Source organism: Acinetobacter sp. YH12208, from assembly GCF_013418055.1.
Lineage (GTDB): Bacteria > Pseudomonadota > Gammaproteobacteria > Pseudomonadales > Moraxellaceae > Acinetobacter > Acinetobacter pseudolwoffii.
In genome coordinates, this window is record NZ_VPCT01000009.1 from 1 (window position 1) to 57,671 (window position 57,671).

The following is a 57,671-nucleotide window of genomic DNA, read 5'->3' on the forward strand; positions in this document are numbered from 1 at the left end:
TTGCTTACAGTAATAGATCCTGTAGCCAGGTCCAAAGAAGAAACGTAATTCAGAGACACCTTCACCTACTGGTTCAGTATCTCCAAAGTTTCCATCTTCAACCCGATCAATTCGGACTTGTATACGTATTTTTGCCTGCTGGTCTTTTAACTTAGTAAACCAGTCATCAAAGACTTCAGTGGTATATATTGAGTACATAAGAGTAATGTATCCTATAGGATACATTCATGCAAGAAATAAACTTGAATGTATGGGGCTACAACAGAATTTCGTATAAGCGCCATTATGTTAAATGAAAATATTCTAGATATTTTAATTTGTATAAATTTTATTTATAATCAGGTATATAGGGCAATATAGAATATCTTTAATGACAATACATAAAACAAATTCGATTACGAACTACTTAGATAATATTGCTCCATTTTATTATTTTTTAATTATCCCCTTTGTTATAGCCTTGACTATAATTTGTTTCGATTTTGAGTTCAGAGGAATTTTTCCTAATACACAACAACTTCAAATTTCATCAAAACATAAGTTTTTAAACGACTTTTTTGCTATGTGTACTTGGATCACAATTGCTCTTATATTTTTCAGCAGAAAATTTATTGGCTTGAAACCAGAGATCCAATTACAGGTACAAAACGATGTTATTAAACAGATAAGAACTCGTGATGGTCTAGCCATGTACAGTGCAACCATGACCTTTTTCTTTATTTTTTTTATCATTTGTATCAGCTTAACTTGGTTTCCAAGTGATCCAACACTTCCAGAAACAGGCTCAAAGGGATATGTTCTTAACAAAGCTTTATATTTTGCTAAACCTGGATTGATTTTGTTTATTCAATATTTTAAATATACTTTAAGTCTCTTATTTATTCTTTACTTTGTACATATTTTAGATGCTCGAAAAATTATAAAAGAACAGAGCAAAATTTAAGTTTCTCTAAAATTAACATAATACACCTTATACGAAACGCTAAAATTGAGTTTATTACACTGATTTTTATTTGTTTTTTTAAATTTAAAACCTAGGCCAGTGCCTAGGTTTTTTTATTTCGTATAACAGCCATTATGTTAAATGGGGGGCTTTTTGTAATGCCAGTTTCCTGCCCAGAGGTCATATACATCAAAATTTTTAAGGGCAGCCCAAATATTATCCTCACCAACAAAATCAAGAATATTTGTTGGAATTGATAAGCCAAATAAGTTTTTATCTATAAAGAAGCCTTCACAAGAATCAATAACACCTTTCAAAGATTCAATTATCTCATTCTCGTTCTCGCAACGGATTATGACTTGTAACCCCATTATTCTTTAAACTCCACAGATGCGACTAGGCTTAATTGATTAACTATTTTTTCCTGTATATGGACGTCTATCAATTGTCCTCTAATATCATAAATAATTCGACAATTAGAAATGTGTGATGGTAATTGTGATCGAGTAAATTTAACTCTCGAAAGGTTATATTGGATGCTCATAGTTACTTGTTCATCTGCCTCTAAAGCATGATTGCAAACAAAAATAAATTCTTTATTTTTTTCATTTATAAATTCAGGAGTAGAAGACCAATAATCATACATATGTTAGATATCCAATTTATTTATTTTTTCTAAAATTAACATAATACACGTTATACGAATCTAAAATGTTACTCACCATTCAAAATGTCTATATTCTCACCAATAAAAATGTCTAGTTTATGATGGTTTAAACATCATGGACTGGATATGAAATATAGATGCTGATCACTATGTCTGACAAAGAAATTCAACGTCTTGCTGTTCTGCAAGACGTTCGAGATCATCGTATTACACAAGTCCGTGCTGCTGAAATCCTTAATCTTTCAACCCGTCAAATTACCCGGTTATTGCAGAAGCTCAATCAAGATGGTGTTTCAGGTATGGCGCATGCCAGCCGTGGTCAACCTGGCCATCGTCGCCATGACGATTTATTAAAATCGCAATGTCTTTCCATTATTTCTGAACATCTGCTGGGATTTGGACCTACCTTGGCCCATGAGAAGCTCAGCAGCATATTTGACCTGAATATCCCGGTAGAAACGGTTCGGCGCTGGATGACTGCAAATGACCTTTGGATTCCGCGATCCAAACGTCTAAAACGCCCATACCAGCCACGCTATAACCGTGATTGCTTCGGTGAGCTGATCCAGATTGATGGCTCATATCATGACTGGTTCGAAGGACGCGCTGCTAAGTGCTGTTTATTGGTGTATATCGATGATGCTACCGGCAAGCTGTTGCATCTACGCTTTTGTGAGGCTGAAACGACCTTTGACTATATGCTTTCAACCCGAGCCTACATTGAGCAATACGGCAAGCCCTTGGCCTTTTATAGCGATAAACACTCGGTATTTAGAGTCAACCAGAAATCCAGGCAAGACAGCCAGATCACGCAATTTGGGCGGATTCTGAATGAGTTAAACATTGATATTATCTTCGCCAATTCACCCCAGGCCAAAGGTCGCGTAGAGCGAGCGAATAGAACCCTTCAGGACCGTTTGATCAAGGAGATGCGCCTGGAAGGCATCTGTTCGATTGCAGAAGCAAATGCCTGGTTGCCCTGCTTTATTGAGCAGTTCAATCAGAAGTTCGCCAAATGTGCGCGAAACTCAAAGAACCTGCATCGACCATTAACCGAATCTGATCTTGAACTGGATGATATTTTTACCTGGCAGGAACCGCGTAAGGTCACCAAGAACCTGACGATTACCTATGACAAATGTATTTATCTGCTTGAACCGACAGAGCTGAATCATAAGCTTGCTGGGCAATACATTTCATTTCTGGAGTATCCGGATGGCACTGTGGCCCTCATGCATGAAGGACGAAAGCTCAACTACAGCATCTTCAATAAATTGGCTGGGCTGCAGCAAAATGAGATTGTTGAGAATAAACGGTTAGGTTCAGTCCTGGCGCATATCCAGCAACAACATGAAGAATTGGAGAAACAGAATAAACGTTCCCGTGCCAAGAAAAGTATGCCGAGCCGTAAAGCTCAGAAAGCTGTTATTGGACAAAGAAATTTAAATCCTGTGCTTGACTCTTGTGGTTAAAAACAGGACATTTTAAATGGTTTATCGCATAGACATTTTAATTGGTGAATAACATAAAAATGGGAGCCTTTAGCTCCCATTTTTACTATATCTTTCAAATTTTTAGGCATGTTGCACTGTTAGTTTTAAGCCTAAAGCATTCACTACACGATTAATCGTATCAAAACGTGGTGCTGAATCCTGACGTAGGGCTTTGTAGAGTGCCTCACGTCCAATCCCTGCTTCTTTAGCGATTTGAGTCATGCCTCGAGCTTTAGCAATTACGCCAAGAGCATGAGCTAATTCAGCTGGATCATTCTCTTCAAGAACCATGTTGAGATACATCACAATATCTTCTTCAGTTTTGAGTGACTCAGCCATATCAAAACTTGGTAAATCAGCGACTCTAACCATTTTAATCCTCCAATGTTTTCGATAGTTTGACTGCACGATCGATGTCTTGTTGCTGAGTTGATTTATCTCCTCCACCAAGCATTACAATCACTACGTCACCATGTTGGATGTAATACATCCTCCACCCAGAACCGAAGAATTCTCTCATTTCCCAAACGCCATCTTGGAGAGATTTAATGTCTCCCCAATTTCCACGTTGAACCTTATCTAATCTACGATTCAAGCGGATACGGGTCATATTGTCTTTAATGCCATCTAACCATTCATCAAATTCTGGCAGACGTTTAATTTCAATCATGAGGATTCCTTCTCTTCTCACTATATTGTATTCGATCGAATACAATATGCAAGTAATCTATACGAACATCCATTAATTTCGTATAACCGCCATTATGTTAAATGTATAACTTTATAAAGTGTTAATTTTAAAGTCTTCCAATGTTTTGCCTTTTTCTTCTAATAAATTATGAACAAACTCAGGCTCTAATTTCAGCATCAGTTCAATAGCATCATGGATTTTCCAAAATTGTAATTCAGGATGATCTATTATTTGGATTAAATGGTTTTTAATTAAAGGAATATATTCATCGTATTTTTCATCATCAATTAACCAAAATAAGCGACTAATATCAAATGGTTCTGTATTAGATATTTCTATAATCTTTTGTATAGGATGAAATATTTTTATTCTAGCCTGCTCACCAAATCCTAGATCAGCTTGGAATGCCCAATAACGAACAAAAGCGCTAAGTACATGCTGAAGTGTATCATCATAACCATGTAAACGATGATCTATATAACCATCTAATTTATTTTCATTTAATAAATTTACTAATGCATCAAAACCAGAGGATTGTCCCCAATTAGTCAGAAGTTTTGCTGCCTTAAATACAATATTTTCATCAGAAGAATTTAATAAATTTATGACTTGTTCTATACGATCTTCAGGAATATCTTCTGGATCTAAATCTGTTGCATCACATGCGTAATCTGCATGAGTAGGAACGTCATGCAGTAATACAGAAATTTCTTTATTCATTAAGTCACTCATTAATAATTATCTTAAGATTTCCTAAAATTAACATAATACACCTTATACGAAATGCTTTAAATTATTTGTTTTAATTCAGTTGTTTATGTTGTATTGAAAAGCCCAATCCTCACCGATTGGGCTTTTTTTATGATTATTCACGTTCCACGCTTACTATTTGAGCAATGTTCCACAACTTTATAAAGCCAATCTAATCAGAAAATTCTAGATATATAAAAATCGCTCATAACACCGTTCATATCTTTTCATTGATTTTTATGCAATGCATCTTAGTGTTATTCCGCAGTTTTGCTATAGTAAAAGCAATTTTGGATCAACATCAGGACTATGTTATGTCAGCTACACCACGCATTGGAATCTTGGGTGCAGGCGGCCGTATGGGGCGTATCCTCATTCAGGCTGTGCATGAAGCCGGTTATCAATTGGCAGCTGCAGTAGAACGCCCTGAAAGTACCCTATTAGGCGCAGATGCGGGCGAACTTGCCGGGATTGGTGCAGTCGGTGTCAAGGTGGTGGGTAGTCTTGCAGAGGTGGTCAAAAACTGTGATGTCGTGATTGATTTCACCGCACCGGCAGCGACCGTCAATCATCTGAAAATTTGCCGTGAAGCAGGTGTTGCCATCGTGATTGGTACCACGGGGATGAATGATGAGCAAAAAGCTTATTTAGATGAATCAGCAGCTGAAACCCCTGTGGTTTATGCAGCGAATTATTCAGTCGGTGTGAACGTATCGATTAAACTGCTTGAACTGGCATCGAAAGTCTTTGGCGATACGGTGGATATCGAAGTGATTGAGGCACATCACCGTCATAAAGTGGATGCACCATCGGGTACTGCACTTATGTGGGGTGAAGCGATTGCGGATGCTTTAGGCCGTGACCTGAAAGAAGACGCTGTGTACTGCCGCGAAGGTCATACCGGTCCGCGTGAGCGTCAAAGCATTGGTTTCCAGACCATTCGTGGTGGTGATATCGTCGGTGAACATACCGCCATGTTTATTGCTGATGGTGAACGTGTGGAAATTACCCATAAAGCCACCAACCGCATGAACTTTGCCAGCGGTGCAGTACGTGCTGCTGCCTGGGTGGTCGGCCGTGATGCACGTAAATATGACATGAAAGACGTGCTGGGTTTTAACGATATTCAGGTTTAAAATCCAGTCAAAATCATTTATAAAAAAGATCTAAAACTAAAATAAGACGAATAATAAAATGCAAAAAATGATTTTCCTGCTCTGTGCAGTGGCGCTTGGTGCCATTGCGCAGGCAAAGCCGGCCGAGAATACCAAACTTAGTATTGATAAAAATAATATCAAGGTCTGGACCTATCAGAACCAGCAAAACCCGGTCTTTCTGTATAAAGCTGAAACCACCTACCATGCCCCGATTGAAAATGCCGTGTCGCTGATTCTGGATATCGAGCAGGCGGTACAATGGGTACCCTATATGGGCAGCATCAAGGTCTTATCACGTGATGATAAAAAAGGCGAATTTACCTTGTATATGGTGCTGGATTTTCCATTTCCGTTAAAAGACCGCGACCTGATTGTGCAGGGCAAGATGATCAAGGAAGCCAATGGACAGATCACCATCAAGAATAAAGCCATTCAGACTGGCTATCCCTTAAATCCGAACTATGTACGTTTGACCGATTATCAGGGGGATTGGACTTTTCAAAAGCTGGGCAATAATCAGGTCAAGGTTTCAACTTATGGTTATGCCAATCCGGAAGGCTCGATTCCCTTAACTTTTGTAAATATGTTTGTACAGCAGCAGCCGTATCAGATGTTGCAGAAAATGAAGACGGAACTGGCCAAGCCTTCAGGCCTTGCAGTTTTGCCTGAAGCCCTGCAATAAAAAAAGACCCAATTGCTGTAATGCTGATCAGTTAAGGAGTTTATAAGTAAAATCTTTAATTTTTTAGTCATTCACGACGGAGTCTTAACGTTCTAAATCAAATACTTGTAAATCATTTGTTACTTTGGTTTCGCCCAAATGAGAAGCGAAGCTTCGCAAGGAAGGCATCTTGCGGAGCAACACTCCTCACCGCAAAACTCGTCAGCCACCATCGACTAGTAAATTTGTCGCAGAAATAATCATTTTTAATCTTGCGGTGCAATACACCTCATGTCTCAAACAGTTGCGGATGACTTTTCTACCTATCAAGTATGATCATGAATTTAAAAAATAAAATGCCAGTCAATTCCTTAATTGACTGGCATTACCCAATTGCTGGGTCTTTTTGACAGATTGAAACAGGCAGAGTTTAAGCTTCAAAATCCGCTTTAAGTACAATCCGGTAACGCGCTTTACCAGAATGCAGATGTTCAATGGCCTGATTCAGCTGTGACATCGGGAAGACTTCAATTTGTGGCGCAATGTTTTTACGTGCGGCAAATTGGAGTAACTGACGCAGTGCCGCCGGCGAACCGGTTGGTGAACCAGTAACTGACTTGGCACCACCAATCAGCATGCCCGCCGGAATCTGCATCGGTTCTAAAGGGAGACCGAGCATATGTACTGTACCGTTCGGTGCCAGAGTGGCCAGATAAGCCTGCCAGTTCAAGGTGACATTGACCGTACTCAATAATAAATCGAACTTGCCACGCTGGGCTTTTAAGGCAGCCGAATCACGGCTATTCACCACATGGTCAGCGCCCATGCCTTTCAGCTCATCACTTTTATCCAGATTTGAGGTAAAAGCGGTAATCTCACAGCCCCAGGCTTTCAGCAGCTTGATGGCCATATGCCCTAAACCACCAATACCAATTACGCCAACATGATGAATGGCCTGAATCTGATGTTTCAGGATAGGATCAAATACGGTAATTCCGCCACAGAGCAGGGGGCCGGCACTTTCAGGATCCAGATCTTCAGGCAGGGGAATGACCCATTGCCAGCCAGCACGGACCTTGTCGGCAAAACCACCGGCATGTCCGACAATAGTCGCCACTTGGCCGCCAGTACAGAGTACCTGCTGACCTGAAATACATGGATCACAATACTGGCAGCTTTCCGCAGTCCAGCCAATGCCAACCCGTTGACCCACTTTCAGGCCTTTGGCTTCGCCACCCAGTTGCGTGATGATACCGATAATTTCATGTCCAGCCACGACCGGATAAACGGATGAACCCCAGTCATTATTGAGGACTGAAATATCAGAATGACACAGGCCACAGTATTCTACTTTGACTTCGACCTGATGTGGCTGTAGTTCACCAGCATCGAATTGATAAGGTTCGAGTTCTGCACCGGCTGACATTGCAGCATAAGCGTGGATAATATTATTCGACATAAATTCAGCTCTTATTTGAATGGGAGGATCTTGTTTTAAAGTGACAATGATTTTCGTGATCATCGACCATACCGACGGCCTGCATAAAGGCATAGCAAATGGTGGGTCCGACAAATTTAAAACCGGCCTTTTTTAAGGCTTTTGACATGATCTGGCTTTCGATAGTCTGTGCCGCTGCCTGACGATAATCCGCAACATCATTATTCAGTCGTGGTTGCTGGGCAAAAGACCAGAGCCATTGCCCTACATTGATGCCTTGCTGTTGCAGCTTGAGCCATGCTTGGGCATTCTCGCGAATGGCATGCAGCTTGCCACGATGACGGATCAGGCGAGCATCCTTAAGCTTGAGGTCGAGTTGTTGATCTGTAAGTGCTGCAATCGACTGAATGGAATATTGAAAAAAATGTTCACGATACGCTTCACGTTTTCTGAGTACGGTAATCCAGGCTAGACCGGCCTGCTGTCCTTCCAGACACAGCATTTCAAACAGGCGATTTTCATCCAGCAGGGCTTGTCCCCATTCCTGATCATGATAGGTGATATACAGCGGATCATTGGAGCACCAGCCACAGCGTTGCAGAGTCATGCCATGCTCCTTGTTTTTATGGTTTTATAATTTAAACACAGCCCATTGATCTTGCTGATTATCCCAGTAAGACAGTTCAGCCTGATCCAGATCGCTAAATTGAATCCACATGTCTTTACCACTTTTGTCGGCATAACCAGTACTGATCAGCAGCGCCTCTTCGGTAATTTCCATCACCCAGCCCTGATAGCTTTGACCATTCAGTACGATTTTTTGTTGATTGCCTGATTCAGCAAATTCTACCAGACGATTGATCAACGTTTCTGACATGTAAATATCCTAAAATTAACGTAAATAGGGGTAGGGGTTGACCACACCGCGCCCCTTGCCCTGTAAATAAATACCATAATGCAGATGTGGTGCAGTATGTCGGGCATTACCGCTATTGCCCACATAGCCGATGAGCTGGCCTTTTTTGACAGGATCACCCACTTTCAGGCCGCGTTTATGTCCATCCAGATGTGCATAATAATGCCAGGAACCGCCCGGACCCAGAACCCAGACTACTTTACCACCCAAATTGTTATTGCGTAAATCTGCAATCAGACCTTCTGTGGCACTAAAGACTTTGGTTCCACGTGGAGCCATGATATCAATGCCCTCATGCAAACGTCCGCGACTGCGCGACGCCCCCCAGGTATCCTGTAATTCACGTGCCTGTACACGTGCCACCGGGATGGGCAGTGAAGAAGGCATTCGCTTATTTTGCAGTTTTTGTACCAGTAGCGGATTTAACTGTGCAGAAGAAGGTTGTTTCGGCGTACTGCTACAGGCGGTCAGTAATATGGCAATCAAAGCCACCCAGGTCAAAGCAAGGTATTGGCGCACGCTATTCATCCTTAAATATTGGCAATGCTCATTCTGAGCTGATCGATTTTTTGCTTTGTTCAGACTATGTCATACATTTACCGCAGAGATCAATTTTTTCATTGCTGTCGGCAGACCGCAATCAATGGCTGTCTGTGGACGCATCCAGTTGCCTTGCAGTTCAATCGCCAGATGTTCCTGCTGATCCTGATCCACTGCGAAAACGATTGCTTCAAGCTGCCAGGTGAAGTGGGTGAAACTGTGGCTGATCTGGACTTTTTTGAGGATGTTTTTCAGGCCAAGCTGCTGACATTGCTGTTCGAATTCATGGGCATTTTCAATAATCGGCAAACACCAGAGTCCGCCCCACAGACCACTGTTCGGTCGTTGTTGCCAGAGCCATTCTTCACCGGACTGAATTAATAATACTTGTGCTGAGCGCACTGGCACCGGTTTTTTGGCTTTCTTGAATGGTAATTCATTTTCAAGACCTTGCTGATGCGCTTTGCAATGTTGCTGCATCGGACAATATAGGCACAGAGGTTTTTTCGGAGTGCAGACCGTAGCACCGAGATCCATAATCGCCTGGGTATAGTCATGATTACGTTCGACCGGACATAATTCTTCAGCCAGTTGCCATAAAGCACGTTCATGAAGGGGTTTGGACAGATCATCTTCAATCGCGAAGAAACGCGACAACACCCGTTTGACATTGCCATCCATGATCACGCCGTATTGGCGTAAACCCAGTGACATTAAGGCACCAGCGGTGGAACGGCCGATCCCCGGCAAGGCAATCCATTGTTCCAGGGTTTGAGGAAACTGCTGCTGTGCTGTCACCATGCCGGCAGCTTTGTGCAGGTTACGGGCACGGGCATAATAGCCCAGTCCTGCCCAGTAAGGCGCGACCTCATCCCAAGACGCTTGACCTAAGTCCTGAACGGTCGGAAAACGCTGAATAAAGCGTTCATAATATTGCAGCACAGTTTTGACCTGGGTTTGTTGCAACATGATTTCAGAGACCCAGACTTTGTAGGGATCATCTGTCACCTGCCAGGGCAAGTCATGACGACCATGCACATCAAACCATTCTAACAGGGCATCTGAAAATACAAACATGGATAAATAGCAACTGAATAAGCAGCAGCCATTATAGCGGAATCGGCAGGCCTGAAATGTGAAAAGTAGATAAAAACTGCGGAGTAGTGTGTATGGATATCGGCTTAATAACACAAACAATAAATGCTCCGAAGAGCATTTATTTTAAAACAGCAAAGATTTAGTCGCTAATCCCCCAACGTTCATCCAGCTTCAATACTTTGTCTTTATAGCGCGGAATAATATGAATATGCAGATGTTCGCCCTTTTCCTGAAACACTTCGCCATCAATAAAACCGACATGGAAACCGGCGGGCTGGTAACGTAAATTGAGCTCATTACGTGCCTGTTCGAGCAAAGACATCAGGCTTTTACGTTCTTTGTCCGTCACTTCAAAAAATGAAGCCACATGCCGGAGTGGAATCACTACACAGTGACCTTCGGATAATGAATTCGGTTCAGGCAGCACCACACCATAATCATTTTTAGCAATGACATCATATTCGTCATAGTTACAGTAAAGGCAGTTGGTTTCAGCCATAGTCAGCATTCTCCTCTGGTAGGATTTATCGTTCTTTTCTTCAATGATTCTTTAAAGTGCTCAGCTTGATTTCAAGTCGAGCACTTATATCTATTTAAGCCAAATGACGTTCCAATAAGGCATACATCGCCGCCAAGCTTTTTTGTTCCGCTTCAGCATTGTAACCAAGATCCACGCCATTGGCTTTGGCCCGTTCGTCGGCGAGCGGGTTGCTAAAGCCATGTTTGGCATCTTCAAAGACAATCACCTCATGCTCGACGTTGGCCGCATGCATTTCTTCACGGAAACTGGCGACATCATCTAAGGTGACCATGCTGTCTAGCTCACCGTGCAAGACTAGAATTTCGGCCTGAACCTGACCTTCTTGAGCCGGTGCTTTGGCAGCAAGTGTCCCGTGGAAGGTGGTCACTGCTTTTAAAGGGGCATTGGCACGCGCCAGATCCAGTACCACTTTACCGCCGTAGCAAAAACCGATGGCAGCAAGTTTCTCTGCATTGACTTCATCCTGTGCTGCCAAGGTATTTAAAGCTGCTGTCGCACGATCAACGATGGTGTCCGGATCTTCAAAGGTCTGCATCATCCACTGGTAGGCCTGATCAGAATGGGTGGTCACTTTTTTATCACCATACATGTCAATCGCCAAGGCCGCATAGCCATGTTCTGCAAGTTCGCGAGCGCGCTGTTCGGTATATTCATTACGACCCCACCATTCTGGTGCGACCAGCACACCTGCAAGGGGTGCATCTGTTTCTGGAGCGGCAAAATAGCCAATCAATGCGCTACCATCCGGCGCAGTATAATGAATTTCACGGGTCTTGATTGCTGCCATGCTGACGTCCTCTATTCTTGTTGAACCGTTTAATTAACATATAACATAGCAAAACTGATCTGAATGTGACATGAAAACATTCGATTAATTATGCTTCATCCATATAAAAAAGAGAGGCCGCTATTGCGCCTCTCTGATTGAATATTTAAAAAAACAGTATTGATTACTTCATAATTTCCAGTAATTCCACATCAAAAATTAAGGTACTGTTTGGCTCAATCACATCACCTGAACCAATTTGTCCATAGGCCAGTTCTGCAGGAATGAAGAAGCGGTATTTGGCACCTTCTTTCATCAGTTGCAGGCCTTCAGTCCAACCGGTAATCACTTGGGTGGTACGGAAGACCACAGGCTGATTACGGGCAATTGAACTGTCAAAAACCGTGCCATCAATCAAACGGCCTTCATAATGTACGCGGACATTGCTATCGGCTTTTGGCGATTTGCCTTTGCCTTCCTGAAGAATCTGATATTGCAGGCTAGATTTAGTCGTTTTTATCCCTGCTTTTTTGGCATTTTCTGTCAGAAAAGCCTGACCGATTTTGGCATTTTCTTCAGCTTTTTGTTTTAATTCAATCAGCTCTTTGGCTTCACTTTGACGTTTAAACTGGGTCAGCACTCGAGCCATGTCTTCTTCAGTTAAAGTGGATTGTTTTCCGGCAGCAGCAGCTTTTAAACCGGCACTGAAAGCGTCCAGATCAATCCCTTGCAAAGAGTCGGCATTACTTTTCCCCATCAGATAACCAAAGCTATAACCGACCTGTTCAGCTTCCGGGCTTTTATTGGTCACATCTTTGGCAAGCAGATTGCCAGAACTTAGCAGTAAAACCATCAAACTTATTTGTATTTTCATATTTATTCTCAAAATAAAGGAGAGCGCATTGCTCTCCTTATTTATAGATTATTTGACTTCAATGAGTTCCACATCAAAAATCAAAGTACTGTGTGGAGGAATCGTCCCTGGCACGCCTTGTTCACCATAACCAAGTTGAGATGGGATATACAGGGTCGCTTTACCGCCTTCTTTCATCAGTTGCAGACCTTCAGTCCAGCCTGGAATCACTTGATTGAGTGGAAACTCAATCGGCTCGCCACGTTCAACCGAACTGTCAAATACAGTACCATCCACCAGTTTGCCGGTGTAATGGACTTTCACGATTGAAGAAGCAGCTGGCTGTTTGCCCGTGCCTTCTTTAGTCACTAGGTATTGCAAACCGGAAGCTGTGGTTTTTACACCCGCTTTTTTGGCATTTTCTGTCAGGAAACTGTCACTCGATGCTTGTGCCTGTTTAGTGCTATCGAGTTGCTTTTGCTGCATTTCTTTCTGGAACTGTTCGTAAGCTGCCTGTAATTCTTCTTCAGTATACGCCGGTTCAGTACGCGCATGTCCTTCACGTACGCCTGTCACAAAGCTATTAATATCGAGTTCAGGTGGGGTTTGATGAGCCACTTCATAACCGAGAGCATAGCTGATTTTAGAAACAGCAGAGGCATCTTTAGATGCTTTAGTCGTTTGAGCAGCTGGGTTTTGAGTTGCATAGTAAACAGGTACTAGCGCGGCACCGCCTAGAAGAACAGCGACAGCAATCGGTAAGGCCTTGCTCATGTATTATTCCAATCTAATGTTATCGTTGAGGTTCATTCCATCTTAGCAGAAAATTTTGAGAAATCTTGCAGAATGGGTGGTTTTTTAGCAAGCAAATATCGCAGTTTGGTAGAGCTTTAAAAAAATAAAAAAACCAGCAATGGCTGGTTTTTTTATTCAAAAAGATCAACTGATTTTTGTTTTGGTTTTATAGCTATAAGTATAATCATAGCTATAACTACCACCTGCTGAACGCTGGATATCATTCAGGATAAAGCCATTTACGGTACTTCCCGCTTGTTTAAAACGGTTCACTGTCAGTGCCAATTCCTTCATTTGTGTTTTTGCATAGCGGGCCACCACCAGATTGAGTCCGACATATCGGGACACGATGATCGCATCCGTGACCGCCAGGACAGGAGGCGTATCAATTATAATATGATCATAGTGTGGCGTCAGGTGTTGCAGTAATTCCTGAAACCGTACCGAATTGAGAAGTTCGGATGGATTGACTGGATTTTCACCACAGGTGATGACGCTGAGGTTTGCTACATTGGTGCTTTGTACCATCTGTTCCAAGGTAATTTGCTCATTCAGGTATTCAGTTAATCCATATTGATTATCCAAATCAAAATATTTGTGTATATGACCACGACGCAAGTCCGCATCAATGATCAATACGCGTTTATGTTTTTCTGCCATGATGACTGCCAGATTGCTGGAAACAAATGATTTTCCAACTCTAGGCGCTGGACCCGAGATCATAATAATATTGTTTTTGGCCTGAGACAGAGCGAAATGACTTGCTGTCCGGATGCTGCGCAAGCTTTCGATCGCCATATCATCACTATGTTTAAGGGCTAATAAGAACGGCAGTTTTTTCTTTTTCAGCAGTTTCAGTCCCGGTTTCTGAACAGGGGAGTGTGCAATATTGGCATAGACGGGAAGATCCAGTTGGTATTCTATTTGGCTACTATCTTTCACTCCAGAACGGAACATATTGCGGAATAATGCCACCAGAATTCCCAAGAAAGTACCGAAGCAAAAAGTTAAGAACAGAATTAATGGCTGTTTCTGTTTAATCACGTCAATCGGTTCAAGCGCAGTATCAATAACATGTACATTGCCAATCTCGCCGGCTTTGGCAATTCGCAGTTGTTGGTAGGAATTGACCAAATTGGTATACAGTTGTTGTTTGACTTCGACTTCACGAGACAGTTGTAAATACTGGCGTTGTATCTCTGGAAGATTTTTAAGTGTCGTATTGAGCTCACGAATCTTGCCATTAATCACACGAAGTTGAGCAGTAACTTCTCGCATGGTCGGGTGTGCTGCTGCATATTTGGCGCCTATTTCCGCCTGTCTCTGTTCGAGTAGAGCTCGTTGTGTTTCTAAAGTCACACTCTGATTTAAATATAATTCTGACTCCCGGGTGATGTCGACAGTATTATGCTGTTGACGGAATTGGTTAAAGACCCGCTCTGCATCATCCAGCTGTTTTCTTAAATCCGGTAATTGAGCATCCAAGAAAGCGAGGGTCTGAGCAGTTTCTGCTGAACGACGGGTAATATTATTTTGGCTATAAATTGCCAAGATAGTATTCAGAACTTTGGTGATGTGCTGTTTGTCATGACCTTGGTAGCGAAGCTGCAAAATCCCGCTAAGTTCGCCTTTTTCTACAATTGAATAATTGGCAAGAATAGAATCAATCGCTGAGGGTAAAGAGAGCTTTTGCACCTGATAACTGCTATCTAGCGGATCCTGAGTAAAGATCGCGATTTTCCAGTCGCCCTGCGCAGTCTTGAATTGTACTGGCTGGTTCAGTGCACCCTTGAAAATGGTTTCTTTTGTCACAGGATTGATCAGACTAAAGCCCTGTTGTTGAAATTGCAGTAGCAGATTTTTATCCAAATAGGCGGTAGGAACTTCAAACTGTCGAATGTCGAAGCTTTTTTGATCCTCTTTAAAGCGCACAGTTTCAGGTTGATATTCGGTTTGATAATTTACACCTTGAAATAGTCGCTGAACAAAAGTGTCTTCAGTACTGGCAATCTGAAGATCCAAATTTAAGCGATTAATTACTGATTCCAGAATATTGCGTGATTTTAATACCTCAACTTCAGCATTAGATGAAGACATTTGTCCAATGACACTTGAAAGGTTACCCAATAAAGCAGCTGAGGCACCTCTACTTTCTTCGACTTGGACGATGGCATCGACCTTATAATTAATCGCTACAGTGCGTAAATAGAGCAGGACAGCAAGCACGCTGAGCAAGGCACATACGAGGATAAGTTTCCATTGCGCAAACAAGGAAAATAACACCCCTTTTAGGTCAATCATATTTTCGGTATTGTTATTTTTGTTCATAATTTTGCTTTCTAAAAGTTTAAAAGTGATTTTTCCAGTCGATGACGTCGTTTTGAATTAAATTACAGAACTTCATCAAAGATCTGCTGCCCCTGCAAAAATGAATCCCAAATATGCTGACTTTATTGTTCCCTCATGAAAAATTTAGTCTGGTAAAACCAGATATTTTTATGATGATCAGGATAAGATTATTTTTATTCAATCTGCTTCATATTTAGTGTTGAACTACATGGAGTTGCAGGCAGATCCCATGCTATTACGTAAAAAATGCTGTCTTGTGATCAGCGCTGAGTATTACTTCAGCCATCTATATTTATAGATTTAATCTACAAATACGGGCAGATCTCGTTAGTAAACATTCAGTCATTAATCGATGGCTAATACTTTCAAAACAGCTCCCCAAAATCTTTTTAATATACATAGCTGAACTACCTGCTAGCGTATAGCTGTACCAGCAACATTTGAAAATGGAAGAATCTGGCTAACCACTCGTTCCCAACGAGTCAGACCTGTGGCATCCACATAGACAATATCATTGCTGTGCATTTTGAACTTTTTGGCCAAGCCAAAATCTCCCAGGTTTTTTAAACTTAAATGATATATTTCAGTCATCTGGTTATTTGAATTGTCACGTAAGACGTAAATTCGACTAGCACTGGCTGAATAGGGATTAATCCCTTCACTTTCACCGAGAACATCCGCGAGAGTCATCCCCTGGTCACGTATGGGTAAGGGGGTATTCGTGCCTGCTTCACCCATGACATAGATTTTCTGATTTTCACGAGGACTGATATACAGGGTGTCATTGGGTTGAATTAACAGCTTATGTAATGAATATCCTGCCTTTTCTAATGCAATTGTATTGAGGTCATAGGCCACACCCTGACGCACCAATTGAATAGAGCTAGAGTTACCTTGCTCGTTAATGCCGCCGGCCAGACCCAGTGCTGTATAAACGCTCACGGGCTGATCAGACAAATAAAACTGCCCAGCTGATTTCACATTACCCACCACTGAATAACGCTGTCCCTGATAAGAAAGTACTCTCACCACCACATCTGGATTGTTTAAATAAGGAATTAATAGTCGGCGTACTTCCCGATTAACCTCCGGAAGGGTTTTCCCTACTGTTTTATAGCGTCCAATTAATGGAAAATGGATATAACCATTTCGGTCAATTTGATAACCATTGGTATTATCAGTTGCTGTTGGAACTGCACTAATTTCGGGGTAGGCCCATAATTGAAAGGATAAAATATCACCTGGATTCAAACGATAATCCTGCATTTCATGCTGAAATAAAGGTGCGTAATGATTCAGGTGTTGAGTTTGGGCTGACTGCACTGCAGGTAGATTGTCCTGAGTCAATTTTACCAGATTAACTTGAGTTCCCAGTTCGGTTTGATAAATTCCTTCATCTGGTAAATCATAGGTTTGAAAGCCAGATGTTGCTGCACATCCGACTAATGATAGGCTTAAGGTTAAAACGCCTATAAGGTGTCTATTGTTCACTTGAAACCCCTTTATTTTTATATATTTAAAATTAGTATTTATTCGTAATTATTAATTTTTTTAACATGGTTTATGTGATTAACATCTAAAAGTTATAACAAATTATATAGCTTGTCTATACTTATTTTTAGTTCTAAGTATACGTTTGAATTAAAATAGATCAATAACATTTATTAAAAAAAGTATCTAAAACTTCCATTAAATTAAGGTGTAGAGATACAAGTATTACTTAGTTTATTCAGGTAAAACGTATTGTTTATAAATTTTATTGCTTGCAGATTAAGGTGATTATCACAGTATAACTATGCAAAACAAAAGCTTAGAAATAATGAAAGTATTTTCATATTATTTGTGTATACTTTAAAGGTTTTTTAGATTCTATTTTTATTAAATTTCACATATATTTATTCGGCATTAACTAGATTATATAAATGAAGTGTTAATTAATAATCTCTTATTAGTTGAAAGTAATATATCAGTAGTTGTAAAGCTTAAGCTGATTTTTATTGGTTGAAAAGTGTTTTAAAAAAACAATAATTATAAAGTATTGGGTAAGGGGTATAAGAAAAATAATTATCCATAAAATGTAACTATATTTGAGAATAATATTTTTATAGGTGGTGTGTTGAATAAAATTAATATATGTTATAAATAATCAAATAAGAATATCTATGCCAGAAGGCATCAATGAATTAAAAAAATATTTGAAAAGTAAAATAAAAATAAAAGGAATACTGGGAATGGTGAAAAAAATATTAGTGACTGGTGGAGCTGGTTTTATTGGATCTGCTACCGTCCGGCATATCATCAAAGCGACTGAACATCATGTTTTAAATGTTGATAAGTTAACTTATGCAGGCAACTTGGAGTCATTAATTTCTATATCAGCTCATCCCCGTTATCAATTTGCTCAAACTGATATTTGTGATCATGTATCTTTAACACGATTATTTTCAGAATTTCAGCCAGATATCGTCATGCATTTGGCAGCAGAGTCTCACGTGGATCGTTCGATCGAGGGTCCAGCTGAATTTATCAGCACCAATATTGTAGGTACATATACCCTCTTGGAGGTCGCACGAAAATATTGGCAAAATTTGGGTGAAATCAAAAAGTCTAAATTTAAATTTCATCATATTTCAACAGATGAAGTCTATGGGGATTTAGAGGGGACAACCGACTTATTTACTGAAGCCACAGCTTATTTGCCAAGTTCACCTTACTCGGCAAGTAAAGCCAGCTCGGATCATTTAGTGCGTGCTTGGCATCGAACCTATGGTTTGCCGGTCGTGGTTACGAACTGTTCAAATAATTACGGGCCTTATCATTTTCCTGAAAAACTGATTCCTTTGATCATCTTAAATGCGCTGGATGGAAAATCTTTACCTGTTTATGGCAATGGTCAGCAGATTCGGGATTGGCTTTTTGTAGAAGATCATGCCCGTGCTTTATATCAGGTTGCGACCAAAGGCAGGGTAGGCGAAACCTACAATATTGGGGGGCATAATGAAAAACAGAATATTGATGTGGTTAAAACCATTTGCGCCATCTTGGATGAACTTAAGCCACGACTCAATGGCCAAATATATGAAAGCCTGATTAGCTTCGTCAGTGATCGGCCTGGTCATGATTTACGTTATGCCATTGATGCTTCAAAAATTGAGCGTGAACTTGGCTGGAAACCACAAGAGTCCTTCGAGACCGGTATTCGTAAAACTGTGCAGTGGTATCTGGATAATCTGCAATGGTGCCGTCGCGTTCAGGATGGTTCTTATCAGCGTGAACGTTTAGGGGAGGCAGTCTAATGTCAAGATCAACAAAGGGGATTATTTTAGCAGGTGGTTCGGGCACACGCTTGCATCCAATCACTAAAGGAATCTCGAAACAGTTACTTCCGATTTATGATAAACCCATGGTTTATTACCCATTATCTGTGTTGATGTTAGCCGGTATTCAGGAGGTTCTTGTCATCAGTACCCCGGAAGATATTGATGGGTTTAAGCGATTATTAGGTGATGGTTCACAATTTGGCATGCAGCTGAGTTATGCGATTCAGCCTCGACCTGATGGTTTGGCACAAGCCTTTATTCTGGGTGAAGAGTTTATTGGGCAAAGTAATGTGTGCTTAGTGCTCGGCGATAATATCTTTTATGGGCAAGGTTTTACCCCCATGCTGCGTCAGGCTGCTGAACGTCAAAAAGGAGCCACTGTTTTTGGCTATCAGGTAAAAGATCCTGAACGCTTTGGGGTGGTGGAATTTGATCAACAGCAACGTGCTATTTCAATTGAAGAAAAACCGGAAAAACCTAAATCTAACTTTGCTGTAACGGGTCTGTATTTTTATGACAATGATGTGATTCAGATTGCCAAACAAGTACAACCTTCTGAGCGAGGTGAACTGGAAATTACCTCCATTAACCAGGCATATCTGGAACGTGGTGATTTAAATGTTGAATTGCTGGGACGTGGCTTTGCCTGGTTAGATACAGGTACACAGGGAAGTCTACTTGAGGCAGCTCAATTTGTGGAAACCCTTGAAAAGCGTCAAGGTTATAAAGTTGCCTGTCTAGAAGAAATTGCAATGAATAATAGCTGGTTAAGCAAAGAACAAGTGTTAGCCATTGGTCAAACGATGAGTAAAAATGGCTATGGTCAATATCTGATTTCTTTGGTGGGGTAATCATGATGAATCTTATTGAATGGATTGATTTACCTAATCTGGGAGATCATCGTGGCAGTTTGGTGGTCGCTGAAGCCAATCGGAATATTCCCTTTCATATACAGAGGCTCTACTATATTTTTGGCGCTCAGCCTGATGTTCCTCGCGGGTTTCATGCACATAAAGAGCTTCAACAAATTGGGTTTTGTATTCAAGGCAGCTGTAAAATATTAATGGATAACAGTAAAGAAAAACAAGAAGTGTGCGTAAGTCAGCCCAATAAAGGATTATTAATTCCGCCCATGGTTTGGCATGAAATGCATGATTTTTCTGAAGATTGCATATTGTTGGTATTGGCAAGCGATTATTATGATGAAAGTGACTATATCCGTAATTACGACCAGTTTTTAAAAGAAGCAGATAAAACTTTTATTGCATAGAAAATTAGATCATGAAATTAAGAAAAATAATTCACAAGTATGATGGCTTTGTTACTCGAGAGACTTCAGAAAATAGAATTTTAAATAATAAATATGAAGGAGATGTATGAGATGATTAAGCCGCTTACATCATTGCGTATGTTTTTTGCGCTATTTGTTTTTCTTAGTCATTTGGCCTTTTTAAAAAATGACACGCATTATGCAAATATTTTTAACAGTATTTTTGACGAAGGATTTTTAGGCGTCAGTTTTTTCTTTATATTAAGCGGATTTATTTTATCCTATAACTATAAAGAAAAATTTTTTAGAGGAAATATTTCAAAAAAAGAGTTTTATATTTCTCGTTTAGCAAGAGTATATCCAGTACATATAGCAACTACGGCAATTGTACTTCTGTTGACCTTTAGCCAGTCTGGACAAGGATGGGAATACTTAATTCAACACATTTTTCTAATACAAAGCTTTTTTTTAGAAGAAAATATTCATTTTTCATTAAACTCTCCATCCTGGAGCATTTCCGATGAATTGTTCTTCTATTTACTTTTTCCATTTGCATTTTTAATTTCTGAAAAAATAAGAAGCTATATATTTATTTTTTATCTTATAGCTATTTTGGTTTTGAATATGCAGCTTGATAAAAACCAGAATCACTATTGGTTGTACATTTCACCATGGGTACGTTTTTCAGATTTTTTACTTGGTATTATCCTGTTTGATCTTTATGAGAAAATAAAAGTTAATTATTCTAAAGTGAAGATACCTACTTTTGTATTTGAATCAGGAGCGATTTTACTTTTTGTCTTATTCTTTGTATTTCATAGCAAGATAGATATCAGTTATAGATACTCAATTTATTATTGGTTACCTATGGCCACCATCATTCTTGTTTTTGCATTGTCTCATGTTGTTAATGAAAAAAGTATTATTACCAAGTTTCTATCAAATAAATATATGGTTTTGGCGGGAGAAATCAGTTTTTGTTTTTATTTGCTTCATGTTTTGGAAATACAAGTTTTAAATTATATAAAAAAGATGTTTTTATTTGATATAGATTTAATGTTGTTTTCATTGATTATATTTATTGTGACTTTAATAGCCAGCTTTATAATGTATAAATATATTGAAAATCCTCTAAATAGAAAGATGAAGAAATTTTTATTAGAGCCAAGTTTTAAATCTAAGAATTATGAACTGAATAAATAATATTGGGGTTTTCACTTTAATTCATATCAATAGATTAGTTTTGATAAATGTGAAATTAAAAAATGAATAACAAATTTTTATACGAGATTGATAAGAATGATACCTTTTCTTGAGCTAAAAGCGATAAATGCTCAATACCGTGACAAACTTATAGCAGCTTGTACACAGGTCATTGATTCTGGTTGGTATATCTGTGGCAAAGAGTTAGAGGATTTTGAACGAAATTTTGCGAATTATTGTGGTACAGAGTATGCCATAGGGGTTGCCAATGGATTGGATGCTCTAATTCTGACCCTGCGTGCATGGAAAGAACTGGGTAAACTGAATGAAGGCGATGAAGTGATCGTACCTTCAAATACCTATATTGCAAGTATTTTGGCAATTTCACAGAATCATCTGAAACCGGTATTGGTCGAACCGGATATCCATACGTTCAATATTGATGTTAAAAAAATTGAAGCCGCGATTACCATCAAAACAAAGGCAATTTTGCCTGTTCATTTATATGGACAGCTTGCTGCCATGCCAGAAATTATGGCGATTGCCAAGAAACATAATTTACTGGTTTTAGAGGATTCGGCACAAGCCCATGGCGCTGAAATCGAGGGTAAAAAAGCAGGGAATTGGGGAGATGCTTCAGGCTTCAGTTTTTATCCAGGAAAAAACCTGGGTGCGCTGGGTGATGCCGGGGCAATTACCACCAATGATACTGAATTGGCCCATATGCTTAAGGCTATACGTAATTATGGCTCACATGAAAAATATAAAAATCTGGTCATGGGAGTAAATAGTCGCCTTGATGAAATTCAGGCGGCTATCCTGAATGTAAAACTGCCATTTTTAGATCAGGAAAACCAGCATCGTCGTCAGATTGCAGATCTCTATTTAAAAGAAATTCAGAATCCAGCCATTGTGCTTCCACTTAAAAATATAAATACCGCAACTGATATGCAGCATGTTTGGCATTTATTTGTGATCCAGACCAGATATCGGGAGGAATTACAAAAATATTTGGCAGAGCATGGGGTACAGACATTGATTCATTATCCGATTCCGCCCCATAAGCAGCAAGCTTATAAAGCATGGAATAACTTAAACTTACCAATTTCAGAACAAATTCATGCGCAGGTCTTGAGCTTGCCGATAGGGCCTACTTTATCCATGGATGAAGCAAAGCAAGTTGTTCAGTTATGTAATGGTTTTCAAATATAGATGAATTTACTTAAGACCAGTGTACTGAATGGGGTGGCGGTCCTGATTAAGACCATAACCCTGTTTGTACTGAATAAAATTCTGGCTGTATATCTGGGGCCGACTGGATATGCAGCTTTAGGTCAATTCCAAAATTTTATTCAAATGGTGACTACTTTTGCGGGTAGTGCAATTAATACCGCAGTCATTAAATATACTGCTGAATATCATGAAGATGAAAGCAAACAACGTGCAATCTGGAAAACAGCAGGCAGTATTGTTTTTGTATTTAGTCTGATGTTCGCATTTTTAATTTTAATTTTCCAAAGGCAGCTATCACTTTATATATTTCATACACTTGAATATCAAACAGTTTTTGTATGGTTTGCAGTATTTTTATTATTCTTTAATTTTAATACCCTGTTTTTAGCCATACTCAATGGCAAAAAAGAAATATTAAAGCTGGTACTTGCCAATATTGCGGGTAGTTTATTTGCGCTTATTGTTACGAGTATTTTAGTAATAAAATTACATTTATATGGTGCCTTAATTGCATTATCCATTTATCAATCTATTGCGTTTATAGTGACGTTATTTCTGTGTTATCGAGCGGATTGGTTTAAGTTTTCCTCTCTGTTTGGAAAAATAGACTTAGAAATTACTAAAAAACTTAGTTCTTTTATCTGGATGGCATTGGTCAGTGCGATCTGTGTGCCTTTATCGCAAATCTTAATTCGAGCCTATTTAAGTCAGGAATTTGGCCTGGCGTATGCCGGTTACTGGGAAGCCATGATCCGTCTAAGCACCGTATACCTGATGCTGGTCACAACAACATTGGGAGTCTATTACTTACCGCGCTTGTCAGAACTCAAGATGATTGATGAAATTAAGAAAGAAGTTTATTTAGGCTATAAATTTCTTTTTCCACTGGCTGTGGCAGGCGGAGTAGTCATTTTTGTGCTGCGTGACTTGATTATCAATGTCTTATTCAGTCCATCTTTCGCACCCATGCAGAGCCTGTTCTTTTGGCAAATGATGGGGGATGCACTAAAAATAGGAAGCTGGATACTGGCTTATTTGATGCTCAGTAAAGCAATGACCAAACTGTACATCTCTACAGAGATTATATTTACCTTATCTCTTATTGCTTTGACCTATGTATGTACCCAGCTTTTTGGATTTGAAGGTGTTTCAATAGCCCACCTCATAAACTATGGAATGTATTGGGTCGTCATCAGTTTTTTTATATTTAAATCATTAAAACAAAGAGAGATAATATGATAAATGGCCAAGCTTTAGTTTCTGTCATTATACCAAGTTATAATCATGAAAAATTTGTATGCGATAGTATTCAGAGTGTCATTAACCAGTCTTATCAGAATATTGAGTTAATTGTCATTGATGATGGATCTACAGATTCTTCAGTAGAAAAAATACAAGAACTGATTCCACGATGTGAAAAACGATTTACCCGGTTTGAATTTAGGCATCGACCGAATAAGGGCTTGAGTGCAACCTTGAATGAAGCCTTAGAATGGGCGCAAGGAGAATATTTTTCTTCTCTCGCTTCTGATGATATAATCTTGGAAGATAAAATAAAAATACAATCCGAGTTTTTAAAGCATAACAAAAATTGTATTGCAGTGTTTGGAGGAATATCAGTTATTGATCATGATTCTAATCAGGTAAAAAATAGAATTAAAAAAAGAAAAAACTATAGTTTTGAACAAATTTTATTGTTAGAGCATGAGTTACCCGCCATGACACAACTGATTAGATCAAATGCTTTAAAAAAAATCGGTGGTTATGATGCTGAGGTGAAAATTGAAGACTGGTATATGTGGTTGCTTTTAGCACAAGAAGGGGAGTTATGTTATCTTCCCGTCCTGTTTGCTAAATACAGGCTACATGATAATAATATGCATAAGCAAACCTCTCTCATGCATGATTCAAGAATGATGATTTTAAATGAGTACCAAAATCATATATTTTTTAATAAAGCAAAAAAAAGAGCGTTATGGATAAATGCGTTTGAATTAGGGTTAATATCCAAAAAGAAATCATTAGAAAAAATGCTGGGAATTTTGAGAGAATATCCATCTGAAATTTTGACATATGATTTTTTCAGATTTTTTTACTGGTTATTTATTAAAAAAGAGTTTTAATAAAAATTAAGTTTGATAAATATTGTTAATTTGAAAAATATATTAATAGTTTTAAAAAATTTAAATAAAAAACAATAATATTAACAATATGAAATATTAATCAGTTCTTTTGCTTTTTTAAAGCATCAGATAATATAAAAGGAATAGGTAATGATTATTTTAAATGAAAGTAATTCAAAAAATAACATTATTTTTTTAAGTGATAGTAATATAAGAGATAAAGTTGTTATATATCTTGTATTGTTTTCATTTTTTTTATCTCAGTTTTATTTTTGGTCCAGTGGGATTCCTCAGTTTAGTCACATCTTTATTATGGGGGCTATTTTATTATTATTTAATAAAAGTTCTTCAATAAATATTGAATACTCTAATATAATTTTATTGTTTGTCGCATATGCAATTTGTATAAATTTTGCCTGGTATTTAATCGTCCTAGATTCCAGTTATATGATGTCAACTATTTACTGGGTCTTCAATTTATTATTCTTTTTATTAATGATGAACCTGAATCAGGTTCAGATTAATTTTTTCCATGAAAAACTATTATTTCTTATTCCTTTCTCCTATGTCATTGAAATTATTATCTGGGCAAGTAACTTAGGTCGTTATGATTTTGACCCACGATACAATGGTCTTTTTAATGATCCTAATCAAATGGCATTTTGGGTGCTCAGTACCTGTGCAATTTATTTATATATTTCTGGAAGCAACTCTAAAAAAATAATCGTTTATTCTTTGGCCTTGTTTTTGATTTTATTGACCATGTCAAGATCTGCTTCAATTGGATTTTTAATGTTAACGTTAGGATTTATTTTTAGTCAAAAAGGAGATTTAAATAAAAGAATATTTGTATTCTTTGGGACCTTGGTTTTTTTTGGTGTTTTAAGCTACTTTTTATATAACATGGGGGTTTTTGATAATGTTGTATTACGATTTATAGAAGGATTAAATCAAAGAGATAGCCAAGTAGAAGGACGCGGTCTTTTTAGTTTCTTTGATTATCCTCAATATTTGATTTTTGGGGCTGGGCAAGGAGCTTACTGGTTATATAACCCCACAGGCAATGAAATTCACTCAACCTGGTTAGGTATCTTATTTTATTATGGAATTGTAGGCATATTCTTATTTTTAATATTTTTATATCAAATATTCAGGAAACTTTCACTTTCAAACAAAATGATATTATTAGGGCCAATGTTATATGGGTTTACCACTTATAGTGCAAGAACGCTTATTTTCTGGTTTTTGTTGGCTACTTTTTTACTATTTTTAAATAATAAGAAGGAAGAATAAATATGTATATTTCTATAGGAATTCCATTTTTTAATGCAGAAAAATACTTGGAAGATGCGATTAAGTCAGTACTGGCTCAAACTTTTCAAAATTGGGAATTGATATTGGTAGATGATGGATCAACAGACCGGTCTTTAGAGATAGCCCAATCATTTGTCGATCCTCGGATTCGTATCATTGCTGATGGATGCAATAGAAGATTACCTTATCGCTTAAATCAAATTATTAATGAAGCACAATATGAGATTATTGCACGTATGGATGCTGATGATTTAATGGCAGTAGACCGGCTGGAAAAACAGATAAAAGTCTTAAATGAAAATCCAGAGATTGATTTAGTGGTAACCAGCTTGTATTCGATTGGAAATAAAAATGAAATTTTAGGGAAAAGAATTTATTCTAATCATCAAATGCAACCCAAAGAAATTTTGCAAGGCCTGACCAATTTATTACATCCTTCACTGCTTGCACGGAAGGCGTGGTGTAAAAGAAATCCCTATCAAGTTAATAACTGTCTAGCGGAAGATTATGAATTATGGCTCTCAGCAGCGATAAAAAATGATTTCAATTATGTGGTTATGCAAGAACCCTTATATTTTTATAGAGAAGTAGAAAATGTAAAAAAAGAAAAAATGATTCGTGGTTATAATACTCAAATTGAAGTGATCAAAAAATATTATAACAATATTATTTCTGATATAGACAAAAATAAGATTGTATTGAAGTTTGAAATAAAAAAAATGATTGTAAAAATATTAAGTTTTTTGAATTTAATGCATATTTTACATAAGCGCAGGATGACCACTGTTTCAGACGAGGATAAAATTTTTTATGCTTCACAATTAGAACTTATAGGACGATTAAAATAATGATAAATAAAAAAATTATTATAATTGGAACCACTGCATATAATCTTTATGGTTTTCGTAAAGATTTCATGTTGTCATGTTTAGCAAAAAATTATCATGTTTATGCTTTCGTGTCTGAATATAGCAATGACTGGTTAGATAAAATAAAAAATCTTGGAGTGACTCCTATTACCTATAAACTTAGCCGTGGTGGGTTAAATCCATTGACTGATCTACGTTCAACTTATCAACTCATACAGAAAATAAAAGAAATTCAACCCGATATTGTATTTTCATATTCAACTAAGCCGGTCATTTATGCAACTTTGGCTGCTTATAAGAATAAAGTTCCTTATGTCTATGGCATGATTGAAGGCTTAGGTTCGCCTTTTACAATGCATAAACATGGTCAAAGTTTGAAAGCTAAATTTATACGCTTTATACAAGTATCTTTATACAGAATTGTATTTCCTTATTTAGATAAAATTATATTCTTAAATCATGATGATCCTAAGGACTTAGTACAACGCTATAATATTTATCATAAAAAAAATGCCATTGAAGTCTTGGGGCCGATAGGCCTTAATTTAAAAGAGTATGCCTACAAAAAATGGGATAATCAAAAAAGTATATCTTTTATTTTTGTAGCTCGATTAATCGCTGAAAAGGGCATATTTGAGTATTTAGAAGCTGCCAGAATAGTTAAAAAACAATATCCTGAAATACTATTTAAAATTATAGGTGGCTTAGATACTGAAAACCTGACAAGTTTAAAACAGGCAGAATTAGACCGATTGATAGAAATAGGGATTATAGAATATGCTGGCTTCGTCACAGATGTTGATCAACGAATACGTAATAGCGCAGTATTTGTATTGCCATCCTATCGTGAAGGTATGCCTCGCAGCACACAAGAAGCGATGGCTATAGGACGCCCAGTGATTACCACTGATGTTCCAGGCTGTAATGAGACTGTAGTAGATGGGGTGACTGGTTTTCTTATTCCAAAATGGGATATAGCCGCATTAGTGGAAAAAATGATTTATTTTATAGAGCATCCTGAACAAGTAAATAAGATGGGATATCAAGGATTTTTATATGCTAAAAAAAATTTTAATGCAGATTTGATCAATTATAGATTATCCAAAATGCTAGGAATTGATAAGTCTTAAGGTTTTTTTAATAATGATTTTTAAAAATATTATTTAAATTTTATACCTTATAAAAATTTATAATGATAAAAGGAGATTACGGTGAAAGAAGCTGTAAGTTTTCAAATAAAAAAATATGAAGATTCTGATAAAGAGGTATGGAATGAGTTTTTATTAAATTGTAAAAATTATCATTTCATGTTTAATCGGAATTTTATGGACTACCATTCTGATCGATTTGAAGACTTTTCTTTAATGTTTAAAAATGATAAAGATAAAATCGTGGCTTTATTGCCTGGAAATATTAAAGATAATATTTTTTATAGTCATCAAGGCTTAACATTTGGTGGTTTTTTGATTGATAGGGATTGTCGTGCTATTGATATGTTAAGTCTTTTTTCTCAGTTAAAAGGTTTTTTAAAAGAAAATTATATTAAAAAAATTATATATAAATGCATACCTAATATTTATCATCATTATCCTGCTCAAGAGGATTTATATGCTTTATTTCTAAATGAAGCAAGGCTCTATCGTCGGGATATTAGTACTTCTATTAACTTACAGGAAAAAATTTACTATTCAAAATCTAAAAAATGGGCAATCAATAAAGCAAAAAAATCTGGATTAACTTATGAAGAAGTCGAACAGCCAAGCATAGTCTGGGAAGTTATTCGTGAAGTCTTAGGTCAACATCATCATCAAAAGCCAGTTCATAATGAAACGGAAATAGATTTATTAAAAAGTAGATTCCCTAATAACATAAGGGCTTATAAATGTTGTTTTGAAAGTCAGATTGTTGCAGCAGCAGTGACTTTTGAAACTGAGAAAGTAGTCCATTTACAGTATTTAGCCAGTAATGATAAGGGAAGGGAAGAAAGAGCCTTAGATATTCTAATCGATTTTTTAATCAATAAAAATATGCAGTCTACTAAGATATTTGATTTCGGTATCTCAAATGAAAAAGAAGGAAAGTTTTTAAATACAGGACTGATTAATCAAAAAGAAAGTTTTGGTGCTCGTGCGATTGTACATGATTTTTATAGTATAGATATATAGTGACCTAACTCATATAGAAATACCTCCACCTTGAAGCATAAATCAATACTTTATAAGAGGTGATTTTCTGCCTCTTTTTATTTTTTTCTTTAGTGTTTCATACTGATAATAAACGCCATCAACATTCTAAAAATAAAGTAGTTTACTTTTAAAGCTGTCCAATTTTTTTGGATTTATCTCGTAGAAATATCAATAAGATTTTTATATAAATCTTAGATGTCATCTTGAATAAGATTCCTTCTTTTTACTTATCTGGCTTAGACTTGCTTAAAATTAATTAATAAGGTGAATTAATTCACCTTATTTAAAACTATTTTACATTTTGTCACATATTTTTTAGTGTGAGGTGTGTTGTATTTAAAAAATAGATTTTTTTTCAATAAATAGTAACTTTCACAATTATTTATTAAATATATTAAAAGCTCATGAAAAGATATAATTTCTAAAGTGGTTTATTTAATTGAAATTTTCTTAAAGTCTTAATTTCTCAATTAAGTGAAATATCATAGAACCTAGTTGTATGATTTTTTTAATAAAGAAAGATTAATCTATAATAAATTGTTAGTTGATATTTTTTTGATAAATATATTTCTACTTTTAAAAAAATATAATTGTTATGATTGATAAATAGACATATTGAGGTGTTTATTAATGGATCTAAAAAAAGAAAAAAATAAGATCAAAAACGTTGAAGGAAGCAATATTGTAAGGCATAAGCCTTTATTTATTGAAAAAGATAATAGTTTATCAAATAAATATTCTAAAAATATACAGGGGCATAAGAATGGAATAATACAATTTTCCTCAAAGAAGAATGGAGTTAATGAAACAGATAAGAAAAGCTCTTGGCATTATATGGATAAAAAGAATTTTAGTTTAAAAAAATCTTTATTTCCTCATGTTTATTTTTATTCTTTTTCTAATATTTTTACTAAAGAAAAATTATCTAAAAGAATAGTAGATATAGTTATTGCACTAATAGCTTTATTAGTATTGTTTCCAGTTTTTATCATTATGAGCTATAAAGTGCGGAAAAATTTAGGCTCTCCCATTTTCTTTTACCAAGAACGCCCAGGTAAAAATGGTAAATTATTTAAAATGATTAAGTTTCGCTCTATGAGAAATGCGGTAGATAAAGATGGTAATCTTTTACCTGATAAATTTCGTATCACATCATTTGGGCAGAAAATACGTTCAACCAGCTTAGACGAAATGCCTCAACTGATTAATGTTTTAAAAGGGGATATGAGTATTGTTGGGCCTCGCCCTCAAATGAAAGAGTTTCTAGAACATTATACAGATGAACAAATGCGACGCCATGAGGTAAAACCGGGTATGACAGGGCTTGCTCAGGTGAGTGGACGCAACAATTTATCTTGGGAAGAAAAATTTGAATTAGATGTGCAATATGTTGAACAGTATAATATTTGGTTTGATTTTAAAATTATGTTCAAAACTGCTAAGGTAATGCTAAGCCAAGAGGGAATTAATGCTCCTGATCAGGAAGTGGGTGCTGCGCGGTTTTCAAAAAAAAGTATTCATGACACTAGCTTATTTACAAAAGAGGTGAAATAACACCAAGCATGGATAAATAAGACTTTCACGAAAGCTAAATGCGGAGTACTGCAAGATTATATCTAAACTATCAATTTTGAGCATAAGCGAGTATTAGTATAATGCACCTATGCCTTCCAGCTACAGGTATCGAATGAGGTACTAGTGAAAAACTGAATGTTAGATTGACAGTTCTACAAAAAATACTAAGTGTATGACAAGTGGGTTGAGACCAATGTGACATTCAGATTAGAAAATTGATGCTGACGCAAGTGATTAATAAAAGGTATAGTCAGTCCTAAGCTACTGAGCCATATATGAGTTGATAAGTATGGTGATTATTGATCCCTCTCTCATCAGTAGCTGATTTATCAGCGGGCTGGGGTCGATTACTTTTTTAAAGACTGGTTCAGTCGGTGTAGGGTAGCTCGATGCATTACCGGATACTTAATAAAAAAACCAGCAAGTGCTGGTTTTTTTATTTTCAGTTTCATCAGTATTTTGGAAGGTATGGAAAAGTTGTCGCTATCACCCGAACTTGAGTGTTGAATAGGTCTTAATAGGAAAATAAGCCCTTTTCTAAGGGGAATTCGATACCAATTGATACACCGCCATCGTTACCGTATACCTCAGAGTCACCCACCCACCCATTCAGTTTAAGTGGAATGTCTGGGCGTAGATAATGTGTCCAGGTTAGATCTAGTGCTTTTAATTCATCTTGCTGCGGAAACGCCAGATTGGTGGCTCGATTGGATTTATTGAGTTTAGCTAATAATACTCGTGCATTGAGTCGATTTAAAGAATCAAGACGAATATCACCACCTACAGACAGCATTTGGCCATCACCACCCATGGCATGCGCTAGAGGATAGCCATGTTGGTAAAAACCATCTGTATATACACTATGATTATAGGAAATGCCCTGTACCTTGCCATTGGTACGAGTGTCTGCCCATTCGGTATACAGTTGGAAAGGCATATTCTTATAACTTGATGAATAATCGACTCCAGCCAAATACATTTTTTTGGCCGGCAAGCCGCCTGCTTCATCTTCACCGACATATTGTGCATAGATACCCATCGGGACTTGCATGAGGGGATGTAGATTTAAGCGTGCATCAAAACCGGCAATTTGATTTGACGGATTAATGGTATCGCCATATACATTATCTTTACCAATTAATGCATCCCAAAATGAGTCAAAATTTTCAGGTCGTCCTTCACCACCCCATTGAATAGCACGTGATGCACCCAGTTCTAAATAAGGCAAGGGTTGTGCAGTGACACGTAAGCCAATCAGTTTGGTATCAGGCACAGCATCGTAGTCATCCAGTTGTCCAGCAAAAGCTTGATATTGCCAAGGCCCAATCCAGGCCAACCATTTGTTTGCAAAAGCATTCTGTTCGGCACGCTGCATCGTCACGCCATAGACAGGGCGGCTGGCATCACCACGAATTAAACTGCCATCATGTGCAGGACCCCAGTAGGTCGGGATCTGTCCAGCAATCAGCCATTGATTCCATAATTTTCCAGCGATATATGAGCCTTCAAGATTCAGATCTTGATCATTGTCAATCTGTAGGTCTTTTTCTGCATTCATACGAATTCTGGCATCCCAGTTCTCGTTACCCACATTTAACTCGATGCCTGCCTGATATTGTGCTTTGTGCTGATCGCCAAAGGCTTGAGGAATATTCTTTTGATCAGTTTCTGCAAATAAGGATGCTTTAAACAACTGGTTATTGGCATTCAAATGTGACAATACAGTATCAATGACTTTTTGCTGAGTATTATTGCTGATTTTAGCTTGGGCAAGAGCACGTTGAATTTCATCACCACTGATGGGCCAAGTCGACGTGCTCATTTGAATAACACCCTGCTGATTGAGCCAGTTTAAATCGGTGCGTAAGTTTTGGTCATTTAAAACGATTCCTTGTGCAAAGGCGAGGGAAGAACTTAATGCCAAGGTAGCGAGCAGTGTTTTGGATAACATTCTTGTATATTCTCAGGAGTTTTAAACTATAACCACGATAGGTTTTTTAGTTGATTTTTTCAACAACAATCATTTGCAATAAATGTAAGGAAGGATAATTTCACACCCTGCTCAGACAGAGTGTGAAATTTGAGTTTAGAATAGATTAGTCATTATCTTTATGTGCAGTATAGGCATAGGCATAATTATAACCATAACTACCCGCTGCACCTTTTTGTACATCATTCAGAATGACGCCATTGACTTTTACATTGGCCTGTTCAAAACGATTCACCGTAATTTCAAGCTCTTTGATTTGCGTCTGAGCATGACGGGCAATCAATAAATTGACCCCTGCATATTGCGCAATAATAATACCATCAGTCACAGCAAGTACTGGCGGAGTATCAATTAAGATGTGATCAAAATGAGCAGATGCCTGATCCAGGAAAGCCTTGAATTTATCGGTACTTAACAGTTCAGACGGATTGACTGGACTCTTGCCGCGAGTGACAAAGAACAGGTTTTCTACAGTCGAGTTTTGGACAACATCTTCATAACTATTTTGACGATTTAACAGTTCAGCTAGACCCGGTTTGATATCAGCATTGAAATATTTATGTAAATAACCACGACGCATATCACCGTCAATGACGAGTACCCGTTTTCCACCTTGCGCCAAAATGGTTGCAAGGTTAACAGTAATAAAAGATTTCCCAATCTCAGGGGCAGGGCCTGACAGTGCAATCACATTATTGCTGGCATTCATTAAGGCAAAGTGAATTGCGGTGCGCATACTGCGCAGGCTTTCAATCGCAATATCACCGCCGTCTTTAACCGCAAGAATAGGAATATTTTTTTTCTTTTTTAGAAGGTTGATACGACTTTCTTGAATTAAAGAACGCGGTACGGTGGCATACACTGGCAGATCCAGCTCATTTTCAATCTGAGCAGCATCCTTAATGCCTGAACGCATCATATTACGTAACAGTGCTAATAATGTACCGAGGAATCCTCCCAGAAAAATCGACAAAATCAGGATTTGTAATTTCTTCGGTTTAATCGGTTGAATGGGTTCAACTGCAGTATCGACAATACGTACATTGCCAATTTCACCGGCTTTGGCAATACGAAGTTGCTGGTATGAATTCAATAGACCTGTATATAGCTGTTGTTTGACTTCAACTTCACGGAACAATTGTAAGTACTGGCGCTGTAGTTCAGGTAAACGTTTTAAAGTCCCATCTAGCTCTGCAATTTTTTTATTGATTGCAGCGAGTTGTGCATTCATTTGCTGCATCATCGGATGTTCATCCATATATTTGGATGAAGCTTCTGCAACCTGCTGCTCCAGCTGGATTTTTTGTGTCTCTAAAGTAATGCTTTGGGTTAAGTATAATTCCGATTCTTTCGTAACATCCACTGTATTTGCTTGTTGGCGGAAGCGGTTGAATTCACGCTCTGCAACATCAAGCTGTTGTTTTAATTCCGGTAATTGATTTTCTAGGAATTCAAGTGTCTGCGCAGTTTCCGCAGATCGACGTTCAATATTCTGTTGGCTATAAGCAGCTAGAATGGCATTCAGGACTTGAGTAATGTGCTGCGTATCTTCGCCTTGATAGTTAAGCCCTAAGACACCGCTCATCTTGCCTTTTTCAGCCACTGAGTAGTTACTGGTCAAAGACTGCATGGCAGCAGGCAAGCTTTGCTTTCGGATATTATACGTGGCATCGAAACTGTCTTGACTAAAGACACCTACTTTCCAAAGACCGTATTCAGATGAGGATTGACTGATCTGGTTTAGAGGTGCAGAAAAAACCACTTGTTCAGTTTTCTCATCAGTCAGGCTATATTTGCCTTCTTTAAAACTTAAAATTAAGTTTTTATCCTGGAAATATTGCGGGATATCAAACTGGCGAATATCGAAACTATTTCGATTGTCTTTAAACAATACTGATTTTTCTGAATACGTGGTGTCGTATTCATGTTTAGCCATTAACCGATTCCAGAAACTGTCCTCTGTCCCAGATACACGAATATTTAAATTTAAATGGTTAATGACCTCGCCGAGCACCAAACGCGATTTTAAAATTTCAATTTCGGCTTGAGCAGGGGATTTTTGCTCGATCATACTGGATAAATCACCCAATAAAGCAGCTGAAGTCCCTTTACTGTCTTCGACTTGCACCATAGCATCTACTGAATAGGTATCCGGTGTGGTTCTTAAATACAGTAAGGCACAGATCAAACTTAAAATAATGCACAGGGCAATCAGTTTCCATTGTGCAATCAAGGAAAAAAACAATTCCTTTAAGTCAATGGTGTCTTCGGTGTTGGCGGTTTGGCTCATAATTTAAATATCAAAAAGTGAAAATATTAAAAAAATTAAATATATTTTTTCCAGTCAGCAATACAGTCTTGAATTAATTGACAGGTGTCATCAAAAAATGTTTGATCATGCTTATAAGGATCGGCAATATTTTTACTTTGCCAATGCCCCAGTCTAAAGGTTTTACCTTTAGCAAATGGCCAGGTCTGTTCTATATGTTTTTGCTGATTCTGACTCATCACAAGAACTAGGTCAGCTTTTTTAATCAGCTCAGCATTGAGTTTTTTTGCAACATGTGGACTCATGTCAATCCCAAAACGTTGCATGCACAGACTGGCTTTTTCATCGGCTGCATGTCCAACCACACCCGCAATACCCGCAGACTCAATCTGTAAATGCGGATATTGCTGTTTTAAAAAGTATTCTGCCATGGGGCTACGACAAATATTGCCAATACAAACCACTAAAATATGATTGATTTTCATTAATTCCCCAAACGGTCTAAATTATACAAAGCATTTGAGAATGGGATAATCTGGTTGACGACACGCTGCCAGCGCGCCAAGCCAGAGGCATCGATATACACAATATCATTGCTGCGCATCTTAAACTGATTGGCCAGACCAAAATCAGCAATACTGGTCAAGTCCATCTGGTAGACTTCAGTGTGAGTAGTCGTGGGCTGACTACGCACCACATAAACCTTACTGCGACTGGCAGAAAGTGGATTAAGACCGAGACTTTCACCTAAAACATCACTTAAGCTCATGCCTTGATCACGCAATGCTAAAGATTGGTTTTTACCCGACTCACCCATCACATAAATTTTTTGATTTTCACGGTTGTTGACATATAGCGTGTCATTTGGCTGGATCAACAAGTGATGCAGTGAAAGCCCTGCTTTTTCTAGCTCTACGGTATTTAAACTATATGAACGTCCCTGGCGTACTAATGTAATAGAGGCATTATCACCTTGTTGTGCATTCACACCACCTGCCATACCTAAAGCAGTATAAACACTGACAGGTTGGTCACTTAAGTAAAATTGACCGCCCTGCATTACGTTACCTTGTACTGAGTAACGCTGGCCTTGATAAGACAATACTCGCGCAATCACATCTGGGTTTTTCAGGTAACGTGATAATTGGCTGCGTAATTCACGATTGACTTGTGTCAGTGATTTCCCAGCGGCCTTATAACGGCCAATAATGGGAAACTGAATATAACCTTCTGAATCGATTTGGAAACCACTGGCTTGAGCAGCTTGATCATTATTAATACTATTGCTAGGAGAGGTGAGTTCAGGATAAGCCCATAAGTAAATTGATAGAATGTCGCCTGGACTCAGATTGTAGTTACGATGCTGTGTGTTAAACAGATGGGCATATTGTTGTTGAATATTCTGTATAGCAGGCTGAACAGCCAGCATAGAATCTTGAGTGAGTTTTATGACATTGACTGTCGTGCCGAGGTCGGTTTGAAAAACGCCTTCGCTAGGTAAGTCATATGTTTGTAAACCAGAGGTGACTGCACACCCTGTAGTAGCAATGCCACATGCCAATAAAGCAGCTAGTTGAAAGTGTCGCACATGTTTTCCCAAAGATTATTTTTAAATTTTAAAATTGAAGCTATTCTACCCATGTTATTGAACATATACATAGCAATTTGTAAGTATCTTCTGGTTTATGATAAAGCTGAATGGTATTAAAAATGTAAATGATTTTAATAGTTATAAATAAAATAAGTAATTCTTACAAAAAATATACACTATGCTATTTTTTAATAGGATTTGAGCACAAATCATAATAGAAATTTCATGGTTTTCTGCTAGTATGCCTGCCGAAAGATTTAATCTTCATAAGTACAGTACATAAATAAGGCGTTGAAATGCTATCTATTGCAGATTTAAAAATTGCGGTCATTGGGTTAGGTTATGTAGGCTTACCACTTGCGGTTGAATTTGGGAAAAAAGTACCTGTAATTGGTTTTGATATCTATCAGAAAAGAATTGATGAGCTTAAAAGTGGCCAAGACCATACCCTCGAAGTTTCCCCAGAAGAACTCAAACAGGCAAATCAGCTCAGTTATTCAGCAAATTTAGAAGATTTAAAAAGCTGTAACTTTTTTATTGTCACTGTGCCTACCCCTATTGATGAATTTAAACAGCCAGATTTAACGCCACTTGTTAAGGCTTCGACCAGCATTGGTCAGGTGCTTAAAAAAGGCGATGTGGTGGTTTATGAGTCTACGGTCTATCCGGGTGCAACTGAAGAGACCTGTATTCCGGTTCTGGAACAGGTATCAGGCCTGAAGTTCAATCAGGACTTTTTTGCCGGTTATAGTCCGGAGCGAATTAACCCGGGCGATAAATTGCACCGAGTAACCAATATTCTGAAAATTACCTCAGGTTCTACCCCTGAAGTCGCTGAATTTGTTGATCAGGTGTATAACCTGGTGATTGAGGCAGGTACGCATAAAGCGACTAGCATTAAAGTGGCTGAAGCGGCAAAAGTAATTGAAAATACCCAGCGTGATGTCAACATTGCCCTGATTAATGAACTGGCCGTTATCTTTAATAAAATGGGAATTGATACCGAAGCAGTATTGCAGGCTGCCGGTACCAAATGGAATTTCTTGCCATTCCGTCCAGGTTTGGTCGGTGGACACTGTATTGGTGTCGATCCATACTATTTGACGCATAAGGCTCAATCATTGGGTTTACATCCTGAAATTATACTTGCGGCACGTCGTTTAAATGATCGAATGGGGGAATATGTTGCGACACAATTAATTAAAGAAATGGTAAAAAAACGCATTCAAGTAGTTGGCTCAAAAATTTTGGTGATGGGATTAAGTTTTAAAGAGAACTGTCCAGATATACGTAATACTAAAATTGTAGATATGGTTAAAGCTTTAAAAGAATATGAGCTTGATATAGATATCTATGATCCTTGGGTTAATCCTTCAGAAGCAGAATTAGAATATGGTTTAAGGCCTATAAAAGAATTAATTCAAAATAATTATGATGGAATTATTCTAGCTGTAGCTCATGAGCAGTTTAAACAAATGACGGCTAGAGAAATACATACTTTAGGCAAGCCTTTACATGTCTTATATGATTTAAAATATGCATTAAATAAACAAGATAGCTCAATTCGATTATAGGATAATACTGTGAAAAAGAAAGTATTGTTAGTATTTGGTACGAGACCAGAAGCTATTAAGATGGCACCATTAGCTTTAGAGCTAAAAAAAAGAGCTAGTTGTTTTGAAACAAAAGTCTGTGTTACGGGGCAACATAGACAAATGTTAGATCAAGTGCTTGATCTTTTTAGTCTTGTCCCTGATTTTGATTTAAATTTAATGAAAGAAGGACAAACCTTATCTGATATCACCTCTGGTGTATTAAAAGGTTTAGAAAAAGTTTTCGCTGAATGGAAGCCAGATATTGTATTAGTACATGGTGATACTGCAACAACTTTTGCCGCCTCTTTAGCCGCATATTATCATAAAATTCCTGTGGGGCATGTAGAGGCTGGTTTACGTACAGGCGACATTTACTCCCCGTGGCCGGAAGAGGCTAATCGTAGATTAACCGGAGCCTTAACTACATATCATTTTGCACCAACTCAGTCATCTTATAATAATTTAATTAGAGAAAATATAAACCCTAAAAGTATTACTATCACAGGCAATACAGTAATTGATGCCTTGTTAACAGTGAAAAATAAGGTAGAAACAGATCGAGCTATTATTAAACAATTTGAACAGCAATTTGATTTTTTAGATCCAAACAAAAAACTGATTTTAGTAACAGGACATCGTCGTGAGAACTTTGGTCAAGGTTTTTTAAATATTTGTTCAGCTTTAGCTAATATTGCCAAGCAGTATCCTGAGGTTCAAATCGTATATCCTGTTCATTTAAATCCGAATGTACAAAAACCTGTCAACGAATTGCTCTCTGATATTTCTAATGTTCATTTGATTGCGCCTCAGGATTATTTGCCTTTTGTGTACTTAATGAACCGCAGTTATTTAATTTTAACTGATTCTGGGGGTATTCAAGAAGAAGCGCCTTCATTAGGTAAGCCGGTATTAGTGATGCGAGATACCACAGAGCGTCCAGAAGCAGTGGAAGCAGGTACTGTTAAACTAGTTGGAACTAATGCACAACTAATACAACAGTCAGTTATCGAGCTTTTAGAAAATCCAGCTTTATATCAAGTAATGGCAATGGCACACAACCCATATGGGGATGGAAAAGCAGCTAAAAAGATTATAAATATATTAATTGGTGATTTAAGCACAAATTAATTTTTTTCCAAATATGTACTACTGAAGAAATTATATGTAATGAATTTATATTTAATAGTATTAGTGATTTTCCTTTTTTCTAGTATTCATTTTATTGAGTTTCTTAGTTTTTACTCAAGAATTGCAGGTATAAGAACGGATAATCGATTGATTTCTTACTCTTTACAACAAACTGCATTTGTTGGAACAAGATTCTTTTTTATTTTTTTAATGCCAATTTTAGGTTTTATCGTAGATAGTAGAATTGATAAAAATACATACTTGATTATGGTTATTTTTTCACTTGTATTTGCTACAGTAAGCTATTTAATGGCATATATTTTGAGAGAAAAAATTATATTTTTTTTTATTAGTGTTATTGATGAGTATAGTCAAAATACTGGTTATCTTAAATCAATATTAAAGAGTATCTACAATACTTTATATATGAGGGATATACCTAAATATAAGGTAAAAGGTATAATTAATAAAAAAATGGTAATTTTTTCAGCTTTAATTTTTTGCTCCTACAGTATTGCAGTTTTTTTATCTTTTTATTTTGCCTTAGCTTTTTACGAGTTTAGGTCAACAATTAGTCAACTTTCGGGAGTGGTTAATGCTTTTGCTACTTTAGTATTAACTTTATATATAGAACCTCGGATATCAAGATCAATAGATCAAAAATCAGTAAATGCTGAATTTGATGTATATTCACTTTTGTTAGGTCGTTTTTTAGGAGTGGCAATTATTTCACCTGTAATAGTTATGTTAGTAGGTTTAATATGACTGGTCGATTAGATATAAAAAAAAGCCACAATTTTTTTCTATTTATTGTCATATTTTCTTTTTTTATACTACCTAGATTTGTAGGGGGTATACGATTAGAAGAAATTGTTACGGCAGTATATGCTTTTTTTGTATTACCATATTTTATATTATTCTGCTTTGATAGGAAAATTATACCCTGTATTATCTATTTTATTTTTTTAATATTTAGCTTTTTTTTAAGTTTGTATAGTGACATTTTATATTATGATATTCAGTTTTTTAATTGGATATATTTTTCTAAATATTTTTTATTTTTTTCATTTATTTGTTTAGGGTATTATAGTGGGAAATTTGATTCATTTAACAATAGTGCTATAAAAACAATATTATATATATGTTTAGGTCTTAATTTTCTTTGGATGTTATATCAGATTTTTTCAGGAAATCTTGGATCTCTTTTAGGTGCAGATAAAGCTTTTTCATATGGTTTAGCATTAATTGGAGAGGCAGCAGCATTTCAAGTTGGTTCTTTACTAGCTTTATTTTTCTTTATAAGTCTAAGCTTTTCTTATGAAAAAGAAAGTTTAATATTTAAAATTTTAGGATTTTTATTTGTATTTTTTTTAGTTTATGCAATATATTTAACACAGTCTAGGGTAAGTCTATTAGGTATTTTATTGGGACTTATCATATTTATATATGTCAAGACTAATATATTTTATAAATATTTAATTATAAGTTTTTCTATAATTACTATTATATGGTTGTTTAGTATTCTTCAAATTTCTATTTCTAAAAGTGATAATAATAGATTCACTTTAGAAGGAGCTTTAGCTTCATATGAGGCTAGGGGGGGGGATATATGGGCTGAACCAATTGGGATAATAAATGAAAATATTTTTATCGGGCATGGTTTGGGTGCTTTAAGTAATTTTAATAAAAATACAAATGAAATGCATAATTATTATCTTAAGCTTCTTTTAGAAGGGGGGCTTTTTTATCTAATTGTTTTCGTATTATTTTTAATTAGTATTTTTTTCTTAAAAAATAAACAAAATAAATACTTAATTTCAATGAAATTATATTTATTTTATTTATTGCTTTCTGGATTCTTGCAAGATAGTTTTTCTTCAAATAAAGCAGTGATTCCTTTATTTTTTTTAACCGGTTATTTTTTATATTTTATCAAGTTTAAAGGTGTAAGAAAGAATGTATAAGCATATTCTAGTAATTGTTGAAGATTATCCTAGTGAAATTAATGCCTATCCTATGGCGTATGTACATACTAGAAATAAGCTTTATTTAAATGAGAGTGTTGATCTTGAAATTTCAATACTTTCATTTAAAGCCAAAAAATCATATGTATGGGATGGTATTCAGGTTTATTCTGAGAAAGAAATTAAAGAAATAGGTCTTCATAAATTTGACTCCTTTGTTTCGCATGCGCCGAATTTGAAAAATCATGCTAGGTTTTTAAAAATAAATCAAATTAAAAATGTGACTTTTTTTATTCATGGTCATGAAGTCCTAAATGTAAATAATTACTATCCTAAACCTTATAGTTGGGATAAAGAAAAAAATATGTTTTTAAGAAAAATATATGATTATTTTAAGCTTAAGATAATTTCAAAATTTTTTATTAGCAGTAATGATTTTAAGTTTATATTTGTTAGTAACTGGATGAAAGATGAGGCATTAAAAAATTTAAAACTTAATAGCTTGGCTAAAACTTTTATCATTCATAACCCTATTAATGAGAGTTTTTTAATAAATACATATGATAAGGAAAGTAAAAAAAAATACGATTTTATTACTATAAGACCATTAAATGGCTCGAAGTATTGTATTGATGTGGTTTATAAGTTAGCTAAAAAATATCCTGAATTTAAATTTAAAATAATTGGTAAGGGTGACTTTTTTAAACATAATCTTAAATTAGATAATATTGATTGGGATGATAGGTTTTATAAGCCAAATCAGTTGCTTGAAAAGTTAAATGAGGCTAAGGTTGCCTTAATGCCTACTAGACTGGATTCTCAGGGGGTCATGATGTGTGAATTGGCTACTTATGGTATGCCAATAATTACTTCAGATATCCCTATTTGTTATGAAATGTTGGGAGATTATATGCAAGCTTATTTTATTAATAATGAAAATCCAGAATTAATGTTTAAAGATATTATTTTAAATGAAAATTTATTTGTATCTAAAGAGTCAAATCGAAATATTTTATTAAAAAAGTTTAATGTTCAAAAAATTTCTAAACAAGAACTTGATATTATTTTGGATTACTAATGAAGATTATCTATTTGCATCAATATTTTAATACACCCAATATGTCAGGTGGAACACGTTCGTATGAGATGGCAAAACGCTTAGTTGCATCGGGTCATGAAGTGCATATGGTGACATCATGGGTTAAAGATACAGATAAAAAAGAGTGGTTTATAGAAGATATAGATGGAATCAAGGTTCACTGGTTTCCAAATCCCTATAATAATAAAATGTCTTTTAAACAGCGTATACAAGCTTTTTTTCGGTTTGCATATGCTGCAACGAGAAAAGTAAGTGCCATTTCTGCTGATATTATTTTTGCTACTAGCACTCCTCTAACTATTGCTATACCTGCAATATTAGGTGCACGTAAACAAAAGATTCCAATGGTTTTTGAGGTACGTGATTTATGGCCAGAAGTACCTATTGCTATGGGTATTTTAAAAAAACCACATCACATATTTCTAGCAAAAAAATTAGAAAAATGGGCTTATAAAAACTCTGCCCATGTAGTTGCCCTATCTCCTGGTATGAAAGAAGGTGTAGTATCTACTGGATATCCAGATAGTAAAGTTTCGGTGATTCCAAATAGTTGTGATAACTCTTTATTCGAGGTTAAGAGTGAAAAATTTGAACAATTTTTACTAGATAACTCTTGGTTACCTCAAGGGAAAATCATTATTTATACAGGGACTTTTGGTCTTGTAAATGATGTAGGTATAACTATTGAATTAGCTAAAGAGTTAAAAAAACGTAATTCAGATATTAAAATTTTATTAATTGGAGATGGATTTGAATATGATAAGGTTTATAATAAAGCATTAAATGAAAATGTTTTAGATAAGCAGCTTTTTATTCGTAAGCAAGTTCCTAAAAATGAAATACCTTATTACTTAAAATATGCAAGTATGGCTTCAAGTTTTGCAATGGACTTGCCTGCAATTCAAGCTAATTCTGCAAATAAGTTTTTTGATGCGCTTGCTGCAGGAAAACCTATTTTGATTAATTATGGTGGTTGGCAAAAAGATATCTTAGAAGAGAATAAGTGTGGCATTGTGTCTTGGAAAAAAAGTGTAGCTGAAACTGTAAATGAGTTGGAATTTTTTTTACATGATGAAAATATATATAAACAGGCTTGTGATAATGCTAGAAAATTAGCACTCAATGAGTTTTCGCGAGATAATTTATTTAGAGCTTTAGAGGAAATTCTAAATACTTCATTAAATAAGGTTTAATAAAAATGTATAATTTTTTTTTGAAAAGAGTTTTTGATTTTTCTATTGCACTAATTGGAATAGTTTTGTTAAGTCCAATTTTTTTAACTTTAACGGCTATTTTAATATGCTTGAATAAAGGTTCTGCTTTCTTTTTACAACCAAGACCTGGAAAAAATGAAAAAATATTTAAAATAATTAAATTTAAAACTATGAATGATAAAAAAGATGAAAATGGTAATCTGCTACCTATGGGGCAAAGAATTACACCATTTGGCAATTTCTTGAGAAAAACCTCACTTGATGAAATGCCCCAATTGTTAAATATTTTAAAAGGGGATATGTCAATAGTAGGGCCAAGACCTTTACTAGAACAGTATTTACCACTGTATACTGATAGGCAGAGAAGGCGTCACAAAGTAAAGCCTGGCATTACTGGCTGGGCTCAAGTAAGTGGTCGTAATAATGTGACTTGGAAAGAAAAATTCGAATTAGATATTTGGTATGTTGATAATATATCTTTTTTTAATGATATAAGGATTATGTTAAAAACGGCAAAAATTGTGTTAATGCGTAAAGATATTGCAGATGTAGAATTGGCTGTAACTCCTGAAGACTTTAAGGATTAAATATGGAAAATTTATTAACACCAGCATATATATTAGACAAAGAGAGTTTAAGAAATAGTATAAAAAAAATAATAGATAGTTTAAATAAAAATTTTAATAAAAACATCTTAAGCTACTCTTTGAAGACGAATTCATTACCATATATTCTCAAAGAAATTAAAGAGGCTGAGGGATATGCTGAAGTTGTTTCAAGTGATGAATATGAGTTAGCCAAACTGGTAGGATTTAAGACAAATAAGATTGTTTACAATGGCCCTTTGAAATGTAAAGATACTTTTTTAGAGGCTTTGATAGGTGGTTCAATTTTAAACATCGAAACTTATCGTGAAATCGAGTGGTTAAAATTATTACCTAAAAATAGGACTTTCAATGTTGGCATTCGCATAAATATAGATTTGAAAGAAATCTCTCCTGAAGATTCTAAAGAAGATGAAGATTATAGTAGATTTGGATTTTCTTATTATACCGGCGAGCTAGAAAAAGCAATAGATGAAATTAGTAAAATAGGTAATATTAAAATTGACGGGTTGCATGCTCATCGTACTACATTGACGAGATCTATAAATTGTTATAAAAAAATCTGTGAATTTATAGGGCTAATATCTAATAAATTTGATTTAAACTTGAGTTATATTGACATCGGTGGTGGCTATTATGGAATAATGAATTCCAAACCAACTTTTGATGAGTATTTTAGCGAAATTGCTAATTCTTTAAGTAGGTATTTTGATCTTGATAAGACTGTAATTATTGTAGAGCCTGGGAATGCGATTGTTGCATCTTGTTTCGATTTTATTACTTCAGTGATTGATGTCAAAAAAAATAGAGATTTTTATGTGATAACTACTGATGGGTCACGCAATGATGTAGATCCATTTTTTAAAAAGTCGACATATTTTTACGAGTTGCTTCATGAAACTAAAAAAAAATCTGATGTTGTTAGCTTGCAGAAAATATGTGGATGTACATGTCTAGAGTACGACAAGTTATTCACAATCGAGAATAGTCATTTACTAAGTGTAGGTGATAAAATTGTATTTAAATCCGTAGGAGCTTATACAATGGCCTTATCACCTTTGTTTATTAGATTTTTTCCAAAAATTTATCTTTTAGATGAAAGTCAATATACTTTAATAAGAGATAATTGGTCAGCAAAAGATTTTTATAATATTTACGATACTAAAAGCTCTTTGTAGGAAATTTATATGAGTAAAAAAGTTGTAGTATTCGGTGCAACGGGGAATTTAGGGGCATATACTACTGTTCATCTTAAAACATTAGGTTATGATGTTTATGCGGTAGGCTATAGAAAATCTGATAACGGTTTTTTTAAATCTAAAGGGATTGAATATTTTTCTGTAGACATTACGAGTAAAGATAATTTTTCTATTTTACCTCATGATATTTATGCTGTTATACATTTAGCCGGTGAGCTACCGTCACGATACTCTTACGAACCTGATAAATTGATTTCAAGTATTACTTTGGGAACATTGAATGTATTAGATTATATGGTTAAAGAAGGTGGTAAAAAATTTGTATTTCCTCAGACGCCTTTTGACCAATATGATAAACATAACACAAGTGAGATGATATATGCGGATGACCCAAAAAAATTTCCATTAACTGGTGATCATTCTGTTTATACAATTGCAAAGAATGCTGCTGTAGATCTAATTGATCACTATTCTGCTACATATAATTTTTTAAGATTTCATTTGCGATTTTTTACTATTTATCACTATCACCCAAATGCATATCATTATTCAAACTTCAAAAAGCAAATGATGCCATATCGTATGCTAATGGACCGTGCCTCTAAATCTTTGGATATTGAAGTATGGGGAGATCCTTCTCGCTCTAAAGAAATGGTTTATATTAAAGATTTTACTCAAATTGTAGAAAAATGTATTCAATCAGATGGTCCTGGTGGGATGTATAATGTAGGAGGTAGAGCTGTTTCACTAGAAGAGCAAATTGATGGAATAATCCAAGTTTTTTCGCCTGCTAATAAAAAATCAAATAAAGTTTATAAGCCTGAAAAAAGTAACTCTTTGCTTGCCAAGCTTGATATATCTAAAACAGAGAAAGAATTAGGTTATATACAAAAATATACATATATTGATTCTCTTGTAGATTTTAAAAATGAGATGCTAACTGAGCCTTTTGCACAGTTATGGGGCCGTAAAGAAGATTTTTGTTTGGATGGTGAAGAATGAATATTTTATTTTGTAGTGTTGGTAGAAGAGCAACACTTCTAAGAAATTTTAAATCGAAATATCCTCATGTTAATATTTATGCTACAGATAACTCTGAATATGCACCTGCTCTACACTTTGCAGATAAAAAAATTATTGCTCCAAGAATTGACTCTCCAGGATATATAGATTTTTTGCTTGATATTTGTAAGCGTGAGAATATTAAAGCAATTACAACTTTAATTGATCCTGAAATAGAGATAATATCTCGTAATAGAGATGTATTTACTGATCATAATATTTTACCATTAGTTCCAGATTATAAAACAGCAACATTATGTTTTGATAAATTTGAAATGTATAAATATCTAAAGTCAAATGGTATTAATACTGTTTCAACTTATGACTGTATTGATCTGTTTGAGAAAGATTTAAAATTAAATGAAATTAATTTTCCTGTTTTTATTAAACCCAAAACTGGTAGTGCAAGCGTTGGTGCTGAAAGAATAGAAGATTTAATAACGTTAAAATCTAAATTTTTAGAGCGTAAGCATGATTATATAATTCAAGAATATATGGATGGTGATGATATAGATACTGATGTTTATGTTGATTGTTTATCCCATGAAGTAGTCTCTATATTTTCGAAAAAAAAGTTAGAAACAAAAATTGGAGGTGCGAGTAAAACTATTTCATTTAAAGATCATGCACTATTTGAGTTAGTCAAAAATATTCTTTCAAATTTCAAATTTTATGGTCCTCTTGATATGGATTTTTTTTATAAGAATGGAAAATATTATCTATCTGAAATAAATCCAAGATTTGGTGGTGCCTATTTACATGCTTTTGGAGCAGGTGTAGATTTTTATAAATTGATCTTAAATAATATTAATAGTGAAAAAAATTTAGAGTCTATTGGTAATTATGAAGATGATATTTTAATGATGATGTATGATGATGTTGTTATTAAAAAGCTTTCAGAACTTTAAAATTATATTGTAGACTTTTAGAGATATAAAAGTAATAAATATACTTTATATCTCATGCTGCAACGCCATATATTTAAAAATCTAGTTACCTATATGTCTTATAGTAATATTTAATTTTACTTTTTTAAAAAGCTAATTAGGTGTTTTAAATATTATCTAGTTACTTAAAATTTATAGATTGAAGCAATAGTTTTGTGAAACTTGTATTTTCTATTATCTTATAAATTTCACGAATATATTGATAGTGAATAGTATTCCCTTCAAACCTTTTTGAGAATTAACATGTTAAACACTGCATTTGAACCATGGCCAAGTTTTACTCAGGAAGAAGCGGATGCGGTTTCCCAGGTTTTATTGTCGAATAAAGTCAACTACTGGACCGGTCAAGAATGCCGAGAGTTTGAAAAAGAATTTGCCCAGTTTGCAGAAACCCAATATGCAGTGGCATTGGCCAATGGAACAGTAGCACTTGATGTCGCACTCAAGGCATTAGGTATTGGCGCAGGGGATGATGTGATTGTTACCTCACGTACCTTTCTGGCCTCTGCCAGCTCCATTGTAACAGCTGGGGCAAATCCGATCTTCGCCGATGTCGAACTAGACTCCCAAAATATCTCCCGCCGTACCATTGAAGCGGTCATCACACCCAATACCAAGGCCATTATCTGTGTGCATCTGGCAGGCTGGATGTGCGACATGGACCCGATCATGCAGCTGGCTTCCGATAAAGGCCTGTATGTGATCGAAGACTGTGCACAGGCGCACGGAGCAAAATATAAAGGTAAATCTGCCGGCTCAATCGGTCATGTTGCGGCTTGGTCCTTCTGTCAGGACAAGATTATGACTACAGGCGGTGAAGGCGGTATGGTCACCACCAATGACGAAACCCTGTGGAAAAAAATGTGGTCTTATAAAGACCATGGCAAGAACTTTGACAGCATCTATAACAAGCAGCATCCACCGGGATTCCGCTGGTTGCATGATTCATTTGGGACCAACTGGCGCATGATGGAAATGCAGGCAGTGATTGGACGTATTCAGCTCAAAATGATGCCGGAATGGACTGCAAAACGCATGGCCAATATGGAAAAAATTTATGCTGCATTTGCAGACAGTCCATATTTTAGCGTCCATCGTCCATCCGATGAGTATGTCCATGCCGCATATAAATGTTATGTGCAGGTCAATACAGATCGGTTGCCTGAAGGCTGGTCACGTGACCGGATTATGGCAGAGATGAATGCCTTGGGTGTGCCATGTTTTAGTGGATCTTGTTCCGAGGTATATTTGGAGCATGCTTTTGATGGTACAGCATGGCGACCGGCACAGCGTTTGCAAAATGCGCAAAAACTCGGTGAAACCAGTTTGATGTTCTTGGTCCATCCGACATTAACAGAAAATAATATTCAAACAACTGAATCTGCCATCCAGCAGATCATTAGTCGCATATAATCTAATCATGATTCAATCACGTAGAATGCACCAACAGGTGCATTTGATAAATTTACCCAAGTTTCAATTTAGTCATTCTAATACCTAAATTGGATTGAAACTTATAAGTACTATTGAGAAGACATATCACGTGAAGTCCATCATCCTGCCTTTAGTCGAATCTCCACGTTCAGCAAAACTCGCATTTTTAGTCATTTTAGACTTTTGTATTTTCCCTGTTCTAATCTGGCTGTGTTATGCCATCCGCCAGTTTGACCTCGGTGCAGAGGTTGTGCCGAACATTCCTTTTGGCTCGATTTGGGTCAGTACGATAGCAGTCTTTATGCTGTTTATTTGTGGCGTATACCGTTTTATTGTACGGACTTTTAATGAATTTTTTATTGTTAAACTGGGTTTGGCAACGATCTTATCCGTGATTGGCCTGTATTTATTGGCTTATAGCACCCATGCCTTTATTCCGACATCCATCCCGTTGATGTTTGGCTTTATGATGTTTGCCTGGGTCTGGTTTAGCCGAGGTTTTATCCGTTTTATCGTGCGTTCTTATTTACAGGCCGGAGTGCCTAAAAAACGGATCGCGATTTACGGCGCTGGGAATGCAGGGCAGCAGGTGGCAGCCACCTTAAATCGCTCTAATGAGCATCTACCGATTATATTTATTGACGATAATCCGTCTTTAAATGGCCAAAATATTGGGGGTATTCAAGTTTATTTACCAGATATTGCCTTGAAATATCTCCCTAAATTAAAGATTAGTGAAATTTTGATTGCACTGCCCTCAGTCGGGCGGATACGTAAAAGTGAAATCGTTAAATCTTTAGAACCGGCGCATCTTAAAATTACCGAGATTCCCGGCCTGACTAAACTGGTCGATGGTGAAATTCGAATTTCCGATATTCAGGAAGTGGATATTATTGACCTCTTGGGCCGCGATCCGGTACCTCCGGTGGCAGAACTTTTAGCTAAAAATATTCAAGATAAAGTGGTGATGGTGACTGGTGCAGGTGGCTCAATTGGTTCTGAGCTTTGTCGCCAGATTATTAAAAACCAGCCGGCCAAAATTATTATTTATGAACTGACAGAATTTGCTTTATATAGTATTGATAAAGAATTACGTCTCACAGCATCATGTGAAATTATTCCAATCCTGGGCTCAGTACTGGATGAACGCAAGCTGGAGCGGGTGATTGAACAATATGAGATCCAAACAGTTTATCATGCAGCGGCTTATAAACATGTACCTCTGGTGGAGTGTAACCCATTAGCAGGCCTGAAAAATAACGCGGTGGGAACGGCATTTAGCGTCAATGCTGCGGTGAAAAAAGGCGTCGAAACCTTTGTACTGATTTCAACCGATAAAGCGGTACGTCCGACCAACGTGATGGGTGCGACCAAGCGGATGGCAGAGCTTTATTGTCAGGCCATGGCAGAAGCGCAAGATCAGACCCAGATCAGTATTGTACGCTTTGGTAATGTACTGGGTTCTTCGGGCTCGGTGGTACCGCTGTTTAAACAGCAGATTGCCAAGGGTGGGCCAATCACGGTAACCGATCCCGAAGTGACCCGTTTCTTTATGACCATTCCGGAAGCCTCGCAGCTGGTGATTCAGGCTGGTGCCCTCGGTACCGGTGGAGATGTGTTCTTGCTGGATATGGGTGAACCGGTACGGATTCAGGATCTGGCACGACAAATGATTTCACTCAGTGGACTTAAAGTCCGTGAAGAAAAAAATCCAAATGGCGATATTGAAATTCAATATACCGGCTTACGTCCGGGTGAAAAGCTGTATGAAGAACTGCTGATTGATGAAGAAAATACAGAAATTACCTCGCATAAGCGTATTTTGAGATCAGTCGAGAAGCATTATCCATTGGCAGAAATCCTGGAGGTATTTAACCGGATGCATGAACTTTCAGCGACCCAATCCGATATTGAATGGGCATTGGCTCAGCTGGAATACTATGTCGATGGTTATGTCCGTGGTAACGAAATTCAAGTGAACTAGGTTATTTATAGATATGATTAAGAAAGCAATTCTTCCAGTGGCCGGCCTCGGTACGCGTTTTTTACCGGCCAGCAAATCGATTCCCAAAGAAATGGTCACGGTGGTCGATCGTCCGGCGATTGAATATGTGGTCCGTGAAGCGGTAGCCGCCGGGATTGAACAAATTATTTTGGTGACTCATTCTTCCAAGGCATCGATTGAAAATTACTTTGATCGTAATTTTGAGCTGGAAACCACGCTTGCGCAAAAAAACAAAACCGATTTACTCAAAGAAATTACTGAAATTTTACCGGCAGGTGTCAGTATTATTAGCGTACGTCAACCGCAGCCTTTGGGCTTGGGTCATGCGGTACTGTGTGCCAAAGCCGTGATTGGCGATGAAGATTTTGCGGTATTATTGCCAGATGTGCTGGTCAAGGATCAGGATCCGGAAAATGATTTGTCTCGCATGATTCAACGCTATGACGCGTCTCAAGCAGCACAAATCATGGTTGAAGCGGTACCTGAACATCTGGTGGATCAGTATGGTATTGTCGATGTGGCCGCATCTCCGGCCGAAGGCGAAAGTATTGTCATGCAAGGGATTGTCGAGAAACCAGCAGTCGGCACCGCACCATCGAATCTGTCTGTGGTCGGGCGTTATGTCCTGCCGGCAAAAATCATGCAGCTTCTGGAACAGACACCACGCGGGGCGGGCAATGAAATTCAGCTCACCGATGCGATTGCCATGTTACAGCAGACTGAAGCGGTGGAAGCTTATCGCATGAAAGGTCAAACTTTTGACTGTGGCAACAAACTTGGCTATCTTAAAGCTGTATTACATTATGGGGTTGATCATCCCAAGCTTGGTCACGAGTTTAAAGCGTTGATCCAAGAACTCGCTTTATAATAAAAAATAATAACAAAGGAATACTATGAAAGTCGCAGTACTGGGGAAAACCTTATTTTCTGGGGTCATTTCGGCCCTTTTGTCTGAATGTGGTCATCAGGTGGTGTGGTGTAACAGCTTCAGTGCAGATGAGCCGGCCCGGACTTATTTTCAGGATGAATCCTTGCAGTCATTGCTGCACAAACAGGAAAAATCCGGTTTTTTAAACTGTTGTGATTTTCAGCATCTAGATTTTAATCAGGATGTTTTTTTCTTTAGTTTTAATGCCACCGAAGAGCAGCAGGCATTTCAGATGCTGGATACCATTCGGCATGCCTGTTTTGCTCATCCGAAGCTGATGATTAATGCTTCGACCTTTGGCTTGCATGGCACCCAACGCTTCCAGCAACTGCTGCCGAATGATGACTGGATTTATCTGCCCGATATTATTCAGGAAGGTAATGCCCTGCGTAGTTTTGTTCAGGCCACGCAGCTGATCGTGGGCTGTGATCATGCAGATGCACAGGCTAAAATCAGAGAGCTGTTACGCCCCTTATTTCCGCGTGCGCAGCAGTATCTGTTTATGCCGGTACTGGATGCCGAATTTACCAAACTCAGTATTTCCGGCATGCTGGCCACCAGGATCAGTTATATGAATGATCTGGCCAGCGTGGCAGAAAAACTCGGCATCGATATTGAACAGGTGCGCCAAGGCATGGCGGCGGATAACCGGATTGGTTCGGCTTATCTGTTTCCGGGCGTCGGTTTTGGTGGAGAGAACTTCTCGCATGATATCCGCACCTTGACGCATGCAGTAGCAGATTCAGGGGTGAAAAACCAGTTGCTGGAACAGGTCTGGGAGATTAACGAACAACAAAAAGAATTACTGTTCCGCAAACTATGGAATTATTTCCGTGGCGATTTACAGGGAAAAGTGGTGGCGATTTGGGGCGCAGCCTTTAAAGAAAATACCCCGAGCATCCAGCAATCTCCAGTGCATGCCATGCTCACTGCATTATGGGCGCAAGGGGTGACGGTCAAACTGCATGATCCGCAAGCATTGGCCAATATTAAAAAAGTCTATGGGATACGGCAGGATCTAATCCTGTGTGAAGATCAATATCAGGCCGTCGAAGGTGCGGATGCCTTATGTTTGATGACTGCCTGGAAGCAGTATGGTAGTCCAGATTATCCACACCTCATTAAACTGATGCAGCATCCCCTGATTTTGGATGGGCGTAATCTGTATGATCCGGCCTATATCAAGGCGCGTGGTTTTAATTATATTGGGGTGGGACGTTAATGTTAAGTCAGCTTAAACCAGATCTAAATACTGAAACTGTGTGTCAAAAACTCGCCTCGAGCAAAGAACAACTTGATGCGGTGCATCTACGAGAACTGTTTGCCGCAGACCCCCAGCGTTTTAACAAATATTCAATTCAGTTTGAACAGCTGGTCTTCGATTATAGTAAACACAGAATTGATAACACGGTGATGGAGGACCTGATTGAATGGGCAGATGCACAAAACCTAAGATCCTGGATTGGGTCTTTATTTTCAAATCAGGATATTAATTATACCGAGCAACGTGCTGCCATGCATTGGGCATTACGCTTGCCAGCACAGGATCAGCAGCATGCGGATCTGGCCGCTGATGTGCATGCTCAACTTGAGCGCATGTATGCCTTGGTCGAGCAAATCCATGCCGGGCAGCGTCGTGGTGCCACCGGGGAAGTGATTCAGGATGTGGTCAATATTGGGGTCGGTGGTTCAGATCTTGGCCCTCTAATGGTCACCCATGCCTTATCTGATTTTAAATATCAGTCTGCCCAGCCACTCAACGTGCATTTTGTCTCGACCATGGATGGCAGTCAGCTGTCCGAGTTGTTGCATCAACTGCGTCCGGAAACCACGCTATTTATTATTTCGTCCAAATCATTTGGCACGATTGATACTCTGACCAATGCCCAGACAGTACGCTTGTGGTTAGAAAAGGCCTTGGGTCAGCATCCTTATATTCTCAAGCATCATTTTATCGGGGTATCGACCAAACCGGAGAAAATGACCACTTGGGGGATTGCTCCAGAAAATCAGCTGTTGTTGTGGGATTGGGTCGGAGGACGTTATTCGCTTTGGTCCTGTATCGGATTGCCAATTGCCTTGAGTATCGGAATTGAAAGTTTTAAGCAGCTGCTGGCAGGTGCTTATGCGGTTGATCAGCATTTTCAGTATCAGCCTTTTGAACAGAATATTCCGGTGTTGATGGGACTATTGGGGGCCTGGAATAACAATTTCCTGGATATTCAGACCCATGCCATCCTGCCTTATGATGGGCGGCTAAAATATTTTGCTTCCTACTTGCAGCAGCTGGAAATGGAATCGAATGGCAAGTCGATCCAGCGCAATGGTGAAAAAGTGCAGCTGGATACCTGTCCGATTATTTGGGGAGAGGTCGGTCCGAATGCGCAACATGCCTTCTACCAACTCCTACATCAAGGCACACAGTCGGTTAGCTGTGACTTTATTGCGCCAGTCAAGCGCTATAACAGTCAGCAATATACCTATGCCGATAGTGCTGAGGCATTAATTGAACAGCATCATTTGGCATTGTCGAATTGTCTGGCGCAATCGCGTTTACTGGCCTTTGGTAATGAAGCGCTGGATCAAAACGAATTGGCGAGCTTGCCGGCTTATAAGCAGTATGAAGGCAACCAACCGAGCAGTACGCTGTTGATGCAAGAGCTGAATCCTTATAGTCTGGGTATGCTGATTGCTCTATATGAACATAAAGTTTTTGTGCAATCGGTGCTGTGGAATATCAACCCATTTGACCAGTGGGGCGTGGAAAAAGGCAAGGAAATTGCCAACCAGTTGCTGCCTATTTTGAATGGTGAACAGTCTGAGCTAGGTGGTCTGGATGGTTCAACTCAAGGTTTAATTAACATTTTATTAGGGAAGCAGCATGGCTAAAATTCTGGTAACGGGCGGGGCAGGCTATATTGGTTCGCATACTTGTGTTGAGTTATTAAATGCCGGCCATGAGGTCATCGTTTTAGATAATCTCTGCAATAGTGCTGCTGAGTCTTTAAATCGGGTGCAACAGTTGACCCAAAAAAGCCTGACATTTATACAAGGTGATATCCGTGATGCTCAATTATTAGATCAGGTATTTCAGCAACACTCGATTGATGCAGTGATTCATTTTGCCGGTCTGAAAGCCGTCGGAGAAAGTCAGCAGATTCCATTGGCTTATTTTGACAATAATATTGCCGGTTCAATCAGTCTGGTACAGGCCATGCAGCGCGCACAGGTTTTTAGACTGGTGTTTAGTTCCTCAGCCACGGTCTATGGCGAAAATAATCCTTCACCTTTAAATGAAGAGATGCCTACCGGAATGCCGACCAATAACTATGGCTATACCAAACTGATTGTTGAGCAGCTCTTGGAAAAGTTGTCTGTGGCGGATGAACGTTGGTCGATTGCCTTATTACGTTATTTTAATCCGGTCGGCGCGCATAAAAGTGGCCAGATTGGCGAAGATCCACAAGGTATTCCGAATAATTTAATGCCTTATGTAACTCAGGTGGCAGTAGGGCGACGTGAAAAACTGTCGATCTTTGGTCATGATTATGACACTGTCGATGGCACGGGTGTACGGGATTATATACACGTAGTCGACTTGGCCAATGCACATTTATGTGCCCTCAATAATCGTTTAACTGCACAAGGGTGTCGGGCCTGGAATATTGGTACTGGCAATGGCATTTCAGTGCTACAAGTTAAAGATACGTTTGAGCAAGTGAATGGTGTGGCGATTGCATTTGAATTAGCCCCTCGTCGTGAAGGCGATGTGGCCACCTGTTTTGCAGACAATACCCGTGCAGTCCAAGAGTTGGGCTGGCAACCTCAGTATGGTTTAGAGGATATGCTCGCTGACAGCTGGAACTGGCAGAAGCAGAATCCGAATGGTTATCGCTAAAATCTTTATAGCGATATAAATAAAAATGGGAGCTTTTGATGAACAGCTCCCATTTTATTGTACTGTATGCGTGAAGATTAACTCTGAATCAGCTGAGTTAACTCATCGACATAATTCTGCATTGGTCGTGGATTATGATCACGACGGCTTTCAATATTCAGACGCAATAGCGGTTCAGTATTCGATGCCCGCACATTAAAACGCCATGCACCAAAATTAAGGCTGACCCCATCGGTCTGATCGATCTCCGGCTGCTGATCGGCATAATGATCGAAAAGTTTTTGGATGGTCGCTTGGGTATCGGCGACTTTAAAGTTGATTTCACCACTGCATGGGAACTTGGCGATCATCTCCTCCACCAGAGAAGATAAAGATTGCTGTGTTTCTGATAATACGGCAATAGCCAGTAACCATGGAATCATGCCGCTATCGCAATAGGCAAAGTCACGGAAATAATGATGGGCACTCATTTCACCGCCATAGGCCGCATTATGCTCACGCATCACATCTTTAATAAAGGCGTGACCTGACTTGGACTGAACCGTGATCCCTTGGTATTGCTCTACAATATCCAGTGTATTCCAGACCAGACGTGGATCATGTACAATTTTTTCGCCAGATTGCTTTAGCAAGAAGGCTTGAGCCAGAAGGCCGACAATATAATAGCCTTCAATAAACTGGCCTTTTTCATCGAACAGGAAGCAGCGGTCAAAGTCACCATCCCAGGCAATGCCCATATCTGCGCCATGCTGAATGACCGCATCACGGGTGCTGTCACGGTTTTCAGTTAAAATCGGATTGGGAATCCCATTCGGGAAATTGCCGTCAGCTTCATGATGAATTTTGATAAATTCGACCGGAATATTGAGTTGTTGAAACTTTTGCTCAATCGCATCAATCACATGGCCTGCTGCTCCATTCCCGGCATTCATCACCAGTTTCATCGGACGGATTTTTGCCGGATCAATATAGCTCATCAGATGATTTACAAATTCAGGCAGAATATTGTATTTCTCAGTACGGCCTTTATTACTGACGTCAATAAATTCATCTGATTCTGCTAAAGCCTGAATCTCTTTAAGACCAGTATCGGCACTGATTGGACGGGCATTTTCACGTACCAGTTTCATGCCATTATAGTCCATCGGATTATGGCTGGCCGTGATTTCAATACCACCTTGAACATCCAGATGGAAGGCGCCAAAATAAACTTCTTCCGTGCCGGTCATGCCCAGATCCAGAACATTGACACCCGCATCATTTAAACCGTGAATGGTGGCCTGTTTTAAACCTTCACTGCTGAGCCGGATGTCACAGCCAATGACCACCGTTTTAGGTTGATAAATCTGTCCATAAGCACGGCCAATTTTATAGGCAATCTCTTCATTGAGCTCGGTGCCGAGTTTGCCGCGAATGTCATAGGCTTTGAAGCAAGTCAGTTTGGTCATTTATAGGCTCTCCATTCAGAAGAAAAAAGGCCGGTTCCCCAGCCCTGATTCAATTTTAATTATTCTACCGTAACCGATTTTGCCAGATTACGTGGCTGATCGACATCTGTACCACGCAGCACTGCCACATGATAAGACAGTAACTGCACCGGGATGCTATATACAATCGGTGCCAGCACTGCATTGATTGCCGGAATATGTACCACATGCTGACGCTCTTTGGCTTTAATGCCGCTGTTTTCATCGGCAAAGACAAACAGTTCGCCACCACGTGCCTGAACTTCTTCCATATTGGATTTCAGTTTATCCAGCATGTCATCTTGCGGTGCCAGAATCACCACCGGCATGTCATTGTCGACCAGTGCCAATGGGCCATGTTTTAGCTCACCTGCAGCATAACCTTCAGCATGAATATAGGAAATTTCTTTCAGCTTGAGTGCACCTTCCAGTGCGATCGGGAAGTGCGTACCACGGCCCAGGAACAGGCAATGCTGCTTTTCAACAAACAGCTCAGACAGACCTAAAATTTCATTATCATGACGTA

The 57,671-nt window shown here is 37.7% G+C and carries 55 protein-coding genes (1 of these 55 running past the window's edge); 32 read left to right on the forward strand and 23 right to left on the reverse strand.

Features of this window, described 5'->3' with window-relative positions; all coding sequences use genetic code 11:
• Positions 1–198 (reverse strand): type II toxin-antitoxin system RelE/ParE family toxin (locus tag FTU95_RS09880; protein ID WP_180078328.1); only part of this gene is annotated, 198 nt, incomplete at its 3' end.
• A gap of 172 nt (positions 199–370) precedes the next feature.
• On the opposite strand from FTU95_RS09880, the gene FTU95_RS09885 reads away from it, so the two are divergent.
• Positions 371–943 carry a hypothetical protein gene (locus tag FTU95_RS09885; RefSeq protein WP_180078330.1) on the forward strand — a complete coding sequence of 191 codons (573 nt, stop codon included), beginning with the start codon at positions 371–373 and terminating at the stop codon, positions 941–943.
• Between the two features lie 137 nt (positions 944–1,080).
• On the opposite strand, the gene FTU95_RS09890 is transcribed toward FTU95_RS09885, so the two are convergent.
• Together FTU95_RS09890 and FTU95_RS09895 are read right to left on the reverse strand one after the other, a co-directional pair.
• Complete coding sequence (locus FTU95_RS09890) at positions 1,081–1,314, reverse strand: hypothetical protein (RefSeq protein WP_180018776.1); 234 nt, start codon at positions 1,312–1,314, stop codon at positions 1,081–1,083.
• Complete coding sequence (locus FTU95_RS09895) at positions 1,314–1,589, reverse strand: hypothetical protein (protein ID WP_180050501.1); 276 nt, start codon at positions 1,587–1,589, stop codon at positions 1,314–1,316. Before FTU95_RS09895 ends, FTU95_RS09890 begins: the two co-directional genes overlap by 1 nt.
• Positions 1,590–1,747: 158 nt before the next feature.
• On the opposite strand from FTU95_RS09895, the gene FTU95_RS09900 reads away from it, so the two are divergent.
• Entirely contained in the window at positions 1,748–3,082 is a 1,335-nt protein-coding gene (locus FTU95_RS09900) for an ISNCY family transposase (RefSeq protein ID WP_180051314.1), read from the forward strand.
• 102 nt (positions 3,083–3,184) lie between these two features.
• Here the strand turns inward: FTU95_RS09900 and FTU95_RS09905 are convergent, their stop codons facing one another.
• The 3 genes from FTU95_RS09905 to FTU95_RS09915 all read right to left on the reverse strand — a co-directional run bounded on the left by FTU95_RS09905 (position 3,185) and on the right by FTU95_RS09915 (position 4,514).
• Positions 3,185–3,475 carry an addiction module antidote protein gene (locus tag FTU95_RS09905; RefSeq protein ID WP_180078332.1) on the reverse strand — a complete coding sequence of 97 codons (291 nt, stop codon included), beginning with the start codon at positions 3,473–3,475 and terminating at the stop codon, positions 3,185–3,187.
• 1 nt (position 3,476) lies between these two features.
• Entirely contained in the window at positions 3,477–3,773 is a 297-nt protein-coding gene (locus FTU95_RS09910) for a type II toxin-antitoxin system RelE/ParE family toxin (RefSeq protein ID WP_180078334.1), read from the reverse strand.
• A 111-nt stretch (positions 3,774–3,884) separates the two neighbouring features.
• On the reverse strand, positions 3,885–4,514 hold the full coding sequence (locus FTU95_RS09915; RefSeq protein ID WP_005173627.1) for a hypothetical protein: 630 nt from the start codon (positions 4,512–4,514) through the stop codon (positions 3,885–3,887).
• 344 nt (positions 4,515–4,858) lie between these two features.
• Here FTU95_RS09915 and dapB point away from each other — a divergent pair, with 344 nt between their 5' ends.
• Positions 4,859–5,680 carry a 4-hydroxy-tetrahydrodipicolinate reductase gene (dapB, locus tag FTU95_RS09920; protein WP_005173632.1) on the forward strand — a complete coding sequence of 274 codons (822 nt, stop codon included), beginning with the start codon at positions 4,859–4,861 and terminating at the stop codon, positions 5,678–5,680.
• Positions 5,681–5,738: 58 nt separating this feature from the next.
• Positions 5,739–6,383, forward strand: coding sequence for an START domain-containing protein (locus FTU95_RS09925; RefSeq protein ID WP_180078336.1), 645 nt, complete (start codon positions 5,739–5,741; stop codon positions 6,381–6,383).
• Positions 6,384–6,792: 409 nt separating this feature from the next.
• On the opposite strand, the gene FTU95_RS09930 is transcribed toward FTU95_RS09925, so the two are convergent.
• The 11 genes from FTU95_RS09930 to FTU95_RS09980 all read right to left on the reverse strand — a co-directional run bounded on the left by FTU95_RS09930 (position 6,793) and on the right by FTU95_RS09980 (position 17,149).
• Complete coding sequence (locus tag FTU95_RS09930) at positions 6,793–7,821, reverse strand: NAD(P)-dependent alcohol dehydrogenase (RefSeq protein ID WP_180078338.1); 1,029 nt, start codon at positions 7,819–7,821, stop codon at positions 6,793–6,795.
• Between the two features lie 4 nt (positions 7,822–7,825).
• Entirely contained in the window at positions 7,826–8,407 is a 582-nt protein-coding gene (locus FTU95_RS09935) for a DNA-3-methyladenine glycosylase I (protein ID WP_100355452.1), read from the reverse strand.
• Positions 8,408–8,431: 24 nt separating this feature from the next.
• Complete coding sequence (locus FTU95_RS09940) at positions 8,432–8,677, reverse strand: hypothetical protein (protein WP_100329654.1); 246 nt, start codon at positions 8,675–8,677, stop codon at positions 8,432–8,434.
• 15 nt (positions 8,678–8,692) lie between these two features.
• Positions 8,693–9,235, reverse strand: a complete 543-nt coding sequence (locus tag FTU95_RS09945) for a M23 family metallopeptidase (RefSeq protein WP_180000601.1) — start codon at positions 9,233–9,235, stop codon at positions 8,693–8,695.
• Between the two features lie 69 nt (positions 9,236–9,304).
• Positions 9,305–10,333 carry an A/G-specific adenine glycosylase gene (gene mutY / locus FTU95_RS09950; protein ID WP_180078340.1) on the reverse strand — a complete coding sequence of 343 codons (1,029 nt, stop codon included), beginning with the start codon at positions 10,331–10,333 and terminating at the stop codon, positions 9,305–9,307.
• A gap of 160 nt (positions 10,334–10,493) precedes the next feature.
• Positions 10,494–10,853, reverse strand: coding sequence for an HIT family protein (locus FTU95_RS09955; protein ID WP_100535474.1), 360 nt, complete (start codon positions 10,851–10,853; stop codon positions 10,494–10,496).
• A gap of 94 nt (positions 10,854–10,947) precedes the next feature.
• Entirely contained in the window at positions 10,948–11,682 is a 735-nt protein-coding gene (locus FTU95_RS09960; RefSeq protein WP_005173643.1) for a dienelactone hydrolase family protein, read from the reverse strand.
• Between the two features lie 163 nt (positions 11,683–11,845).
• Positions 11,846–12,535 carry an FKBP-type peptidyl-prolyl cis-trans isomerase gene (locus FTU95_RS09965; RefSeq protein ID WP_180078342.1) on the reverse strand — a complete coding sequence of 230 codons (690 nt, stop codon included), beginning with the start codon at positions 12,533–12,535 and terminating at the stop codon, positions 11,846–11,848.
• 48 nt (positions 12,536–12,583) lie between these two features.
• Positions 12,584–13,288: an FKBP-type peptidyl-prolyl cis-trans isomerase gene (locus FTU95_RS09970; RefSeq protein ID WP_005094756.1), complete on the reverse strand. Its 705-nt coding sequence runs from the start codon at positions 13,286–13,288 to the stop codon at positions 12,584–12,586.
• A 165-nt stretch (positions 13,289–13,453) separates the two neighbouring features.
• Positions 13,454–15,637, reverse strand: a complete 2,184-nt coding sequence (locus tag FTU95_RS09975; RefSeq protein ID WP_180078344.1) for a polysaccharide biosynthesis tyrosine autokinase — start codon at positions 15,635–15,637, stop codon at positions 13,454–13,456.
• Between the two features lie 435 nt (positions 15,638–16,072).
• Positions 16,073–17,149 (reverse strand): polysaccharide biosynthesis/export family protein, encoded by a 1,077-nt coding sequence (locus FTU95_RS09980; RefSeq protein WP_100535470.1) that lies wholly within the window; start codon positions 17,147–17,149, stop codon positions 16,073–16,075.
• A gap of 740 nt (positions 17,150–17,889) precedes the next feature.
• On the opposite strand from FTU95_RS09980, the gene rfbB reads away from it, so the two are divergent.
• The 12 genes from rfbB (at position 17,890) to FTU95_RS10040 (ending at position 30,730) form a co-directional block, all read left to right on the forward strand.
• Positions 17,890–18,954, forward strand: a complete 1,065-nt coding sequence (gene rfbB / locus FTU95_RS09985; RefSeq protein ID WP_180078346.1) for a dTDP-glucose 4,6-dehydratase — start codon at positions 17,890–17,892, stop codon at positions 18,952–18,954.
• Positions 18,954–19,829, forward strand: coding sequence for a glucose-1-phosphate thymidylyltransferase RfbA (gene rfbA, locus FTU95_RS09990; protein WP_100355445.1), 876 nt, complete (start codon positions 18,954–18,956; stop codon positions 19,827–19,829). Before rfbB ends, rfbA begins: the two co-directional genes overlap by 1 nt.
• Positions 19,830–19,834: 5 nt before the next feature.
• Positions 19,835–20,248, forward strand: a complete 414-nt coding sequence (locus tag FTU95_RS09995; protein WP_034609167.1) for an FdtA/QdtA family cupin domain-containing protein — start codon at positions 19,835–19,837, stop codon at positions 20,246–20,248.
• Positions 20,249–20,359: 111 nt separating this feature from the next.
• The gene (locus tag FTU95_RS10000; protein ID WP_180078348.1) at positions 20,360–21,451 is read left to right on the forward strand and encodes an acyltransferase; all 1,092 of its coding nucleotides are present in this window, start codon (positions 20,360–20,362) and stop codon (positions 21,449–21,451) included.
• 96 nt (positions 21,452–21,547) lie between these two features.
• Positions 21,548–22,663 carry a DegT/DnrJ/EryC1/StrS aminotransferase family protein gene (locus FTU95_RS10005; protein WP_180078350.1) on the forward strand — a complete coding sequence of 372 codons (1,116 nt, stop codon included), beginning with the start codon at positions 21,548–21,550 and terminating at the stop codon, positions 22,661–22,663.
• Complete coding sequence (locus tag FTU95_RS10010) at positions 22,664–23,923, forward strand: O-antigen translocase (protein WP_180078352.1); 1,260 nt, start codon at positions 22,664–22,666, stop codon at positions 23,921–23,923.
• Positions 23,920–24,807: a glycosyltransferase gene (locus FTU95_RS10015; protein WP_180078354.1), complete on the forward strand. Its 888-nt coding sequence runs from the start codon at positions 23,920–23,922 to the stop codon at positions 24,805–24,807. The genes FTU95_RS10010 and FTU95_RS10015 overlap by 4 nt, the downstream gene beginning before the upstream one ends.
• A 150-nt stretch (positions 24,808–24,957) precedes the next feature.
• Positions 24,958–26,100 carry an O-antigen ligase gene (locus FTU95_RS10020; protein WP_180078356.1) on the forward strand — a complete coding sequence of 381 codons (1,143 nt, stop codon included), beginning with the start codon at positions 24,958–24,960 and terminating at the stop codon, positions 26,098–26,100.
• A gap of 2 nt (positions 26,101–26,102) precedes the next feature.
• Positions 26,103–26,969 carry a glycosyltransferase family 2 protein gene (locus FTU95_RS10025; protein ID WP_180078359.1) on the forward strand — a complete coding sequence of 289 codons (867 nt, stop codon included), beginning with the start codon at positions 26,103–26,105 and terminating at the stop codon, positions 26,967–26,969.
• Positions 26,969–28,120, forward strand: a complete 1,152-nt coding sequence (locus FTU95_RS10030; protein ID WP_005173678.1) for a glycosyltransferase family 4 protein — start codon at positions 26,969–26,971, stop codon at positions 28,118–28,120. The genes FTU95_RS10025 and FTU95_RS10030 overlap by 1 nt, the downstream gene beginning before the upstream one ends.
• Before the next feature lie 81 nt (positions 28,121–28,201).
• Positions 28,202–29,155, forward strand: a complete 954-nt coding sequence (locus FTU95_RS10035; protein ID WP_159516554.1) for a GNAT family N-acetyltransferase — start codon at positions 28,202–28,204, stop codon at positions 29,153–29,155.
• Positions 29,156–30,079: 924 nt separating this feature from the next.
• Positions 30,080–30,730: a sugar transferase gene (locus tag FTU95_RS10040; RefSeq protein WP_034609171.1), complete on the forward strand. Its 651-nt coding sequence runs from the start codon at positions 30,080–30,082 to the stop codon at positions 30,728–30,730.
• A 535-nt stretch (positions 30,731–31,265) separates the two neighbouring features.
• On the opposite strand, the gene FTU95_RS10045 is transcribed toward FTU95_RS10040, so the two are convergent.
• The 4 genes from FTU95_RS10045 to FTU95_RS10060 all read right to left on the reverse strand — a co-directional run bounded on the left by FTU95_RS10045 (position 31,266) and on the right by FTU95_RS10060 (position 36,598).
• The gene (locus FTU95_RS10045) at positions 31,266–32,702 is read right to left on the reverse strand and encodes a capsule assembly Wzi family protein (RefSeq protein ID WP_180078361.1); all 1,437 of its coding nucleotides are present in this window, start codon (positions 32,700–32,702) and stop codon (positions 31,266–31,268) included.
• Positions 32,703–32,847: 145 nt separating this feature from the next.
• On the reverse strand, positions 32,848–35,031 hold the full coding sequence (locus FTU95_RS10050) for a polysaccharide biosynthesis tyrosine autokinase (RefSeq protein WP_180078364.1): 2,184 nt from the start codon (positions 35,029–35,031) through the stop codon (positions 32,848–32,850).
• A 35-nt stretch (positions 35,032–35,066) separates the two neighbouring features.
• Positions 35,067–35,495 (reverse strand): low molecular weight protein-tyrosine-phosphatase, encoded by a 429-nt coding sequence (locus FTU95_RS10055; protein WP_180078366.1) that lies wholly within the window; start codon positions 35,493–35,495, stop codon positions 35,067–35,069.
• Positions 35,495–36,598: a polysaccharide biosynthesis/export family protein gene (locus tag FTU95_RS10060; protein ID WP_180078368.1), complete on the reverse strand. Its 1,104-nt coding sequence runs from the start codon at positions 36,596–36,598 to the stop codon at positions 35,495–35,497. Before FTU95_RS10060 ends, FTU95_RS10055 begins: the two co-directional genes overlap by 1 nt.
• Before the next feature lie 299 nt (positions 36,599–36,897).
• Between FTU95_RS10060 and tviB the strand changes: the two genes are divergently transcribed.
• The 16 genes from tviB to galE all read left to right on the forward strand — a co-directional run bounded on the left by tviB (position 36,898) and on the right by galE (position 55,679).
• Positions 36,898–38,175, forward strand: a complete 1,278-nt coding sequence (gene tviB / locus FTU95_RS10065) for a Vi polysaccharide biosynthesis UDP-N-acetylglucosamine C-6 dehydrogenase TviB (RefSeq protein WP_180078370.1) — start codon at positions 36,898–36,900, stop codon at positions 38,173–38,175.
• A gap of 9 nt (positions 38,176–38,184) precedes the next feature.
• Positions 38,185–39,324 carry a non-hydrolyzing UDP-N-acetylglucosamine 2-epimerase gene (wecB, locus tag FTU95_RS10070; protein WP_180078372.1) on the forward strand — a complete coding sequence of 380 codons (1,140 nt, stop codon included), beginning with the start codon at positions 38,185–38,187 and terminating at the stop codon, positions 39,322–39,324.
• Positions 39,325–39,363: 39 nt separating this feature from the next.
• Complete coding sequence (locus tag FTU95_RS10075; protein WP_180078374.1) at positions 39,364–40,089, forward strand: lipid II flippase family protein; 726 nt, start codon at positions 39,364–39,366, stop codon at positions 40,087–40,089.
• Positions 40,086–41,288 carry an O-antigen ligase gene (locus tag FTU95_RS10080; RefSeq protein WP_180078377.1) on the forward strand — a complete coding sequence of 401 codons (1,203 nt, stop codon included), beginning with the start codon at positions 40,086–40,088 and terminating at the stop codon, positions 41,286–41,288. The genes FTU95_RS10075 and FTU95_RS10080 overlap by 4 nt, the downstream gene beginning before the upstream one ends.
• Positions 41,281–42,366, forward strand: a complete 1,086-nt coding sequence (locus FTU95_RS10085) for a glycosyltransferase (protein WP_180078378.1) — start codon at positions 41,281–41,283, stop codon at positions 42,364–42,366. The genes FTU95_RS10080 and FTU95_RS10085 overlap by 8 nt, the downstream gene beginning before the upstream one ends.
• On the forward strand, positions 42,366–43,580 hold the full coding sequence (locus tag FTU95_RS10090) for a glycosyltransferase family 4 protein (protein ID WP_180078380.1): 1,215 nt from the start codon (positions 42,366–42,368) through the stop codon (positions 43,578–43,580). The genes FTU95_RS10085 and FTU95_RS10090 overlap by 1 nt, the downstream gene beginning before the upstream one ends.
• 5 nt (positions 43,581–43,585) lie before the next feature.
• A complete protein-coding gene (locus tag FTU95_RS10095; protein ID WP_180078382.1) occupies positions 43,586–44,188 on the forward strand; it encodes a sugar transferase in 603 nt (200 codons plus the stop codon).
• Positions 44,189–44,190: 2 nt separating this feature from the next.
• The gene (locus FTU95_RS10100) at positions 44,191–45,384 is read left to right on the forward strand and encodes a diaminopimelate decarboxylase (RefSeq protein WP_180078384.1); all 1,194 of its coding nucleotides are present in this window, start codon (positions 44,191–44,193) and stop codon (positions 45,382–45,384) included.
• A 9-nt stretch (positions 45,385–45,393) separates the two neighbouring features.
• Positions 45,394–46,407 carry an NAD(P)-dependent oxidoreductase gene (locus tag FTU95_RS10105; RefSeq protein ID WP_180078386.1) on the forward strand — a complete coding sequence of 338 codons (1,014 nt, stop codon included), beginning with the start codon at positions 45,394–45,396 and terminating at the stop codon, positions 46,405–46,407.
• A complete protein-coding gene (locus tag FTU95_RS10110) occupies positions 46,404–47,375 on the forward strand; it encodes an ATP-grasp domain-containing protein (RefSeq protein ID WP_180078388.1) in 972 nt (323 codons plus the stop codon). The genes FTU95_RS10105 and FTU95_RS10110 overlap by 4 nt, the downstream gene beginning before the upstream one ends.
• A gap of 282 nt (positions 47,376–47,657) precedes the next feature.
• Entirely contained in the window at positions 47,658–48,827 is a 1,170-nt protein-coding gene (locus tag FTU95_RS10115) for a DegT/DnrJ/EryC1/StrS aminotransferase family protein (protein WP_180078390.1), read from the forward strand.
• A gap of 130 nt (positions 48,828–48,957) precedes the next feature.
• Positions 48,958–50,832, forward strand: a complete 1,875-nt coding sequence (locus tag FTU95_RS10120) for a nucleoside-diphosphate sugar epimerase/dehydratase (RefSeq protein WP_180078392.1) — start codon at positions 48,958–48,960, stop codon at positions 50,830–50,832.
• 13 nt (positions 50,833–50,845) lie between these two features.
• Positions 50,846–51,721: a UTP--glucose-1-phosphate uridylyltransferase GalU gene (galU, locus tag FTU95_RS10125; RefSeq protein WP_180078394.1), complete on the forward strand. Its 876-nt coding sequence runs from the start codon at positions 50,846–50,848 to the stop codon at positions 51,719–51,721.
• 25 nt (positions 51,722–51,746) lie between these two features.
• Positions 51,747–53,003, forward strand: a complete 1,257-nt coding sequence (locus FTU95_RS10130) for a nucleotide sugar dehydrogenase (protein ID WP_180078396.1) — start codon at positions 51,747–51,749, stop codon at positions 53,001–53,003.
• Complete coding sequence (gene pgi, locus FTU95_RS10135; protein WP_180078398.1) at positions 53,003–54,670, forward strand: glucose-6-phosphate isomerase; 1,668 nt, start codon at positions 53,003–53,005, stop codon at positions 54,668–54,670. Before FTU95_RS10130 ends, pgi begins: the two co-directional genes overlap by 1 nt.
• Entirely contained in the window at positions 54,663–55,679 is a 1,017-nt protein-coding gene (gene galE, locus FTU95_RS10140; protein ID WP_180078400.1) for a UDP-glucose 4-epimerase GalE, read from the forward strand. Before pgi ends, galE begins: the two co-directional genes overlap by 8 nt.
• A 77-nt stretch (positions 55,680–55,756) precedes the next feature.
• Here galE and FTU95_RS10145 read toward each other — a convergent pair whose 3' ends face one another.
• Both FTU95_RS10145 and glmS read right to left on the reverse strand, forming a co-directional pair.
• On the reverse strand, positions 55,757–57,127 hold the full coding sequence (locus FTU95_RS10145; RefSeq protein WP_180078402.1) for a phosphomannomutase CpsG: 1,371 nt from the start codon (positions 57,125–57,127) through the stop codon (positions 55,757–55,759).
• 59 nt (positions 57,128–57,186) lie between these two features.
• Positions 57,187–57,671: the 3' portion of a glutamine--fructose-6-phosphate transaminase (isomerizing) gene (glmS, locus tag FTU95_RS10150; RefSeq protein ID WP_180078404.1), read on the reverse strand. It continues 1,354 nt past the right edge of the window; the window shows 485 of its 1,839 coding nt (coding positions 1,355–1,839); the start codon falls outside the window, past its right edge — the gene reads right to left on this strand; the stop codon is at positions 57,187–57,189.

What these genes read in the sequence shown, in the direction of transcription:
- FTU95_RS10100 (WP_180078384.1), top strand. Translation starts at nt 44,191, where the DNA reads ATGGAAAATTTATTAACACCAGCATATATATTAGACAAAGAGAGTTTA.
- FTU95_RS09940 (WP_100329654.1), bottom strand. Translation starts at nt 8,677, where the DNA reads ATGTCAGAAACGTTGATCAATCGTCTGGTAGAATTTGCTGAATCAGGC.
- FTU95_RS10020 (WP_180078356.1), top strand. Translation starts at nt 24,958, where the DNA reads ATGATTATTTTAAATGAAAGTAATTCAAAAAATAACATTATTTTTTTA.
- FTU95_RS09935 (WP_100355452.1), bottom strand. Translation starts at nt 8,407, where the DNA reads ATGACTCTGCAACGCTGTGGCTGGTGCTCCAATGATCCGCTGTATATC.
- mutY (WP_180078340.1), bottom strand. Translation starts at nt 10,333, where the DNA reads ATGTTTGTATTTTCAGATGCCCTGTTAGAATGGTTTGATGTGCATGGT.
- FTU95_RS09930 (WP_180078338.1), bottom strand. Translation starts at nt 7,821, where the DNA reads ATGTCGAATAATATTATCCACGCTTATGCTGCAATGTCAGCCGGTGCA.
- dapB (WP_005173632.1), top strand. Translation starts at nt 4,859, where the DNA reads ATGTCAGCTACACCACGCATTGGAATCTTGGGTGCAGGCGGCCGTATG.
- galU (WP_180078394.1), top strand. Translation starts at nt 50,846, where the DNA reads ATGATTAAGAAAGCAATTCTTCCAGTGGCCGGCCTCGGTACGCGTTTT.
- FTU95_RS09910 (WP_180078334.1), bottom strand. Translation starts at nt 3,773, where the DNA reads ATGATTGAAATTAAACGTCTGCCAGAATTTGATGAATGGTTAGATGGC.
- FTU95_RS10030 (WP_005173678.1), top strand. Translation starts at nt 26,969, where the DNA reads ATGATAAATAAAAAAATTATTATAATTGGAACCACTGCATATAATCTT.
- FTU95_RS10000 (WP_180078348.1), top strand. Translation starts at nt 20,360, where the DNA reads ATGATTAAGCCGCTTACATCATTGCGTATGTTTTTTGCGCTATTTGTT.
- FTU95_RS09970 (WP_005094756.1), bottom strand. Translation starts at nt 13,288, where the DNA reads ATGAGCAAGGCCTTACCGATTGCTGTCGCTGTTCTTCTAGGCGGTGCC.
- FTU95_RS09900 (WP_180051314.1), top strand. Translation starts at nt 1,748, where the DNA reads ATGCTGATCACTATGTCTGACAAAGAAATTCAACGTCTTGCTGTTCTG.
- FTU95_RS10025 (WP_180078359.1), top strand. Translation starts at nt 26,103, where the DNA reads ATGTATATTTCTATAGGAATTCCATTTTTTAATGCAGAAAAATACTTG.
- FTU95_RS09895 (WP_180050501.1), bottom strand. Translation starts at nt 1,589, where the DNA reads ATGTATGATTATTGGTCTTCTACTCCTGAATTTATAAATGAAAAAAAT.
- FTU95_RS10050 (WP_180078364.1), bottom strand. Translation starts at nt 35,031, where the DNA reads ATGAGCCAAACCGCCAACACCGAAGACACCATTGACTTAAAGGAATTG.
- FTU95_RS09890 (WP_180018776.1), bottom strand. Translation starts at nt 1,314, where the DNA reads ATGGGGTTACAAGTCATAATCCGTTGCGAGAACGAGAATGAGATAATT.
- FTU95_RS10080 (WP_180078377.1), top strand. Translation starts at nt 40,086, where the DNA reads ATGACTGGTCGATTAGATATAAAAAAAAGCCACAATTTTTTTCTATTT.
- FTU95_RS10110 (WP_180078388.1), top strand. Translation starts at nt 46,404, where the DNA reads ATGAATATTTTATTTTGTAGTGTTGGTAGAAGAGCAACACTTCTAAGA.
- rfbA (WP_100355445.1), top strand. Translation starts at nt 18,954, where the DNA reads ATGTCAAGATCAACAAAGGGGATTATTTTAGCAGGTGGTTCGGGCACA.
- tviB (WP_180078370.1), top strand. Translation starts at nt 36,898, where the DNA reads ATGCTATCTATTGCAGATTTAAAAATTGCGGTCATTGGGTTAGGTTAT.
- FTU95_RS10130 (WP_180078396.1), top strand. Translation starts at nt 51,747, where the DNA reads ATGAAAGTCGCAGTACTGGGGAAAACCTTATTTTCTGGGGTCATTTCG.
- FTU95_RS10090 (WP_180078380.1), top strand. Translation starts at nt 42,366, where the DNA reads ATGAAGATTATCTATTTGCATCAATATTTTAATACACCCAATATGTCA.
- FTU95_RS10075 (WP_180078374.1), top strand. Translation starts at nt 39,364, where the DNA reads ATGAATTTATATTTAATAGTATTAGTGATTTTCCTTTTTTCTAGTATT.
- FTU95_RS09905 (WP_180078332.1), bottom strand. Translation starts at nt 3,475, where the DNA reads ATGGTTAGAGTCGCTGATTTACCAAGTTTTGATATGGCTGAGTCACTC.
- FTU95_RS10005 (WP_180078350.1), top strand. Translation starts at nt 21,548, where the DNA reads ATGATACCTTTTCTTGAGCTAAAAGCGATAAATGCTCAATACCGTGAC.
- FTU95_RS09885 (WP_180078330.1), top strand. Translation starts at nt 371, where the DNA reads ATGACAATACATAAAACAAATTCGATTACGAACTACTTAGATAATATT.
- rfbB (WP_180078346.1), top strand. Translation starts at nt 17,890, where the DNA reads ATGGTGAAAAAAATATTAGTGACTGGTGGAGCTGGTTTTATTGGATCT.
- galE (WP_180078400.1), top strand. Translation starts at nt 54,663, where the DNA reads ATGGCTAAAATTCTGGTAACGGGCGGGGCAGGCTATATTGGTTCGCAT.
- FTU95_RS10015 (WP_180078354.1), top strand. Translation starts at nt 23,920, where the DNA reads ATGATAAATGGCCAAGCTTTAGTTTCTGTCATTATACCAAGTTATAAT.
- FTU95_RS09965 (WP_180078342.1), bottom strand. Translation starts at nt 12,535, where the DNA reads ATGAAAATACAAATAAGTTTGATGGTTTTACTGCTAAGTTCTGGCAAT.
- FTU95_RS09975 (WP_180078344.1), bottom strand. Translation starts at nt 15,637, where the DNA reads ATGAACAAAAATAACAATACCGAAAATATGATTGACCTAAAAGGGGTG.
- FTU95_RS09960 (WP_005173643.1), bottom strand. Translation starts at nt 11,682, where the DNA reads ATGGCAGCAATCAAGACCCGTGAAATTCATTATACTGCGCCGGATGGT.
- FTU95_RS09955 (WP_100535474.1), bottom strand. Translation starts at nt 10,853, where the DNA reads ATGGCTGAAACCAACTGCCTTTACTGTAACTATGACGAATATGATGTC.
- FTU95_RS10055 (WP_180078366.1), bottom strand. Translation starts at nt 35,495, where the DNA reads ATGAAAATCAATCATATTTTAGTGGTTTGTATTGGCAATATTTGTCGT.
- FTU95_RS10105 (WP_180078386.1), top strand. Translation starts at nt 45,394, where the DNA reads ATGAGTAAAAAAGTTGTAGTATTCGGTGCAACGGGGAATTTAGGGGCA.
- FTU95_RS10115 (WP_180078390.1), top strand. Translation starts at nt 47,658, where the DNA reads ATGTTAAACACTGCATTTGAACCATGGCCAAGTTTTACTCAGGAAGAA.
- FTU95_RS10145 (WP_180078402.1), bottom strand. Translation starts at nt 57,127, where the DNA reads ATGACCAAACTGACTTGCTTCAAAGCCTATGACATTCGCGGCAAACTC.
- FTU95_RS10095 (WP_180078382.1), top strand. Translation starts at nt 43,586, where the DNA reads ATGTATAATTTTTTTTTGAAAAGAGTTTTTGATTTTTCTATTGCACTA.
- FTU95_RS10085 (WP_180078378.1), top strand. Translation starts at nt 41,281, where the DNA reads ATGTATAAGCATATTCTAGTAATTGTTGAAGATTATCCTAGTGAAATT.
- FTU95_RS09915 (WP_005173627.1), bottom strand. Translation starts at nt 4,514, where the DNA reads ATGAATAAAGAAATTTCTGTATTACTGCATGACGTTCCTACTCATGCA.
- pgi (WP_180078398.1), top strand. Translation starts at nt 53,003, where the DNA reads ATGTTAAGTCAGCTTAAACCAGATCTAAATACTGAAACTGTGTGTCAA.
- FTU95_RS10010 (WP_180078352.1), top strand. Translation starts at nt 22,664, where the DNA reads ATGAATTTACTTAAGACCAGTGTACTGAATGGGGTGGCGGTCCTGATT.
- FTU95_RS09925 (WP_180078336.1), top strand. Translation starts at nt 5,739, where the DNA reads ATGCAAAAAATGATTTTCCTGCTCTGTGCAGTGGCGCTTGGTGCCATT.
- FTU95_RS09995 (WP_034609167.1), top strand. Translation starts at nt 19,835, where the DNA reads ATGAATCTTATTGAATGGATTGATTTACCTAATCTGGGAGATCATCGT.
- FTU95_RS10045 (WP_180078361.1), bottom strand. Translation starts at nt 32,702, where the DNA reads ATGTTATCCAAAACACTGCTCGCTACCTTGGCATTAAGTTCTTCCCTC.